Origin of the sequence: Polymorphospora sp. NPDC051019 (assembly GCF_040683055.1) — a bacterium.
GTDB lineage: Bacteria > Actinomycetota > Actinomycetes > Mycobacteriales > Micromonosporaceae > Polymorphospora > Polymorphospora lycopeni.
This window is the reverse complement of sequence record NZ_JBFBCH010000011.1, coordinates 1-57671: the sequence shown is the minus strand read 5'-3', so window position 1 is coordinate 57671 and position 57671 is coordinate 1. Positions and strand designations below refer to the sequence as shown.

The following is a 57671-nucleotide window of genomic DNA, read 5'->3' as shown; positions in this document are numbered from 1 at the left end:
GCACCGCGATGGAGGACCGGGTACGGCGTGACCTGACCGCCCACTACGCCCCGTACGACGAACAGCTCACCTCGTGGCTCGGCCGCCCGCCGTCGTGGCACCGGTGAACGTCGCGGCCGCTGCCGCGCCCTCGCCTGTGGACGGTGGTTCCGGCACGGGCGGGGTGCGGGCGGTGGCCCGGGGCGGGGTGGCCGGCATCGCCGGGGCCGGCTTCGCCGCCGTCGCCGGGATCGGCGTCACCTGGCTGGTGACCCGCGGCCTCGGCCCCGAACAGGCCGGCGCGTTCTTCGCCGCCACCGCCCTCTTCGTGCTGATCGGCGCGGTCGCCAAGCTCGGCACCCAGACCGGACTGGTCTACTGGCCGGCCCGGCTGCGGGCCCGGGGCCAGGGGCACCTGCTCGGCATCTGCCTGCGGGCCGGCCTCACCCCGGTCGCCGGGGTCGCCGTCGTCCTCGGGGCCGGGCTGCTGGTCGCGGCACCGGTCCTGGCCCGGATCACCGCCGGCGACGCCGGCCCGGACACCGTCGCCCAGCACACCGCCGGGCTGCGGGTGCTGGCCGGGTTCGTACCGCTGGCCGCCTTCACCGACGCCGCGCTCGCGGCGATCCGGGGCTACCGGCGGTTGGGACCGACGCTGGTGCTCGAACGGGCGGCCCGGCCGCTGCTGCAACTCGCCGGGATCGCGGCGGCCACCGTCGCCGCCGGGTGGCTGGCCATGCCGCTGACCGCGTACGCGCTGGCCTGGGTGCTGCCGTACCTGCCGATCGCCATCCTGTCCGGGTACGCCCTGCACCACACCCACACCACCACCACCCCGCGCCCCCGCCGCCCCGGTCCCCCCACTCCCCCCGGTCCCCCCAAGATCCGGGTGATCAGGGACCAAATCGCGCGGGTCGGCGGCGCGCCGGGCGACGTACTCCCTGATCACGGGGATCTTGGGGGGCGGCGGCGGGTGGAGAAGGGGGTCTGGCGGGCGTTCTGGGGGTTCAACTGGCCGCGGGCGGTGGGGAGTGTCGGGCAGCTCGCGCTCCAGCGGGTCGACCTGCTGCTCGTGGCGGGGCTCGGCGGGCTCGGGGCGGCCGCGCTGTACGCCGTCGCCGGACGGTTCGTCGTGCTCGGGCAGCTCGCCAACCAGGGGATCTCGCAGTCCGTACAGCCCCGGCTCGCCGAGGCGCTGGCCACCGGCGACCGGGCCACCGCCAAGCGGCTCTACCAGGCGGCCACCGGCTGGCTGGTGCTCGCCACCTGGCCGCTCTACCTGCTGCTGCTCACGTACGCCCCGCTCTACCTCGGCTTCTTCGGCGACGCCTACCGCGACGGCGGCCCGATCGTCGCCGTACTCGCCGGTGCCATGCTGCTGTCCACCGGCTGCGGCATGGTCGACATGGTGCTCGCGATGGCCGGCCGCACGAGCTGGAACCTGGCCAACATCGCGCTCGCGCTGGCCGTGACCGTCGTGCTGGACCTCGCCCTCATCCCCAGCCTCGGGGCGCTCGGGGCCGCGATCGGGCTCGCCGCCGCCGTCGCCGTCAACAACGTCCTGCCGCTGGCCCAGGTCGGCGTGGCGCTCGGACTGCACCCGTTCGGGCCCGGCACGCTGGCCGCCGCGGCGCTCGCGGTCGGCTGTTTCGGCGTACTGCCCCGGATCTTCGTGGTGGCGGCCGGCACCGGCCCGGCGGCCGCGCTCACGGCGGTGGCCGTGGCCGGCGTCGCATACCTGACCGGCGTACGGCTGCTGCGCGGCCCGCTCGCCCTGGACGCCTTCCGTCGCCCGCGGACGGCCGCCGCCCGCGCCGTCGACCCCCATCCGGCTCCACGGCCCGGCCCGGCTCCACGGCCCGGCCCGACTCCACGGCCCGGCCCGGCGCCGGCCGCCGGCCGCGCGGAGGAGCCCGCCGCCGGCATGCCCCGACCGACCAGGACCCGTCCGCCCGACACCGAACTGACCAGGCCGACCAGGACCGTCCGCTCCACACCGAACTGACCAGCCCGACACCGAACCGAGGAGCAGCAAGTTGCGCAACGACTACGCCGACGTCTTCCAGGACACCGCCGCCGTCGAGCGGTACGAGTCCGTCGAGTACGCCCCGGACGGGTACGCGGCGGCGATCAACCGGCGGCAGCGCGCGTACCTGCGCGACCTGGTCGGGCGGTCGTTCGAGACCCGCCGGCCGGTGCAGCACGACTTCGCCTGCGGGACCGGGCGGGCACTGCGGGCGCTGCACGGCATGGTGCGCGGCGCGCACGGCTACGACTCGTCGCCGGCGATGCTGGCCAAGGCCGACGAGCTGGGCGCCCTGGCCGAACTGCACCGGGTCGACGCGACCGGGCCGGTGCCGTCGCCGGTGGCGACCGACTCGCCGGCGATCGTCACCGTGTTCCGGCTGCTGCTCAACGCCGGTGACGAGGTACGGGAACGGGCGATCGCGTTCGCGGCCCGGGTGCTGCCGCACCAGGAGGCCGGGCTGCTGGTGGTGGAGAACCACGGCAACCGGGGTTCGGCCCGGCACCTGCGGCACCGCCGGCACGTGGGCGAGCCGTGGTTCGCCGAGCTTTCCCACGAGGAGGTGACGACGCTGCTGGCGCGGTACGGCTTCAGCATCGTGGAGCGGCGCGGTTTCTCGGTGCTGACCCGGGGCTGGTACGACCGGCGCTGGCTGCGCCCGGTGGCGACGGTCGTCGACAACGTGGCGACCCGTGTCCCGGCCCTGAGCCGCTACTGCGTGAACGTGCTCTACGTGGCCCGCCGCACCGTCCCCCAGGTGGCCCCGCCGCGGGTCCAGCCGCCGCCCCACCCCGACGCCACCACCTGGTAACTCCCCCATGATCCGCGTGATCAGGGAGTAAATCGCGCGCGTCGCCGGCGCGTCGTGCCGCGTACTCCCTGATCACGCGGATCTTCGTGTGCCAGAGAACGAGGAGTCCCGATGAGCAGGTGGACCAGGAGCGCGGTCGTGGTGCTCGCCGCCGCGCTGGCCGGCTGTACGGCGGCACCCGCCCCGCCGGAACCCACCGCCGCACCGCCGGCCGGTGTCGCCACCAACCCCGGCCCGTACGACAGCGGCCCGGTCGCCGCCCCCACCGCCGGCGCCCGGCTCGGCGCCTGGGTCAAGCCCCGGGTCTGGGGCCAGGACGGGAGGCGGGCGGCCATCACCGGCTACGAGGAGTCGCTTAACCGCCCGCTCGACATCGTCAACACCTACCGGCGGTTCGACGAGGAGTTCCTCACCCTGACCGACCGGGAGTTCATGGCCCGTGGCGTGACCGTCATGCTCAGTTGGGCGTCCGGTGACACCAGATCCATCGTGGACGGACACCACGACGAGCTGATCCGGGCCCAGGCCCGCCGGGTACGCGCCGCACAGCGCCCGGTGCTGTTGCGCTACCGGTGGGAGATGGACCGGCCGAATCTGCGCGCCACCATGTGGTCGGGGCCGGACTTCGTCGCGGCCTGGCGGCACACCCGCCGGATCTTCGACGAGGAACGGGTCGCCAACGCGTCCTGGGTGTGGTGCCCGACGGCCGAGGGCTTCGTCCGGGGCGACGCGCCGGACTTCTATCCCGGTGACGACGCCGTCGACTGGACGTGCGTCGACGTGTACGCCGGCCAGCGGTTCCGGCCGCTGGCGGAGTTGATGGACCCGTTCCTGCGCTGGGCGGCGCGGCGGCCGAAGCCGATCATCGTGGGCGAGTTCGGGGTGGCCCGGGAGTGGGGTTCGGCGGACCGGGCGGCGTGGCTGCGTGACGCGGTCGTGCTCTTCAAGGCGAACCCGCAGATCAAGGCGGTGGCGTATTTCGAGTCGGATCCGGACGGCAATCCGCCCAAGGGGCAGTTCCAGCTCTCGGACGACCCGCCGGCCTTCGCCGCGTTCACCGAACTGGCCCGCGATCCGTACTTCAACCCGGGCGGCTGAGCATCCCGGGCGCCGCGCGGGCGGCACCCGGGCGCCACGCCGGCGGCACCCGGTCGCCGCGTGGGCGGCACCCGGTCAGCGCGCCGGCAGCGGCACCGCCCGCCTCGACGCCGGCCGGCGTGGCAGCGCCCGGCCGGGCGACGTACGGCGGGACACCGCGTGCCGGGCCGCCGCCGTCGTGGCGAGCAGCCGCAGCGCGTACGGGGCGTCGTGGCGCAGGTAGCGGCCGGCGAGGCGGCGGGGTTCGGTGCCGAGCCGGTGCGCCCACTCCAGACCGGACCGCTGCATCCACAGTGGAGCGCGGACCTGGTCGCCGGCCGCGAAGTTGACCGCCGCTCCGCAGCCGAGGAACCAGGCGGCCGGCATCCGGGCCCGCAGCCGGTCGATGATCCGCTCCTGCTTCGGGAAGCCGAGCCCCACCAGCACCAGGTCGGGCCGGGCGGCCACCACCTCGGCGCAGACCCGGTCGAGGTGCGCGGGATCGCGGTCGAAGCCGTAGGGAGGGCTCAGCGTGCCGGCCACGCGCAGGCCGGGGCAGGCGGCGGTGATCCGCCGGGCGGCGCGGACGGCACCCGCGGCGGTCCCGGCGGCCGGCGGGTCGCCGCCGAGGACGAAGACCGAACGGCCGTCCAGCCCGAGCCCGTGCGACAGCGACCAGAGCAGGCTGGAACCGGCGACCCGCTCCGGCAGGGGGCTTCCGGCGAGTTGGCTGGCCCACACCAGGGGCATGCCGTCGGCGACGACGAGGGTGGCGTCGGCGAGGTGGGCGCGTACGCCGGGGTCGGTCCGGGCCTGCCGGAGGATGTCGACGTTGGGGGTGATGATCCGGCCGCCGGCTCCCCGGCGCAGCGCGTCGCGGACCATCGCGACCACCCGGTCCTCGGTGAGTGCGTCGAAGTCGGTACCTCCGACGTTTATCCGACGAAACGTCGCGTACAGCCCCAAACCAAGCTCCTCACCGGTCGATCGCTCGTTATACCGATGAAACGAGCGAAGGCGGTTAAAAGTGGCAGTAGTTCTCTTTGTCGGTGGATTAGGGCGAAGTGGCACAACACTGGTCGAGCGCCTGATGGGTGAACTGCCCGGCGTGTGCGCTCTGGGCGAGGTCGTACACCTCTGGCAACGCGACGTCCGCGACGACGAACGATGCGGCTGCGGGGCCCGCTTCTCGGCCTGCCGGTTCTGGCAACTCGTCGGCGAACGCGCCTTCGGCGGCTGGAACCAGGTCGACGTCTACCGGGTGCTGGCGCTGAAGGAGGCCGTCGAACGGACCCGGCACATCCCCCGGCTCGCCGGCAGCCGCCTCCCCGACGACCTGCGCGGCCTCGTCGAGGAGTACGCCGGCTACTACCGCGCCGTCTACGCCGCCGCCGCCGACGTCTCCGGCGCCACCGTCGTCGTCGACTCCTCCAAGCACAGCGCGCTCGCCCACTGCCTGCGCTGGGCACCCGGTCTCGACCTGCGGGTCGCCCACGTCGTCCGCGACGCGCGTGGGGTCGCGTACTCCTGGACCAAGACCGTCGGGCGGCCGGAGACCGACGGCGCCGACACCATGACCCGGTACGCGCCCGGTCGCTCCGCCCTGCTCTGGAACGCGCACAACGCCGCCTTCGGGCTGCTCGCCCGGCGCGGCGTGCCGGTCCTGCGGGTCCGGTACGAACAACTGGTCGGCGGGCCGGTCGACGAACTGCGCCGGCTGGCCGCCTTCACCGGCGTCGACCTGTCCGGCACCGATCTCGGCTTCGTCACCGGCACGCACGCCGACCTGCGGGTCGGGCACAGCGCGGCGGGCAACCCGATGCGGTTCCAGGTCGGCCGGATCCCGCTGCGGCACGACGACACCTGGATGGCCGCCCTGCCGCCGGGGCAGCGGCGGCTGGTCGGCGCGGTCTGCGCACCGCTGCTGCGCGCGTACGGCTATCCGCTGCGCGGGACCGGCGCGGCGCGTACCGGGGTCGCCGCCACACCGGGTGACCAGCGGTGATCGCGTGGCCGTCGGTCGGCGTGGTCGTCCCGACCCGCGACCGCCCCGAACTGCTACGCCGGACGCTGGCGAGCGTGCGCACCCAGGACTACCCCGGTCGGCTGCGGGTGGTCGTCGTCTTCGACCACAGTGCCCCGGACTACCTGCTGGCCACCACCGACGGGGTGCCGGTGATGGTGCTCGGCAACTGCCGTACCCCCGGCCTCGCCGGCGCCCGGAACACCGCGATCGTGGCGCTGGACACCGACCTGGTCGCGTTCTGCGACGACGACGACCGGTGGGCGCCGGACAAGCTGCGCCGGCAGGTCGCCGCCCTGGCCGCCGCCGGGTCCGGCGCCGAGTTCGCGTCGTGCGCGATCGAGGTCGAGTACGACGGCCACCGCACCCCCCGGCTCGCCGGTGTCGACCGGGTCACCGTCGACCACCTGGCCCGCTCCCGGATGGCGATGCTGCACTCGTCGAGTTTCCTCGTCGAACGCGCCGCACTGACCGACCCCGACCGGATCGGCCTGGTCGCGGAGGACGCGCCGGGCAGCCAGAACGAGGACTGGGACCTGCTGTTGCGGGCCGCCCGCCGGTCACCCGTCGTCCACGTCGACGAGCCACTGGTACGTGTGCTCTGGGGCCGTACGTCGCACTACGCCTACGAGTACGCCACCAAGATCTCGTCGTTGCGCTGGATGATGGCCCGGCATCCGGAGATCAGCGGCTGCCGGCCCGGCGCGGCCCGGGTCTACGGGCAGCTGGCCTGCTGGTCGGCGGCGACCGGCAACCGGGCGGAGGCGTGGCGGTGGACCCGGGAGGCGGTGCGGTCCAACTGGCGGGAGCCGCGGGCGGCGATCGCCCTCGCCGCGATCACCGGCGCGGTACGGGTGGAGAACGTGCTCGCCACCCTGCACCGGCGCGGCCGCGGGATCTGAACCGACCGCTGGGGCAGCCCGGCGTTCCGCGCCCGCACGATGGCCGCTAGTGTGCGTATCTGTTGGATTACGTTTGGATCTGGGGGCCAGCGGATGTTCGAATCCGGGAGTCGACGATGAAGCGCACGATGGTCCGGCTCGCCGACGGCCGCGACCTCATCTACTACGACGAACGCGACGACGCCGTACGCGAGGGACCCGACCGGCGTGACCTGCCGCCACCACCACCCGCCTCGGAGCTGCGCTACGACCCGCTGCTCGACGAGTGGGTGGCGATCGCCGCCCACCGGCAGACCCGCATCTTCCTGCCACCGACCGACCAGTGCCCGCTGTGCCCGTCCACACCGGACCAGTCGTCGGAGATCCCGGCGTACGACTACGACGTCGCCGTGTTCGAGAACCGGTTCCCGTCCCTGACCGCCCGCACCGGCGAGCCCGGCGAGGAGCCGACGCCCTACACCCCGACCCGACCCGGCCTCGGCCGGTGCGAGGTCGTCTGCTTCACCGCCGACCACCACGCGTCGTTCGCCACCCTGCCCCCGGCCCGGGTCCGCACCGTGCTCGACGCGCTCGCCGACCGGACCGGCGAACTGTCCGAGCTACCCGGCGTCGAGCAGATCTTCTGCTTCGAGAACCGCGGCGTCGAGATCGGCGTCACCCTGCACCACCCGCACGGCCAGATCTACGCGTACCCGTTCCTCACCCCGCGCACCCGGGCGATGATGACCGCGGCCCGGCGGCACGCCGAGCGCACCGGCGGACGCAACCTGTTCGCCGACGTGCTCGCCGCCGAACGGGACGCCGGCGTTCGGGTCGTGGCGTCGAACGCGCACTGGACCGCCTACGTCCCCGCCGCCGCCCGCTGGCCGTTCGAGGTGCACATCGCACCGCACCGGCAGGTGCCCGACCTGCCCGCGCTCGACGACGCCGAGCGCGCCGCCTTCGGGCCGCTCTACCTCGACGTCCTGCGCCGCTTCGACCAGCTCTTCGACAAGCCGATGCCGTACATCTCGGCCTGGCACCAGGCCCCGGTACGCGTCGACCGCGACCTCGGCTACCTGCACCTGCAACTGTTCAGCGTCCGCCGCGCCGCCGACAAGCTGAAGTATCTCGCCGGCTCCGAGTCGGCGATGGGCGTCTTCATCAACGACATCCGCCCCGAACAGGCGGCGGCCATGCTGCGCTAGTTGTCCAGCCGGCGGGCCAGGTACAGCGCCGTGGCCATGCTGACGACGATCCGCTCCCCGAGCACGTCGGTGATCGCCCGGAAGAGCCCGACCCGGGTGCCCTCGTCGAGCATCCGGTATGCCGAGTGGGTGGACAGGTTCGCCGTGTAGTCCTGCGCCGTCAGCGTCCGCTCCCACCGGTAGAGGCGCTCGGACAGGTCACCGAAGTCGGTCTGCGCCACCAGTTCCTCGCGTGGCCAGGCGGCCGCGAGCGGCGAGTCGTGGACCGGTTCGACGTCGGGCAGGATCTGGGGTGCGTGCCTACGGTGCAGGTCGAGCAGCGTGGCCGTCACCTCCGGGTCGGCCGGCCGGTCGCCGTTCCAGAACAGGGCGAGCGTCCCGCCGGGGGCCAGGGCCGCGGCGGCCCGCCGCCAGCGCACCGCCGGCTCTGTCCAGTGCCAGGCCTGCGCGCTGAACAGCAGGCCGAACGGCCGGGCCGGCCGGTAGTCCTCGAAGGCGGTGACCGCAACCGTCACGTCCGGCCGATCCGCCACGCGGCGGCGCAGCACCTCGGCCATCGCCCCGTCGGGCTCGAGCGCGGTGACGGCGACCCCGCGCTCGGCGAACGCCACGGTCGCCCTGCCCGTGCCGGCGCCGACCTCCAGGGCGGGCGCGCCGGCCAGCCGGGCATGGTCGAGGACGTCGTCGACAAGCGCCGCCGGATAGCCGGGCCGGATCCGGTCGTATTCGTCGGCCACCTCACCGAACACCCTGGCCCGAACCCGTTCCGCCATGGCGAACACCGTACGGCAACGCGCTCGTCCGGGGGTGCCTGCGGCGCCTTCGGCGCAATTCATGACTTGTCAGCACCTGGATGGCATTACCAATAGCCATTTATTTTCATCATTGCCCGACAAGGACAGCGATCACTAGGGTCGACTCACCCGACCACAGAATGGAGCGGCCCATGAAGCGCCCGCGCATTCGTTCCGTCCTTGCCAGCGTCGCCGCCTGCGTGGTCGCGGCGACCACGTTCACGCTCGCCGGCGCCACACCCGCCGCCGCCATCGGCCAGGAAACCTTCGGCTGCCGCATCGCCCCGGGCGTCGTTTTCACCTGGAACACCTACTGCAACAACAGCGCGCCGGCCAGCACCTACAACGTCGGTTTCGCGGTGCAGAACACGTCCGGAAGCTACACCTTCGCCTGGAGCGTCAGCGGCCCCTACCAGTCAATCAACACCGGCTGCACCGCGACGTCGCCCACGTGCTCGGTCTGGGTATCCGGCCATTCCGACTCGTCGATCGAAGCGACCGTGACCTACACGCAGAACGGGCAGAGCCGCACGCAGACCGCCTACGCCACGATCAACCGGTACTGCGGAAGCCAACTCTGCTGAGCGAGCGGTCAGGGCTGCGGGGGGCCCGGGACAGGGCCCCCCGCAATGGGAAGGGACGGCAGGCTGTGCGGCACAGCCGGGGAGCTGGCCGGGCCGGCGTCCCGGTCGGGCGTCCTCGACCGGCTTCGCTCCCCCGGACGCGACTGGCACCGCGTCCACCCCGTACAACGACAGCGGCGTATCCGCGGTAACGCTCGGTGTCGATCGCTGGCGGGGTCCGACGTCGCCCCTGGCGCCGGAACGGCGACCACGGACAGAGCGGCCGGAAGCACGAAAATGCCCGCCGGCGAACCGCCGGCGGGCATTTTCCGAGGTGCTGGTCAGGCGCCGAGCTTGCGCGCCAGGTTCTCGTCGAGAGCGTTCATGAACTCGTCGGTGGTCAGCCACGGCGCGTCGCGGGAGATCAGCAGCGCGAGGTCCTTGGTCATCTGGCCGCCTTCGACGGTCTCGATGCAGACCTGCTCCAGCGTGTTGGCGAAGTCGGTGACCGCCGGGGTGTTGTCGAGCTTGCCGCGGTGGGCGAGGCCCCGGGTCCAGGCGAAGATCGAGGCGATCGGGTTGGTCGAGGTCTTCTCGCCCTTCTGCCACTGCCGGTAGTGCCGGGTGACGGTGCCGTGGGCGGCCTCGGCCTCGACCGTACGACCGTCCGGGGTCATCAGGACCGACGTCATCAGGCCGAGCGAGCCGAAGCCCTGCGCGACCGTGTCGGACTGGACGTCACCGTCGTAGTTCTTGCAGGCCCAGACGAAGCCGCCCTCCCACTTCAGCGCGGCGGCGACCATGTCGTCGATCAGCCGGTGCTCGTAGGTGATGCCGGCGGCGTCGAACTCGGCCTTGAACTCGGCCTCGAAGACCTCGGCGAAGATGTCCTTGAAGCGGCCGTCGTACGCCTTGAGGATGGTGTTCTTCGTCGACAGGTAGACCGGGTAGCCGCGGTCGAGGCCGTAGCGCATCGAGGCGCGGGCGAAGTCGCGGATCGACTCGTCGAAGTTGTACATGCCCATCGCGACGCCGCCGCCGGAGAAGTTGGCGACCTCCATCTCGATCGGGGCGCCACCGTCGGCCGGGGTGTAGGTGACGGTGACCGAGCCGGGGCCGGGTACGACGAAGTCGGTGGCCTTGTACTGGTCGCCGTGGGCGTGCCGGCCGATGATGATCGGCTTGGTCCAGCCCGGGACGAGCCGCGGCACGTTGGACATGATGATCGGCTCGCGGAAGACGACGCCGCCGAGGATGTTACGGATGGTGCCGTTCGGCGACCGCCACATCTTCTTGAGGCCGAACTCCTCGACGCGGGCCTCGTCAGGGGTGATGGTGGCGCACTTGACGCCGACGCCGTGCCGCTTGATGGCGTTCGCGGAGTCGATGGTCACCTGGTCGTCGGTCTGGTCACGGTACTGGATCGACAGGTCGTAGTAGTCGAGTTCGACGTCGAGGTAGGGCAGGATCAACTGCTCCCGGATCTGCTTCCAGATGATCCGGGTCATCTCGTCGCCGTCGAGTTCGACGACCGGGTTCGCTACCTTGATCTTCGCCATCGGCCGGCGCTCCTCTCGGGAACCTCAGTACTAGCAGTACGAGCGTACTGGATGCACGTGAGGGCGCTCAGGCAGGTCCGGCAAGCGCCCACCGCCAACCACGGATGACAGGATGGCGCGATGCCGGTCAGCCGCCGCTTCGGGTCCGCCACCGTGATCGCCCTGACGGACGGTGAAGGGCCGTTCTTCGAACCCCGGTCCACCGCGTTCCCGCGGGTCACGGCCGAGTTATGGCGCCGGGCGGACGAGTACGACCCGGGCACGGTGACCGCTGACGGGCAGTGGTGGCTGCGGTTCCGGTGCTTCGCGATCCGGTTCGACGACGGCCGGGTGGTCATGGTCGACGCCGGCATCGGCCCGGCCGAGGCACCGGCCCGGGCCTGGGCTCCGGTGCCCGGGCGACTGCCCGACGAACTGGCGGCGGCGGGCATCGACCCGGCGGAGGTGGACACCGTCGTACTGACCCACCTGCACACCGACCATGTGGGGTGGGCGGTGACCGGCGGCGCGCCGCACTTCGCCAACGCCCGCTATGTCGTGCAGGACGCGGAGTTGGCGGCGGTCCGGGCCGCGAATCCGGAACTGGCGGCGTACCTGCTGGATCCGCTGGCGGCGACGGGCCAACTGCACGTGGTCGAGGGTGACCGACAACTCACCCCGGGGGTACGGGTCGTCGCGACGCCCGGGCACACGCCGGGCCACCAGTCGGTGTTGCTGCAAGAGGGCGGGAAAAGGGTACTGCTCACCGGTGACCTGCTCGTGCACCCGGTGCAGTTGATCGATCCGGCGCAGCCGTACGCGCACGAGGTGGACCCCGAAACGGCCCGGGTGTCGCGGGAGACGCTGCTGCGCGACCTGGCCGCGCGCCCCTCGGCGGTCCTGGCGACCCCGCACCTGACCGATCCGTTCATCACGCTCGGCGCCCCTACCGAACCTGCCACCTGAAACGACGGACCGCCGCACCCCGGGCGGGATGCGGCGGTCCGGACCGGCGGGTCACATGCCCGCGACGTCCTGCTGCTTGGCGCGTACGGCCTCGGCGGCGGCCTTGAGGTCGGCCAGCTCGTTGTCGGTCAGCTCGGTCTCGACGACCTTCTTGACGCCCTCGGCACCGATCTCGGCCTCGACGCCGAGGTAGACGCCGGAGATGCCGTACTCGCCGTCGACCCAGGCGCAGACCGGCATGACCGCGCCGGAGTCCTCCGCGACGGCCTTGGCCATCCGGGCGGCGGCGGCGGACGGGGCGTAGTAGGCGGAGCCCGTCTTGAGCAGGGCCACCACCTCGGCGCCGCCGTTGCGGGTCCGGACGACCAGCTCCTCGATCTTGTCGGCCGGGAGCACGTCGGCCAGCGGCTTGCCGTTGACGCTGCTCTGCGAGGGCACCGGCACCATGGTGTCGCCGTGCGATCCGAGGGTCAGCGTCTTCACCGTGTTGACCGGTACGGCGAGCGTCTCGGCGACGAAGTTGGTGAAGCGGGCGGTGTCGAGCATGCCGGCCTGGCCGAGGACCCGGTTCTTCGGGAACTGGGTGGCGAGCTGGGCCAGGGCGGTCATCTCGTCGAGCGGGTTGGAGACGACGATGACGACGGCGTTCGGGGCGTACTTGGCGACGTTCTCCGCCACGCTCCGGACGATCTTGGCGTTGACCTCGAGCAGGTCCATCCGGCTCATGCCGGGCTTGCGGGGCAGGCCGGCGGTGATGACGACGACGTCGGAGCCCTCGATGGCCTCGTAGCCCTCGCCGTTCGGGCCGGTGGTCGCGCCGACGATCTTGGTCTCGAAGCCCTCGATCGACCGGGACTGGTTGAGGTCGAGGGCGAGGCCCTCGGGCTTGCCCTCGACGATGTCGGTGAGCACGACCGTGTCGAAGACGTCGTACTCGGCGAGGCGCTGCGCGGTCGTCGAGCCGTAGAAGCCGGCGCCGACGACGGTGACCTTCTTGCCCATGGTCGTCTCACTCTCTGATACCGGAAGGCTTGTTTGGGCGGACCGTACCAGTCAGGGCGGGGCCCCGCCGGGCTAGGGGCACAGGCCGTTGACTGGGTCACCCGTGCCGGTCCATAGAAACACGTCGCTGACCCAGGTTCCGTCGGTCAGTTTGTTCCACAGGTCGCTGCTGTACCCGTTCCGGCCCACGTGACGCGTACCCCGGGCCGAACACTCGACGGTGACCGTCGCGCCGTCGGCGACCGTACCCGCCACGGGATGGTTGGCGCCGGGCCCGGAGCGGCGGTTGAGGACGGTGCCGCCGTCGGTGTCGACGACCCCCTGTGTGAATCCGAGCACACCGTGGTTGTGCAGCGTCCCGCCCACGTCGACCCGCCGGGAGCCGTACCAGGCCGAGCCGCTGTAGTCGGCGCCGGAGGCCGAGATGACCCACTTGCCGAAGTTGTAACGGTCGATCGGCACGTACGCGTTGTTCCGACGCAGGGAGAAGTGCACGTGCGCGCCGGTGGACGAGCCGCCGCAGGAGACGTCGTTGCCGATGTTGCCGAGGAAGTCGCCCTCCTTGACCGCCCGGCCGTCGGCCTGGATGTTGCCGGCGAGGTGGTAGTAGTCGGTGGCGAAGCCCCGGTCGTGCACCACCCGGATCCAGCCCTTGCCGGAGCCGCACATGGTGTACGCCAGTCCGGCGCGGGCGGCCAGCACCCGGCCGTCGCCGCCGGCGAAGTCGACCGAGCTGCGTACGCCGCCGTTCATCGGGTGCGGACCGCCGGTGTAGCGCCACGACTGGCCGACCGCGTACGGCAGCCGCATCCCGGTGCGCCGGTCGGCCGGGCTCACCGACAGCGGGCCGACCTCGGACCGCTCGCCGGCCCGGCCGAGAATGCGGCGTTCGTCCTCGCGCAGGATCGTCGAACCGGCGCTGAGTTCGGCGAACGCCGGCTCGCCCTCGACCGCGACCCGCCACGCACCGCCCGCACGCCGGGCCACGAAGAGCCACCCCACGGGGTACGCCCCGGCGGCCGCGGGTGCCCGTACGACCACGCTGCCGAACCCGTGCTCGTCGGTGCTGCGCGCGACGACGACGTCGGGGTCCGGGTCGGCGACGGACGGGACGGGTCCGCCCTGCCGCTGCTCGGCCCGCGACTGCTGGGTACGGAGTTGCCCGTCGCGCAGGTGGGCGGCGACCGCGCCGGCGAGGTCGGCGGGCGTTGCGGCGCGCACGGGCGCCGGGATGCCGGCGACCAGCACGATGACTACAAAAGACGCGATAGGGGTTCGCATCCCCTCATAGTTACCAAATCAGACACGCGTCCCGGGTCGCCACGCCGCGATCTTGCCCATATCACCTCCCAAACAGGGCAAAGGGAGGAGACAAGTGCAAGATCGCGGGGCCAGGGCGAGGGAGGTCAGGAGCGTTCGGCGCGCTCCACGACGTTCGTCAGCAGCATCGCCCGGGTCATCGGGCCGACCCCGCCGGGCATCGGCGCGATCGCGCCGGCCACCTCGCGCACCTCGGCGTCGACGTCGCCGGTGTAGTGCCCCTTGCCGTCGGCGCCGACGACCCGGGTGATCCCGACGTCGATGACCACCGCCCCCGGCCGGACCATCTCGGCGGTGAGCAGACCGGGTACGCCGGCCGCGACGATCACGATGTCGGCCGCCCGGGTGTGCGCGGCCAGGTCGAGGGTGCCGGTGTGGCACAGGGTCACGGTCGCGTTCTCGCTGCGCCGGGTCAGCAGCAGCCCGAGCGGCCGGCCGACGGTGTTGCCCCGCCCGACGACCGCCACCTCGGTGCCCCGCAGCGGCACGTCGTACCGGCGCAGCAGCTCGACGATTCCGCGCGGGGTGCACGGCAGCGGGGCGTCGTAGCCGAGCACCAGCCGGCCGAGGTTGACCGGGTGCAGCCCGTCGGCGTCCTTGTCTGGGGCGATCGACTCGAGCACCCGCTGGGTGTCGATCTGCCCGGGCAGCGGCAGCTGCACGATGTAGCCGTGGCACGCCGGGTCGGCGTTGAGCTCGGCCACCACCTCGTCGACCTGGTCCTGGGTGGCGTCAGCGGGCAGCTCGCGCCGGATCGAGGCGATGCCGACCTCGGCGCAATCGCGGTGCTTGCCGTTGACGTACGCCTGCGAGCCGGGGTCCTCCCCGACCAGCACCGTGCCGAGCCCGGGGACGATGCCCCGCTCGGCGAGGGCCTTGACCCGCCCCCGCAACTCGTCCTTGATCGCCGCCGCGGTGGCCTTGCCGTCCAGAAGGTTCGCCGTCACGTCCGGATCGTCTCACGCGGCCGGCACCGACCCGGCGAACCCCCCAAGATCCCGCCCACCAGGAGGCCACGCCGGCGCGGACGGCGCACTGATCAAGGTGATACAACGCGATCGAGCAGCCCTCACGGCGGGCGTCGGTGGGCCGCCCCGGCGGTTGCGGGGCGGCGGTGTGTGTGGTGATCGTTAGTTGTTCCGCGGTTGTCCGTACGGCGTGTCGAACTGCTGGGCAGCAGACGATCACGGGTGCCCTGACGGTTTGCCGAGGAAGGACCCCAAAGTCACCGCCCACTACCACCCGCATCAGCTCACCACTGATGAACCGACCCCGCCATGCTCACGGTCAGTGGAAGAAGTGGCGGGTGCCGGTCAGGTAGAGGGTCACGCCGGCCGCCTGCGCCGCCGCGATCACCTCCTCGTCGCGTAGCGATCCGCCGGGCTGCACGACCGCGCGGACCCCGGCGTCGAGCAGCACCTGCAGGCCGTCGGGGAACGGGAAGAACGCGTCGGAGGCGGCGACCGCCCCGCGCGCCCGCTCGGCACCGGCCCGCGACACCGCCAGGTGCGCGGCGTCGACCCGGTTGACCTGGCCCATCCCGACCCCGACGGTCGCCCCGTCGGCGGCCAGCAGGATCGCGTTGGACTTGACCGCGCGCACCGCGCGCCAGGCGAACGCCAGGTCCCGCAGTACGTCGTCGGCGGCGGCCTCGCCCGCGACCAGCCGCCAGGTGGCGGGGTCGTCGCCGGGGGCGTCCACCCGGTCGGCCGTCTGGGTCAGCACTCCCCCGCTGACCTGCCGCCACTCGACCGGCGCCGGCCGCCAGGCGGGCGCCTTCAGCAGGCGGATGTTCTTCTTGCCGGACAGCACCTCGACCGCGCCGTCCTCGTAGGCCGGGGCCACCACCACCTCGGTGAAGATCTCGGCGACCTGCTTGGCCAGTTCGACGGTGACCGGCGCGTTGACCGCGATGACGCCGCCGAACGCCGACACCGGGTCACAGGCGTGCGCCTTGCGGTGTGCCTCGGCGACATCGGCACCGACCGCGATCCCGCACGGGTTGGCGTGCTTGATGATCGCCACCGTCGGCTCGGTGAAGTCGTGGGCGGCCCGCCACGCCGCGTCGGCGTCGACGTAGTTGTTGTATGACATCTCCTTGCCGTGCAACTGCTCGGCCTGGGCGAGTCCGGCGGGGGCGTCCGGGTCGAGGTAGAGCGCGGCCTGCTGGTGCGGGTTCTCGCCGTACCGCAGCGTGGCCGAGCGGCGCAGCGCCAGGCCGGCGAAGCGCGGCGCCCACTCCTCGTCGGGGGCCAGCACCCGGGCGCACCAGGCGGCGACGGCGACGTCGTACTCGGCGATGTCGGCGAAGGCCCGTGCGGCGAGCAGCCGGCGCTGGGCGAGGGTGAAACCACCGTCGGCCAGGGCGGCGAAGAGCATCGGGTACGCCGTCACCGACGTCACGACCGCCACGGACGGGTGATTCTTGGCGGCGGCCCGGACCATCGCCGGCCCGCCGATGTCGATCTGCTCGACGCAGCCGTCGACGTCGGCGCCGGACGCCACCGTCTCCTGGAACGGGTAGAGGTTGGAGACCAGCAGGTCGAACGGCGCGATCCCCAGCTCGGCGAGCTGATCGGCGTGCGACTCCAGCCGCAGGTCGGCGAGCAGGCCGGCGTGCACCCGCGGGTGCAGGGTCTTGACCCGCCCGTCGAGGCACTCCGGGAAGCCGGTCAGCTCCTCCACCCGGGTCACCGGGACACCGGCGCCCTCGATGGTCGACGCGGTCGAACCGGTGGAGACGATCTCGACCCCGGCCGCGTGCAGCGCCTGGGCCAGCTCGGTCAGCCCGGTCTTGTCGTACACGCTGACCAGCGCCCGCTTGATCGGGCGGCGGCCGTCCGGCGCGGCGTTCATGGAATCGTGACCTTTCTTCCGGTGATGGTCCAGCCCTCGCGGACCAGCCGGCCGACGCTGTCGACGAGCTGCCGCCGCTCGGCTTCCTTGATCCGTTCGGTGAGGGTTTCCTCGACGTCGTCGGGCAGCACCGGCACCGCGACCTGGGCGATGATCGGCCCGGTGTCGACCCCGGCGTCGACGAAGAACAGCGTCGCGCCGGCCAGCTTCACGCCGTAGGCGAGCGCGTCGCGGGGGCCGTGGATGCCCGGGAACGCGGGCAGCAGCGAGTTGTGGGTGTTGAGGTAGCGGTCGCCGAAGGAGGCGAGGAAGTCGGTGCCGACCAGCTTCAGGAAGCCCGCCGAGATCACCAGATCGGGCTTGTGCTCGGCGACCTGTGCGGTGAGCGCCCGGTCCCAGTCGGCGCGGTCGGCGTGGTCGCGGACCCGCTCGACGAAGGTCGGGACCCCGGCGGCGGCCGCCCGGTCGAGCCCGGCGATCCCGTCCCGGTCCGCGCCGACGGCCACGACCCGGGCCCCGTACGCGGGATCGGCGCACGCGTCGAGCAGGGCCTGGAGGTTGCTTCCGGATCCGGAGACGAGGACGACGAGGCGGGCGGCTGGCGCGCGGTCGGTCACGCAGAGCACCCTACCGGCCAGGTCACGACGACCTTTTCGCGCCCCGCGCGCCCGGCCGGCGGGCACCGCACCGGTGGAACCCGGCTGCCGGACGGCTGATGCGAGGCGATGCACGGAGCTGCATGTCGCCTGATAGTTGGTGCCGAATTGTCGCCACGACCGGGTACGCTGCCGGACGCTCGGGCATCGATGTCCGACCCGACAGTGAATCGTCAAGGAGCAGGTTCCGTGGGCTACCCCTCGCACCCACCGCACCAGGTGGACAACAACATGACGATGTCCATCGTCTCGATCTTCCTGTTCTGGCCGCTGGCCATTCCGGCCATCATCAACGCCTCCAAGGTCAACCAACTGCTTCAGCAGGGCGACTTCATGGGCGCCCAGGCGGCGGCCGCGGAGTCCCGGAAGTGGTCGAAACTCGCCCTGATCGTCGGCATCTCGTGGTACGTGATCAGCATCATCTGCTGCGTCATCTACTTCGTGGTGATGGCGGGCTCGATAGCCTCTAGCACAGTCTGAGAAATAGTCCGCCGAACAAGGAGTGCCCATGCAGCCCGGCTATCCCGGCCAGGATCCATACGGCAAGCAGCCGCAGGACCCGAATGCGCCGCAGTACCAGGACCCGTACGCCCAGCCGCAGCAGCCGTACGGCCAGCCCACCTCCGGCCAGCCCTACGGCCAGCCGACCTCGGGGCAGCCGGCCTACGGCCAGCCGGTGTCCGGTGACCCGTACGGCCAGCCGGTGTCCGGCGACCCCTACGGCCAGCCGTCGTACCAGGACCCGTACGCCCAGCAGCAGCCGACCTCGGGCCAGCCGTACGGCGCCGCGCCGGGCTACCCGGCGGCCTCCTACGGCGCGCCCGCGTCCTCGCAGAACAACACGCTCGGCCTGATCGGCATGATCGTCGGCATCGTGGCGTTGCCGCTGGCGTTCTGCTGCGGCCTGTTCAGCCTGCCGCTCGGCGTCGGCGCGATCGTGCTCGGCTTCCTCGGCAAGAACAAGGCCGACCAGGGGCAGGCCAGCAACCGTGGCCAGGCCATGGCCGCTCTGATCTGCGGTGCGTCGAGCATCGTCCTGGCGATCATCATGGTCATCATCGGCCAGATGATCGACCTGGGTCCGAGCTTCACCTGATCGTCGCAGCACGTCGAGGGCGTTCCGGCCACCATGGCCGGGGCGCCCTTCGCCGTTGCGGGCCGGCGCCGCTCAGTTCCCGGTGAAAACCCGGGTGGCGGCCGCGCCGACGACGGTGCCGACCGCGACGACCACGGTCGCGACAACGGCGACCTGCCACCCGACCGGCCCGACCTCGGCGAGCCGGCCGCCGCCCACCGGGCCGCCGGAGACGGTGGCGGCGACGCCGAGCACCAGTCCGGCGACCGGGCCGCCGATCGCCGCCGCGCCCAGCAGCCCCTTCCAGGACAGCGGCGTACGGTCCCGGGCGGCCGACCGCAGCCGCCGGCGGGCGAGCAGCCAGCCGGCGGCCATCCCGGCGAACACCGGCACGGTGAGCATCGCCGCGCCGAACCCGCCAACCGGCCCGTGCGGCAGGCCGGCGATCAGCGGGATGGCGGGCAGCGCCCCGACGGTGACCTCGGTGGTCCGCACGACCGTGTCGGTGCCGACCGCGAAGCCGGGACCGAGCAGGTAGGCGCTGGCCCAGATCGCCGCGTTGGGGGCGTACGCGACGCTGACGAGGGTGATGCCGGCCTGGCCGGTCACTCCGGCCCGGTAGGCCTGGATCATGCTGCTGGCGTCGCCGCCACCGGTCGCCACCGCCAGTCCCGCCGTACCGGCCCCGGCGCCGATCAGCAGCAGCGCCGCGACGACCCCGGTGCGGATGCCGTGCCGCAGGGGGCCGGGCAGGCGCCGGGCGACGACGCGCAGCGCCCCGGTGGTGCGCAGTGCGCCGACCAGGGCGGCGAGCGCCCCGAAGACGGCGAGGTTGGCGGCGGCCCGCAGCGGCGGGACGTGCAGTCCGTCGGTGCCGACGGCGAGCGCGGCGAGCGCCCCGAGCAGGCCGTACGCGCAACCGATGACGACCGCGACGAGAAAGGCCTGCCGCGGTGAGCCGTGGTGCCGGGCGCCGATCGCCCGGCTGACGTGTACACCGGCGCGGCTGACCCGCCACGCGGCCAGGGCGGCGAGCGCCATCGGCGCGAGGCCGAGCGGCCCGGCGCCGGTCTCCAGCGGCACCCCGTGGCCGAGCAGCCAGGCGGCGAGTCCGACCCGGGCGGCGCCGCCGAACGTGGCGGCGTCCTCGGCGAGCTGGGCGAGGCCCATGACGACGGCGACCGGCAGGTAGGAGACCAGCGCCGCCCAGAGCGTGGCGACGGCGGCGGCGACGGCGATGGGTGCCCGGCCGCCGCGACGCACGCCACCGGACCGCTGCGTGGGCAGGCGTACGGTCGGCCGGTTACCGACGTCGATCGGCTCGGTGCGGCGGTTGCCGACGTCGATCGGCTCGGTCTGGCGGCTGCCCAGGTCGGCGGGAAACGGCTCCTCGGCCCCGTCGGCGCGAGAAGGCTGGTCAGGGGTGCTGGCTGCCATCAAGGCCCCACTTAAACACGCGAAAGGGTGTGGTGGTTCGCGACACCACCGTCGCCGACGCGTCAGTTCCCTGTAGCGGTGGACATTAAGCGCAAATCTCTCTACGCCCAGGTCACTCCACGAACGACGAACGGGGCCGACCGTGTCACACGGCCGGCCCCGTTACCGTACGTCACTCAGGCGCCGGTGATGATCTCGCGCATCAGTCGCGCGGTCTCGCTCGGCGTCTTGCCGACCCGCACCCCGGCCGCCTCCAGTGCCGCCTTCTTGGCGTCGGCGGTGCCGGACGAGCCGGAGATGATGGCGCCGGCGTGGCCCATCGTCTTTCCGGGCGGCGCGGTGAAGCCGGCGATGTAGCCGACCACCGGCTTGGTCACGTTGGCCTTGATGAAGTCGGCCGCCCGCTCCTCGGCGTCGCCACCGATCTCACCGATCATCACGATGGCGTCGGTGTCCGGGTCGTCCTGGAAGGCGGCGAGCGCGTCGATGTGGGTGGTGCCGATGATCGGGTCACCGCCGATGCCGACGCTGGTGGAGAAGCCGATGTCCCGCAGCTCGTACATGAGCTGGTAGGTCAGCGTGCCGCTCTTGCTGACCAGGCCGATCCGGCCGGCCGGGGTGATGTCGGCCGGGATGATGCCGGCGTTGGACTGGCCCGGCGAGGCGATGCCGGGGCAGTTCGGGCCGATGATGCGGGTCTTGTTGCCGGACGCCACGTTGTGCGCCCAGAACGCGGCGGTGTCGTGCACCGGCACGCCCTCGGTGATGACCACGGCGAGCGGGATCTCGGCGTCGATCGCCTCGACCACGGCCGCCTTGGTGAACTGCGGCGGCACGAAGATGACGGTGACGTCGGCCCCGGTCTCCTTGATCGCGTCGGCGACCCCGGCGAAGACCGGCAGGGACGTGCCGTCGAAGTCGACCGACTGGCCCGCCTTGCGCGGGTTGACGCCACCGACGATGTTGGTGCCGGCGGCCAGCATCCGGCGGGTGTGCTTCGACCCCTCGGAGCCGGTCATCCCCTGGACGATGACCTTCGAGTCCTTGGTCAGCCAGATTGCCATCTCAGACCCCCGCACCGGCGAGCTCGGCGGCGCGCTCGGCCGCTCCATCCATGGTGTCCACCCGCTGCACGAGCGGGTTGGCGGCGGCGTCGAGGATCGCCCGGCCCGCCTCGGCGTTGTTGCCGTCGAGCCGTACGACCAGCGGCTTGGTCACGCTCTCGCCGCGCTGCTCCAGCAGGGCGAGCGCCTGGATGATGCCGTTGGCGACCTCGTCGCAGGCGGTGATGCCGCCGAAGACGTTCACGAAGACGCTCTTGACCGCCGGGTCGGACAGCACGATCTCGAGCCCGTTGGCCATGACCGCGGCGCTGGCACCGCCGCCGATGTCGAGGAAGTTGGCCGGCTTGACCCCGCCGTGCTTCTCCCCGGCGTACGCGACCACGTCGAGCGTGGACATGACCAGGCCCGCGCCGTTGCCGATGATGCCGACCTCGCCGTCGAGCTTGACGTAGTTGAGGTCCTTCTCCTTGGCCCGCTGCTCCAGCGGGTCGACGCTGCCCTGGTCGACCAGTGCCTCGTGGTCGGGGTGGCGGAAGGCGGCGTTCTCGTCGAGCGTCACCTTCGCGTCGAGGCAGAGCACGTTGCCCTCGGGCGTACGGGCCAGCGGGTTGACCTCCACCAGCGTGGCGTCCTCGGCGACGAACGCCTGCCACAGCTTGACCGCGATGTCGGTCACCTGGTCGGCGACCTCGGCCGGGAACCCGCCCTTGGCGACAATCTCGCGGGCCAGCGCCTCGTCGACACCACGGTTGGCGTCGATGGCGACCTTGGCCACCCGCTCCGGGGTCTCCTCGGCGACCTGCTCGATGTCCATGCCGCCAGCGACGCTGGCGATGCACAGGAACGTACGGTTCGACCGGTCGAGCAGGTAGGAGAGGTAGAACTCCTGCTCGATGTCCGCCGTCACGGTCAGCATGACCTTGTGGACCGTGTGGCCCTTGATGTCCATGCCGAGGATGTCGGTGGCCCGGGCCACCGCGTCCCCGGCGTCGTCGGCGAGCTTGACGCCCCCGGCCTTGCCTCGGCCACCGACCTTAACCTGGGCCTTGACGACCACCCGGCCACCGAGGCGCTCGGCGATCGCCCGAGCCTCGTCCGGGGTCGTCGCGACGCCGCCGGCCAGCACGGGCAGCCCGTGCCGGTCGAACAGTTCGCGCCCCTGGTACTCGTACAGGTCCACGTTTACGCGTCCCGTCCTAGTCCGCGCGGCGCGCCGTCGCGCCGTCGCCAGCGTGAAATTGGTTGACGCCTGCCGGTCCCGCATCGACAGGCCATTTGGGGCAGCCTAACGACGGGCACACTGCTGGCAACCGAGCGGGCGCGCGGTGTGCTCAAATGCACACGCCCTGCCGTGGGTGCCACCCGTCGCGGGCGGATCGGGCGTACGGCGACCGGAAGATCAGCGGATGAACGTACGGCCGGCCGAGAAGTGGACGATGGCGCCCATGATCTCCCGCTCGGGGCGGTCGGCGAAGGCCAGCGGCGCCGTGAGGCCCGTGCCGAACACCAACTGCTGCATGCTGGAGTCCACCGCGGTGAAGGCGCCCAGGTTGCCACCCGTACGCGGATCGCGTGGCTTGACGCAGACGTTCTTGTCGAAGGCCCACCGGCGGGTGTAGATCTGCTCGATCGCCTCCCACGGCAGCCACACCGCCTGTCCCCGCGTGGGCCGGGTCTTGATCCACAGGCCGGCCGGACCGACCGCGAGCACCGGTCCGCCGGAGACCAGCAGGTAGACCTGCAGCCCGAAGAGCAGCCCCATGAACACCGCCAGCGCCCCGAGGACGCCGAGGATCGGCAGCACGCTCTCCCCGCTCGTAAACGCCAACAGCCCGAGCGAGCACGCCGGTACGGCCAGTACGAAGAGGGTGAGCAGGCCGAACTGGAGAATCCGCTTGCCCGCGCTGGCCCGGACGATGAACGGCTGGTCCTCCGGGATCCGCTTGGTGACCGGCACGGGCGGGGGCGGCGGCCACCCCCCGGGCGGGGGCCCGGCCGGGGCGGGCTGCCAGCCGGCGGGCGGCACCGGAGGCTGCTGCGGCGGCATGGTCACGGTGACTCCAGACCTTGGTCTTCGGGGGCGTCAGGCTCGGCGGACCGATCATGACGAGGCCCCATCATGCCATCGCCGGAAAAGTTCTCCGTGACGCGCGTAACCCCGCCGACCGGGCGTCGTTGAGTCTGATGTCGGAGCGCGCTGGAGCGGCCCGGCGGATACGGCCGATGCCCTGTCGGTCGAGGGGTGGCGGCGGGGCATCGCGCATAGAGGGGCCGGACGTGTGAGGGGTGCGTCCGGCCCCTCCCTCCATTTGCGCACCGGGCCTCGCGCGCCCCGGCCTCGCGGAGCTGTCGCGGTACGGATCAGCCGACGGGTTCGGTCACGTTGTCGCGTACCCAGTCGACGATCGACCCGGTGGTCGCCCCGGGCGTGAAGATCTTCGCGACGCCCAGCTGTTCGAGTTCCGGTATGTCGGCCTCGGGGATGATGCCGCCGCCGAACACCACCATGTCGGTGACCTCGCGCTCGGCGAGAAGTTCGAGGACCCGCCGGAAGAGCGTCATGTGCGCGCCGGACAGGACGGAGAGGCCGATCGCGTCGGCGTCCTCCTGGATCGCGGTCTCGACGATCTGCTCGGGCGTCTGGTGCAGCCCGGTGTAGATGACCTCCATGCCCGCGTCGCGCAGGGCACGGGCGACCACCTTGGCGCCACGGTCGTGGCCGTCCAGGCCCGGCTTGGCGACGACGACCCGAGTTCGAGAGCTCATCAGCGCAACACCTCTCCAGGGCACCGGAAAACCACCTGAACGAACGGTAACCCCCACGGTCCCGACCGGGGAACCGGGTCCGGCAGACCGACGCCGCCCTCGTCGACCGGAGCGCGGCCACGCTCCTGGAAACCCCCTACGGGGGCGGCAATTCATTATTGGAGTTGAATCGCTCACATATACGATACGTAATCATCAATAACACCGAACGCTACTAACGAGCGGGCCTACAAAAGGTTACGAATTCAGGCATTCCATGGCGCACGGTCACAGTTTCGCCTCGCCAATTTGGCGGTGCGGCTTGTGAGGTGCCTAGGGGTTGGTTACCGTGTCCCACGGTTGTCATCCGGTTCGCGCCGGCCGACGACGCGGCCACCAAGCTTTCACCCCCGGTTCACCGATGCCGGTGACGGCCGCCTTTGTTGCCCGACCACGGAGGGTGTGCGTGCGCCAGCGCCTGTCGTCTGAGCCGGACCGATATCGCGGTCGTCGACGCGTACCCACCCCCCCTCGCAGCCGCTACGCGGCGGTCGTCGCCACCGCCTTCGTCGGGGCCGGCGTCGTCGCTCTCGGCGCCGGGGCGAGCCTGCCGGACGCGAAGTCGGTCAGCCCGACCGTCCTCGCCGACCTGGAGGCAGCCTCTCTCACCAGCGAGCAGGCCGCCGAACGGGCCGAGGACGCCGAGCGCGCCTCCCGTGACGGCCGGGGCGGCCTGGAGACCTCGATGGAGGACCAGGCCGAGGTCTGGCGGCTGCCGCTGCACGGCTACACCTTCACCACCCCGTACGGGATGCGGTGGGACAAGCTGCACGCCGGCGTCGACCTCGCCGCCGAAGAGGGCACGCCCTACCACGCGATCCGAGACGGCAAGGTCAAGCTGGCCCGCTACTACGGCGGCTACGGAAACGCGGTCATCCTCGACCACGGCGACGGCACCGAGTCGATCTACGCGCACTCGTCACAGCTGCTGGTCCAGGAGGGGCAGCAGGTGAAGGCCGGCGACAAGCTCGGGCTGGTCGGCAGCACGGGCCACTCTTTCGGATCGCACCTACATCTCGAGGTGCATGTCAACGGGACGCCGAAAGACCCGATCCCCTATCTGCGGGATCGCGGAGTGGACATCAAGCTACAAGTCGAAGCAATCTATACCGGCGTAGTCGCCTCCTGACCCTACGCACTGTCCGATTAACCGCCCACTCCGACAAGGATGGGCGGTTTTTTCATGATCACTCTGGGTGAAAGTTCCCTACGCCACACAGGCTGGAGTGACAGACGTCACGCACCGAGGAGCCGCACGTACCAGGAAGTAATACCGCATAAACGGGCATAGCCTGCCGCTCCGGATGCCCACCGACGGCCCCGCTACCCGATCCGCGCCCTACCCCCTGCCCAGCCCGCCCGCCGGCCAAACCAACATTTCCGGGTCCGCACCACAAGACCACGGAGGTTCCCGCCGTGTCGGAGAGCAACCCCCCAGACAGCAACGCCGGCGACCGCCCCGCCTCCCGGGGGGCCCGCCACCGCCGCCGGAGGGGCCGCCGGCTGCCCGGCGCCGGTGACCTGATCGACAGCGGTCGTAACCTGCTGAAGGGCCGGCGCCCGGCCGTCGCCCTCGCCGCCACCGCCGTCCTCGGCATCGGCCTCGCCGGGGTCGCCGCGGCCGCCACCGGCGGTACGGACACCCCGGCCGCCGCCCCGGTCGCCACCGACGCCGGCGACCGCGAACGTGCCGCCGAGCGGGCCGACCGGTCCGCGCGCGAGGCGCCCGCCCCGACGGCGCCGGCGCAGGCCGGCAGCCCGACGGCGGAGGCCCCGAAGCCGCAGGCCACGCCCGCCGAGGAACAGCCGGAGCCGAGCAGTTCGGCGCCGGCGCCGGCACGGACGACAGCGACCCCGCAGCGGGCCGCGGCGCCGGCTCCCACCACCCCGGCGGCGCCGAAGGCCGACTGGGTCAACCCGATGCCGGGCGCCGCCACCACCTCCTGCTACGGGCAGCGGTGGGGCACCCTGCACGCCGGCATCGACCTCGCCGAGCCGGCGAACACCCCGATCCGCGCCGCCGGGGCCGGCACCGTCACCATCGTCGGCTGGGCCTACGCCGGCTACGGCATCTCGGTGGTCATCGACCACGGCGACAACGTCTTCACGCACTACGCCCACCAGAACCGCACCGCGGTCGAGGTCGGCCAGCGGGTCAGCGCCGGCCAGGTCATCGGCTACGAGGGATCGACCGGCGACTCGACCGGCCCGCACCTGCACTTCGAGGTGCACCTGGGCATGTGGAACCAGGTGGACCCGGGCCCGTGGATGCGGCAGCGCGGCGTCGACCTCGGCTGCTGAGCCGCGAACCGCCGGCCGGGCCACGGCGCGGCGGGCGGCCACGACGAAAGACCCGGTCCGGTGGTCACCGGACCGGGTCCGCCCCGTCCTGAACGCCGGCCGGGTGCGATCCCGGCCGGCACCGGTCAGAGCTTCTCGATCGGCGCGTGCCGCAGGACCAGCCACATCTTCTGGTCACCAAAGTCGATCTGGGCCCGGGCGCCCGGACCGTGCCCCTCCACCGCGAGCACCCGGCCCAGCCCGTACCGCTGATGGTTGACCCGGTCACCGGCCGCCACCTTCGGCGCGCTCGGCAACTCGCTCGCGGTCGCCAGCCGGCTGCCGTCGATCCCGAGCCGGGCGGCGAGCTGCGCCGCCCGCGGCGTACCGCCGGCGAAGCCGCCACCGCGCGCGGTGCCGCCGCGGTCCGCACCGCCGGACCGCCCACCCACGCCGCCGCCCGTGCCGGACCACGAGGTGTACGACCCCTCGGTGCGCTCCCAGCGCACCAGCTCGGCCGGCAACTCCTCCAGGAAACGCGACGCCGGGTTGTAGGCCGGCTGCCCCCACGCCGACCGGGTGACCGCCCGCGACAGGTAGAGGCGCTGCCGGGCCCGGGTGATGCCCACGTAGGCGAGCCGGCGCTCCTCCTCCAGCTCCCGGGTGTCGCCGAGAGCCCGCAGGTGCGGGAAGACCCCGTCTTCCAGCCCGCTGAGGAAGACCACCGGAAACTCCAGGCCCTTCGCGGTGTGCAGGGTCATCAACGTGACGACGCCCTGGTGCTCGGGATCGTCCGACGGCACCTGGTCGGCGTCGGCGACCAGCGCCACCTGCTCCAGGAAACCGGCGAGGGTGGCACCCGGCCCGTCCTCGGTCTGCGCCTCGACCCGCTCGGTGAACTCGCGGGCAACGCTGACCAGCTCCTGGAGGTTCTCCACCCGGCCGGCGTCCTGCGGGTCGAGGCTCTCCTCCAGCTCGGTCAGATAGCCCGAGCGGAGCAGCACCGCCTCCAGCACCTCTTCGGGTGGGGCGGTCGCGGCCAGCTCGCGCATGTCGTCGAGCAGCCGTACGAAGTCGGCGATGGAGTTGGCGGCCCGGGTGGAGATCCCGGGCGCGTCGCCGGCCCGGCGCAGCGCGGCGCCGAAGGAGACGCGGTCGCGCGCCGAGAGCGCCTCGACGCACGCCTCGGCGCGGTCACCGATCCCCCGGCGCGGGGTGTTGAGGATGCGCCGGATGCTGACCGTGTCGTCGTCGTTGACCACCGCCCGCAGGTAGGCCAGCGCGTCGCGGACCTCCTTGCGCTCGTAGAACCGGACGCCGCCGACCACCTTGTAGGGCAGGCCGACCCGGATGAACACCTCTTCGAAGACCCGGGACTGGGCGTTGGTGCGGTAGAAGACAGCGACGTCACCCGGGCGGGCCTTACCGTCGTCGCACAGCCGGTCGATCTCGCGGGCCACCCAGTCGGCCTCGGCGTGCTCGGTGTCGGCGACGTAGCCGACGATCCGCTCGCCCGGCCCCTCGTCGCTCCACAGCCGCTTGGGCTTACGGGACGAGTTGTTGTCGATGACCGCGTTGGCCGCGTTGAGGATCGTCTGGGTCGAACGGTAGTTCTGCTCCAGCAGGATGGTGCGCGCGTCGGTGAAGTCCCGCTCGAACTCCAGGATGTTGCGGATCGTCGCACCCCGGAACGCGTAGATCGACTGGTCGGCGTCGCCGACCACGCACAGCTCCGCGGGCGGCACCCCCTCGGTGCCCGACACCAGCTCCTTGACCAGGGTGTACTGGGCATGGTTGGTGTCCTGGTATTCGTCGACGAGCACGTGGCGGAAGCGACGACGGTAGGTCTCGGCGACGTGCGGGTGCGACTGGAGCAGGTGCACCGTGGTCATGATCAGGTCGTCGAAGTCGAGCGCGTGGGCTTCCTTGAGCCGCCGCTGGTAGAGGGTGTATGCCTCGGCCAGGGCCCGCTCGTTGGGGCCCTTGGCCCGTCCGGCGAACTCGTCGGGGTCGATCAGCTCGTTCTTGAGGTTGGACACCTGCGTCGCCAGCCCGCGCGCCGGGTAGCGCTTGGGGTCCAGGTCGAGTTCGCGGGCCACCATCTGCATCAGCCGGCGCGAGTCGTCGGCGTCGTAGATGGAGAAGGTCGACTTCAGCCCGGCGTGCTCGTGCTCGGCACGCAGGATCCGGACGCAGGCCGAGTGGAACGTCGACACCCACATCAACCGGGCGCGGCCGCCGACCAGGGCGGCGACCCGCTCCTTCATCTCCCCGGCGGCCTTGTTGGTGAAGGTGATCGCGATGATCTCGCCGGGGTGCACGTCGCGGGCGGCGAGCAGGTAGGCGATCCGGTTGGTCAGCACGCGGGTCTTGCCGGACCCGGCTCCGGCCACGATGAGCAGCGGTGCGCCCGAATGGGTCACCGCGTCACGCTGCGGCCCGTTGAGGCCGGCCAGCAGCGCCTCCGGGTCGTGCCCCGGGCGCTGCCGGTGGGGCGCGGACCGGCCCTGGGCCGACGGCGTGCCTGGGGCCGGTGGCGTGTTCTGGGCCGATGGGGAGTTCTGGGCCGATGGGGAATTCTGGGCCGGCGGGATTTCGAAGAGAGCATGCATCGCAGAGCGAGTCTATGCCCGCGGTCCGACATCCCCGCCCCGTGCACGCCGACGAAACGAAACCTGTCACTTCCGGAATCCGGCGTCCGCCGTGGGCCCCGGCGAGGACCGTCCGGTACCCGCCACCGCGGTCCCACCAGATGGTCGGTTCGGGTTGCGTACTCCGCGCTGAGGTGGGCATACTTCTCAGCGTGATCCAGCAGGCTGGCTTCTACTTTTACTACGGCTCCGGGAGTCCGGCAGCCGTGGGTCACGCCTGATCGAAGACCTACGAAACGCCCCGGGCTCGCGGAGTCCCGGGGCGTTTCGCTTCGGGATTACGACACCCGGGACCTCACCGCTCAGGGAGCACCCGATGACGACGAACCTCGCCACGCAGCCCGAGACGCCGGGCGGCGACCAGACCGGCACCGACTCCCCCGCCGCCGCCGACCAGATCAGAGAACTGCGCGACCGGATCAACGAGATCGACGCCGAGTTCATCGCGCTGTGGCAGGAACGGGCTGCCCTGTCCCAACAGATCGGCGCGACCCGGATGGCGTCGGGCGGCACCCGCCTGGTGCTGTCGCGCGAGCGGGAGATCCTGGAACGGTTCCGGGAGGCGCTGGGCGAGGACGGCACCCAGCTCGCCCTGCTGATCCTGCGCGCCGGTCGCGGCCGGCTCTGAGCGGCCCCTCGCCCCGCCCCGCTCCGAACGGGCTGCCGGGCGATCCGCGGCCAGCCGCCGGCCGGTTCGCCGCCGGGTACGGCCGACGGAAACCGCTCGGGGGAGCCGGCCAGTGGCCGACTCCCCCGGATACGCGCGTTCCCGTCAGCTCAGCTCGCCGGACTCCGGGAAGTGGCAGGCGGCCAGCGACCCGCTCGGCTTGACGGTCAGCGGCGGCTCTTCGGTGGCGCAGATGTCCTGCGCCTTCCAGCACCGGGTACGGAACCGGCAGCCGGACGGCGGGTTGAGCGGCGTCGGCACGTCGCCCTCCAGCCGGATACGGCCCCCGGTGCCGAGCTTCGTCACGTCGGGCACCGCGGACAGCAGGGCCCGGGTGTACGGATGCGACGGCTTCTCGTAGATCTGTTCCCGGTCGCCGAGCTCGACCAGCTTGCCGAGGTACATGACCCCGATCCGCTGGCAGAAGTGCCGGACCACGGCCAGGTCGTGCGCGATGAACACGAACGCCAGCCCCAGCTCCCGCTGCAGTTCACGCAGCAGGTTGATGACCTGGGCCTGGATCGACACGTCGAGCGCGGACACCGGCTCGTCGGCGATGATGATCTTCGGCTTGAGTGCGAGGGCGCGGGCGATACCGATTCGCTGGCGTTGGCCGCCGGAGAACTCGTGCGGGTAGCGGTTGTAGTGCTCGGGATTCAGGCCGACCAGTTCGAGCAGTTCCTGGACCCGCTTCTTCACCCCACCCGGCGGGTTGATCCCGTTGACCTCCAGGGGCATCGAGATGATGTTGCCGACCGTGTGCCGCGGGTTCAGCGAGGCGTACGGGTCCTGGAAGATGATCTGCATGTCCTGCCGCAGGGCACGCAGGCCGCCACGCTTGGCGTGGGTGATGTCCTTGCCCTCGAAGACGATGCTGCCCGAGGTCGGCTCCAGCAGGCGTACGAGCATGCGGCCGGTGGTGGTCTTGCCGCAGCCGGACTCGCCGACGAGCCCGACGGTCTCGCCGGGTGCCACCGTGAAGCTCACCCCGTCGACGGCGCGGACGAACTCCCTGTTGCCGAAGAGCCCGCCGCGCACCGGGAAGTGCTTGGTGAGGTCCTTGACCACGAGCAGCGGCTCGCGCTCGGGACGCTTCTCCTCGGCGGCCTCGTCGGCCGGCTTCTTGACCAGTGTCGTGTCGCTCACTGCGCCACCCCCGCGGACGGTGCGATGTCTTCGGCGTAGTACCGCTTCCGGTCGGCTTCGGACAGGTGGCAGGCCACCAGGTGACCACGCTCCTGAACCTGGCGCAGTTCAGGCACCTCGGTGAAGGAGCGGTCGCCGTTACGTCCGGCGTACCGGCACCGGGGGTTGAAGGCACACCCGGACGGCAGGTTGATCAACGACGGCGGATTGCCCTTGATCGGCACGAGTTCCGCGTCGGCGTCACCGTGCAGGGACGGCACGCTGGCGAGCAGACCCCAGGTGTACGGGTGCTGCGGCCGGCGGAGCACCTGCTCGGTGCTGCCGAACTCGACCGCCCGGCCGCCGTACATCACCAGGACGTCGTCGGCGACCTGGGCGACCACGCCGAGGTCATGGGTGATCATGATGATCGCGGAGTTGAACTCCTTCTGCAGGTCCTCGAGCAGGTCCAGGATCTGCGCCTGCACGGTCACGTCGAGCGCGGTGGTCGGCTCGTCGGCGATCAGCAGGTCGGGGTCGTTGACCAGGGCCATCGCGATCATCGCCCGCTGGCGCATGCCGCCGGAGAACTCGTGCGGGTAGGCGTTGGCCCGCTTCTGTGGCTGCGGGATGCCGACCCGGTCGAGCATCTCGACGGCCCGCTTGTTGGCCTCGGCCTTCGACGCCGACGGGTGGTGCACCTTGTACGCCTCGGCGATCTGCCGCCCCACCTTGTAATAGGGATGCAGAGCCGACAGCGGATCCTGGAAGATCATGGCCATGTCCCGGCCACGCAGCCGCCGCACCTGTTCGTCGGCCATCCCGACGATGTTGCGGCCGCCCACCTGGATCTCACCCGAGATCCTGGTGCGCTTGGCGTTGTGCAGGCCGAGGATGGACAGGCTGGTGACCGACTTGCCGGAGCCGGACTCCCCGACGATGCCGAGGGTGCGGCCGCGCTCCACCGAGAACGAGATGCCGTCGACCGCGCGGACCACGCCGTCCTCGGTGTTGAACTGCACCTTCAGGTCCTTGACCTGGAGGTACGGGCCCTTCGCCGCGTCGGTCGCGGCGGTGTTGGCGGAGGCCGAAGTACTCATAGCTGCTCCCCTGGCCTCAGCCGAGCCGGACACGCGGATCGATGACGGCGTACAGCATGTCGACGATGATGTTCATCGTCACGATGAAGAAGGCCGCGATGAGCACCGTGGCCATGACCACCGGCAGGTTGAGCTCGCCCACCGCCTCGACCGCCGCCCGGCCGATGCCGTTCAGGCTGAAGACCGACTCGGTGATGAGCACACCGCCCAACTGGACGCCGAGGTCCAGGCCGGCGATCGTCACGATCGGGGTGATGGCGGCGCGCAGCGCGTGCCGGCCGTTGACGGTGCGGTTCGGCAGCCCCTTGGCCCGGGCGGTACGAACGAAGTCCTCCGACAGCGTCTCCACCATCTGGGCGCGGGAGAAGCGGGCGTAGGCTGCCGAGTTGATCAGGCCCAGGGTGATCCACGGCAGCAGCAGACCACTCGCCCAGGCCACCGGATCCTGGGTTATCGGGGTATATGACGGATTCGGTAGCACGCCCAGGGTGTAGACCAGGAGCAGCAACAACAGGAACCCGAGGGTGTAGATCTGGGTCGAGGCGAAGCCGAGCGAGAGTGCGATGGCGCCCCGGTCGAACAAGGTGCCCTTCCGCAGCGCGGAGATCATGCCCAGTCCGACGCCGACGGTCAGGTAGATGACCATCGCTCCACCGACGACGCTCGCCGTCACCGGGAAGGAGCGCTTCATCATGTCGGTGACCGGCTCGCGACCACGGAACGAGTAGCCGAGGCACGGTGCGGGGCACTCGCGGACGGTGGTGGCGTCGACGATGGTGCGGCCGACGAAGACACCCTTGACGAAGTCCGCGTACTGCTGGTGGGCCGGACGGTCGAGCCCGAGGCTCTCGTTGACCTGCGCGATCCGCTCCGGGGAGCAGTTCTTGCCACACATGACGTACGCCGGGCTCGACGGCACCATGAAGAAGAGCGCGAAGCCCACGATCGAGACCAGGATCAACGTCATCGCTCCCAGGAGCAGACGCTTTATCAGGAAACGGAGCATTTAATCAGCACTTTCGGCCGGTCACCGGGTCATCGGTGACGAGCGGCGGGATGGCCGGGGTCCGGCCATCCCGCCGTCGCTGTTACTTACTTACGGCTTGACGAAGATGGTGTTGAGGGTCAGGTGACCGAACGAGTCGCTGAGGAACGTCCCGCCGATCTTCGAACCGAACATCTCGTAGTTGCCGATGTACCAGAGCGGCACGACCGGGGCGTGGTCCCGCATGATCTTCTCGTCGAGCGCCTGCCAGGCGCCCTCGGCCTCGGCGACCGGCAGCGTCTGGATCCGGTCGATCTCGGCGTTCACGTCCTCGGCGTTGAAGTACGCCAGGTTGTTGTTACCGGTGTCGCGGATCGAACGGCCGTCGAACAGGGCTGGGAAGACCGTCGAGGCGCTCGGCCAGTCAGCACCCCAGCCACCACGGATCAGGTCGAACTGGTTGCTCTTGGTGCCGACCGTGGCGTAGTAGGTCGCCGAGTCCAGCGGGTTCAGCACGATGTCGAAGCCGGCCTTGGCCAGCATCTCCTTGTACAGCGCGGCCCGGTTCTGGTGGGCGGCGGTGTTCGGGAAGGCGTAGGTCAGCTTGACGGTCTGGCCGCCGAGCAGTTCCTTGGCCTTCTCGGCGTCACCGGTCTGGCCACCGTCGTAGGCGTTGTAGTCCTTGTAGCCGGACAGGGTCGGCGACATCAGGGTGGCGCCGAAGGAGTGGATACCACCGGTCTGCTTGATGAGCGCGTCCCGGTCGATCGCGTAGTTCAGCGCCTGGCGGACCTTGAGGTCGGTCACCCGCAGGTTGTTGATGTAGAGGTACTCGACGTACTGCGACGGGCCCTTGGCGACCCGCTCGGCAACCTCACCGGACTGGGTCTTCGGCAGGTTGGCCGCCGGCACGTTCGACCACATGATCGCCGACTGGTCGTCCGGCGCGTTCGCGATGATCCGGTTGGACGCGGTCTCGGCGTTGGTGCCGAACTCGACCCGGATGCCGTCCGGGTAGGCGTTGCGGATCGGGTCGGTGGCGGCGTCCCAGTGCGGGTTACGGACCATGTTGATGAACTGGTCGTACTGGTGCTCCTGGATCATGTACGGACCCGAGGAGACCGGCTTGAGGTCGTAGTCGGCCTTGGTGTCCTTCGCGGCCGGGACCGGAGCGGTCGTCGGCATGGCCACCGCGTACGGGGTCTCGCAGCGCGGCTTGGCGAAGGTGAAGGTGATGGTGTTGCCCTCGACGGTGACGCCCGGAACCTGCGCGCCGGCCGACTGGAACGGGCCCTTGTAGGTGGTGTTGTATTCGGTGCTGTCGGCCAGCCACTGCTGGAGGTACAGCGGGCCGTCGCCCCAGTCCGGGTCGAACGAGCGCGAGATGCCGTAGACCACATCCTGCGCGGTGATCGGCGAGCCGTCCTCGAACTTGAGGCCGTCCTTCAGCGTGTACTTCCAGGTCTTGCAGTCGCTGTTGACGTCCTCACCGGCGTTGGTGGCGAGGTCGCCGACCAGCCGCAGCTTGCCGGTGCCGTCCTCCTTGTAGCCGGTCAGCGTCCGGGCGAACTGGGTCGCGAAGGACAGCGCGTCAGACACGTAGATCTTCTGCGGGTCCAAGTGCGCGAATTCGGACTCGTGGAGAATCTTGACGACGCCACCCTTGGTGGCGCCGGGAACCTCCTTCGCCGGGCCCTGGGACTCGGCGGGGTCGGTCGCGATGGTGCCGGTCTGGACTACAGCGTCTCCGTTGCCGTTGTCGGAATCGGTGGTCTCCGAGCAACCCGTGGCAACCAGAGCGACCGCCAGAACGCCGGCAGAGAGCGCTCCAAGCTTCCGTCGCACGTCTTTCTCCTTCCCTCCTGCCGTTCCGCACCTGGGCCACTCGGCCCGCCACGGCGGGAACGGAAGCATATTTTTAATCTTCTATGGGGACCGCTCGGACCTACTTGTCCGACTTGGGGTCGAGCGCGTCACGCAACGAGTCGCCGAACAGGTTGAAGGCGAGCACGAGGAGGAACACCGTCAGTGCCGGCCACAGGAAGTAGGTCGGCATCGGCTCCAGGTACTCCCGCGCCGCGTAGACCAGCCGACCCAGGTCGGGGGTCGGCTCGATCACGCCGATGTTGAGGAACGACAGGGCGGCCTCGGCGGTGATGAAGGCGGGCAGCGCCAGCGAGAAGGTCACCAGGATCGGCGCCCAGATGTTGGGCAGAAGCTGGCGGAAGAGGATGTGCGGGGTGCGCGCGCCGGCGGCTCGGGCGGCGTCGACGTACTCCCGCTCGCGCAGCGAGAGCACCTGGCCGCGGACCAGCCGGGCCGTCGACATCCACCCGAAGAGCGAGAAGACCCCGATGATCACCGCGATCCGGAACCACCCCGGCACCTCTTCGCCCGGCTCGTAGAAGTAGAGGTTGACGATCGGGATGACCGCGAGCGCGAAGATCAGGAAGGGGAAGGCGAGCATGAAGTCGACGAGCCAGGTGATCGCCTGGTCGATCCAGCCGCCGAAGTAGCCGGCGACGATGCCCATCACGATGCCGACCACGACGGTGATGACCGCTGCCACCGAGGCGATGAGCAGCGAGGTGCGCAGGCCGTAGACGAGCTGCATGAAGACGTCACGCCCGCTGCCACCCTGGAGACCCAGCCAGTGCTCGCTGGACATGCCGCCGGCGTAGCCGAGCGGGAAGCCCTGCCGGTTGAGCTTGTCGCTGTGGTTCTGGGTCGGACTCACCCCGTAGAACATCTCGATGAGCGGTGCGGCGAGCGCGACGACCGCGAAGAAGACGACGAGCGAGAAGCTGAAGATGGCCGTCTTGTCGCGCTTGAGCCGCAGCCACGCGAGCTGCCCCGGCGACCGCCCCACGAAGTTCCGCTCTTCGGCGGTGGTCTGGGGCGCGTCGGTCGGGGAACCGACCTCCATCGCCGAGCCTGTCATCCCGTCACCGACGGGCTGCATGCCGGGCGGAGAGGTGGTGCTACTCATGGACCGGGGCCTCCTTTGCCGACGAAGGATCGCTTCGTCTGTTCGGCAAAAGCTAGCCCGCTGACAGCGACTTTCGGAATAGCCCAATGCATCGTTCAGATAACAGGTCAATCACTGGACGACGGTCCCGTTGTAACAGTCAGTCGTTAACCAGTCGACGGGCACATACCCTACCGGACAGGCAGGTTTCGGGCGCACCCATATGGCTCGTATGATCGTTCCATGGGCTTTCCGGCGTCGGCGCCATCACTTTCCGACGTAAGTCGGGCACTTGCCGTATTCGCCCATCCGGACGATGTCGACTTCGGTTCTGCCGGCACGGTCGCCTCCTGGATCGACCAGGGTATCGACGTCAGTTATTTGTTGATCACGCGCGGAGATGCCGGCGGATACGACGACACACCCGGCGAGCGGATGCGAGAGATCCGCGAACAGGAACAACGCGCGGCTGCCGCCGCGGTCGGCGTCCAGCAGGTCGACTTCCTCGACGGGTACGCCGACGGGACGCTGACCCCGACCCTGGACCTGCGCCGCGACATCACCGCCGCGATCCGCCGCTTCCGTCCCGACCGGGTGCTCACCAGCTCACCGCTGCGCCGCTGGGAACGGCTCGCCGGCCCCAGCCACCCCGACCACCTCGCCGTCGGCGAGGCGACCACCTGCGCCATCTATCCCGACGCCCGCAACCGCTTCGCCTTTCCGGAGCTGCTGGAGCGGGGACTGGAGCCCTGGGTGGTGCGGGAGGTCTGGTACGCCGGCGGGCCGGCGCCCGATCACGTCGTCGACATCACCGGGATGTATCCGCGCAAGCTCGCCGCGATGCGGGCGCACGCCACCCAGACCGCGCACATGGACCTGGAAACCTGGTTGCGCGACGTCCTGACGACCGTGGCCGAGAACGCCGGGCTCCCCGCCGGGCGGCTGGCCGAGGCGTTCACGGTGTTGCGTACGGAGTGACCCCGGCGGTCAGCCCAGCCGGCGGTCGTCAGACAAGTCGACGGTCGGCGGCCCAGCGGGACAGCTCGTAACGGTTGGACATCTGCAGCTTGCGCAGCACGTTCGACACGTGCGTCTCCACCGTCTTGATCGAGATGAACAGCTCCTTGGCGATCTCCTTGTAGGCGTACCCACGGGCCAGCAGCCGCAGCACCTCCCGCTCACGGTTGGTGAGCTGGTCCAGCTCCGGGTCGGCGACCGGCGTGTCGGGCCGGGCGGCGAAGGCGTCGAGCACGAAACCGGCCAGCCGCGGGCTGAACACCGCGTCGCCGTCGGCCACCCGGCGGATCGCCGCGGCCAGGTCGTCCGGCGAGATGGTCTTGGTGACGTATCCTCGGGCACCGGCCCGGATCAGCCCGATCACGTCCTCGGCGGCATCGGACACACTCAGGGCCAGGAACCGCACCTGCGGATGCGTACGCCGCAGCGCCTCCAGCACCGCCCGGCCGCCCCCGTCCGGCATGTGTACGTCGAGCAGCACCACGTCCGGCTCGGTGGCGGCGATCCGGCTGAGCGCCTCGGCCACCGTGCTCGCCTCGCCGATCACGTCGACGTGCGCGCCGAGTTCGGCGCGTACGCCGGCCCGGAACATCGCGTGGTCGTCGACGAGGAACACGCGCAGCCGCCGCTGGGTGTCGCCGCCGGTGCCCGCCCCGGCCTCCGCCTGCTGGTCGGTCATCTGCGCTACCTGTCCTTCCCTGACGACGAACTGTCCCGTGCCGTCGGCATGATCAGCCTTACCTCGGTGCCCTCACCCGGCTCGCTGCGGATCTCGGCCCGCCCGCCGTGCCGCTTCATCCGCCCGATGATCGAGCCGCGTACCCCGTGCCGATGATCTTCCACCGTCGACAGGTCGAAGCCGGCGCCACGGTCGCGGACGAACACGCTCACCTGTTCGGGCTCCACCTCAGCGTAGAGCGACACGGTCTGCACCTTCGCGTGCCGGGCCGCGTTGACCAGCGCCTCGCGGGCCGCGGCGACCAGGGCCGCGACGTGTTCGTCGGTTTCCCGGTCACCGACCACCACCGCTTCGACGGTGATCGCGTAGGTGTCCTCGACCTCGGCCGCCGCCTGCTCCAGCGCGGCGGCGAACCGTTCGGTCGGCGAGCCGGTCGGCTTGTAGAGCCAGTTGCGCAACGACCGCTCCTGGCCGCGGGCCAGCCGCTGGACCGTCTTGACGTCGCCGGCGTTGCGCTGGATCAGGGCCAGGGTGTGCAACACCTGGTCGTGGATCATGGCGGCGAGTTCGGCCCGTTCCTGCTCGCGGATGCGGCCCTCGCGCTCGGCGCGCAGCTGGTTGAAGATCCGCCACAGGACCGGTGCCGCCACCACGGTGACGCCGGCCAGGCCGACCAGGGCGAAGATGATCCCGTTGAGTACGGCGTCGAAGCTCTCCTGCGGCGAGTAGACCGCGACGACGCCGATGATGCCGACCGCCACCAGCAGGCCGCCGCCGATGAAGCGCAGCACGAAGGCGCGCCGGTCGCTCTCCTCGACGACCGCGCCGAGCCACGGCACCGGCATGCCCTCGCTCCACTGCCGGCGGCGCTCCGGGGCGGACTGGTGCCAGATCACGCCGGCCCCCACGGCGACGATCGCCACCAGCCAGCCGGCGGTGCCGGCGACGCCGGTGGACCCGAAGACCATGAGCTGGATGATCATCACGCCGATGCCGATGGCGACGAACGGGAGCATCTGCATGAGGTCACGGCGCGGCGGCGGCTGCGCGCCGTCGGGGCGTACCGGCACGACCGCCCAGAACGCGGCGTACAGCAGCAGGCCCAGCCCGCTCAGGCTGAGCAGCACGACGAAGGCGATCCGGACCGCGGTGACCGGGATGGCGAGGTGCTGCGCCACCCCCGAGGCCACTCCGGCGACCATGCGTTGGTCGCGGGAGCGGTAGAGGCGGGGCGGCTGGATCGCGGTGGTGATCGTCGGCTCCCTGCTCGGTGCCGGCGGGCGGTGCCGGCGGGACGTCGGCCGCCGAACTGCTGGTCGGCCGGCCCCGGACCGGCTGTCCGGGGTCTCTTCGATCGTCACACGCCGTGGTGTCCTCCGGCCACGGGGACGCCCCGGACATTCGGCGCCCGGATCTCAGGGTGCGTTCAGGGTCCGATCCTGACGACGGTCGGGTCGGTCGGGGGAAAGGATTCTCGTATGACCGATGAAGCTGCCGAGTCCCGCAGACCGGCAACGGCGGAGCCCGCCGGCCAGTCGCAGCACCCGCTGCCCGGCTCGGCACCTTCCGCCGCCGACGACAGCCCGCCCGCCGCCGACAGTCCTCCCGCCACCGGCGACAGTCGCCCCGCCGCCGCACCGGCCGGTGCGGAAGCACCGGCCACGCCACCACCGCCGGCCATGCCGGCGCCGAAGGCCATGCCGGCACCGGCACCGATGCCCGCCCCGCCGTCGATGCCGGCCGGCACACCACCGGCCGATCCGCCGCCCGCCGCCGGGCCGGCCGCTCGCACGCCCACCGGCAGCCCGACGGCCGAGACGCCGGCCGCCGCGCCGTCGCGGCCCACGGACCCGCCGCCGGCGCCGGGCGGGCCACCACCGTCCGGACCACCACCCGGCGGACCCGGCGGCCCTCCCGGTGGCACCGGCGGCCCACCGCCCGGTGGGCCCGGTGGGTTTCCCCCGTGGGGGGCGGGGCCGACGCGCGGCGCCTTCGCCTCGCGGTACGGCCTGGTGCGCCCGCGCGACGGCCGCTACCTGGCCGGCGTGTGCGCCGCGATCGGCCGGGCCACCAACACCGACCCGATCCTGTGGCGGGTGCTGCTGGCCGTACTCGGGTTCTTCGGCGGTATCGGCATCCTGGTGTACGTCGCCGTCTGGCTGCTCACCCCGGCCGAGGGTGACAGCACGTCCCCGGTCGAGTCGATGCTCGGCCGCGGCCGGTCGAGCATGTCGCCGGTGACGGTGATCGTGCTCGGTGTCCTCGTCGCGGTGATGTTCGGCTTCATCGTCACCGACTCGTTCCGCGCCGTCATGCTCGGCACGGCGGTCCTCATCGGGGGTGCGCTGCTGCTCAACCGCAACAGCGCCGGACCGCCGCCGAACGGCCCGGGCGGCGGCGGGGCACCACCGCCGGCCGCCCCGCCCGGGGGTGGCCCGGGTCCGGGCGTACCGCCGTACCCCGGCCCGGCCGCGGCGCCGTACCCCGGCCCGGCACCGGTGTTCCCGCCGGGTCCGGTGCCGCCGGCACCGGCCACCGGCGGCGTGCATGCCGCGTACCAGCCGGCGGGCCACCACACCCCGCCGGGCGCGGCGGCATCGCCGGACCTCACGAAGTCGCCGGTCGCGGCCGGTCCGCCCGACCTCACGAAATCCCGGCCGGTGCCGCCGGCGCACCCGCCCACGGTCGGCTCCCCGTCGCCGTACGTCTCGGAGACGGCCCCGTCGCCGGCCGGGACCGACCGCACGGCGGTGACCGCCGTACTGCCGCCGGTCTGGCCCGCCGGACCGCCGGTGTCGGTGCCCCCGCCGCCGTTGGGACCGGGGGGCGGCTACCGGCCGCCGTTCGCCCCGCACGGCCCGTACGCCGGAACCGGTCCGCTTCCGCCGGTGCCGCCCAAGCCGGTGAAACCACCGAAGCCGCCCAAGGAGCGGTCGCCGCTCGGCGCCGCCACCTTCTCAATGATCTTCGTGCTGCTCGGCCTGCTGACGCTGCTACAGGTGGCCGGTGTGGTCTCGCCCGGCCCGTCCGCGTACTTCGCGGTGGTGCTGGCCACGATCGCGGTCGGCCTGCTGGTCGGTGCCTGGTTCGGGCGGGCCCGGTGGCTGATCGCTCTCGGACTGGTCGCCGCCGCCGCACTCGGCTTCACCACGATGGTCGAGTCGTACAACGACGGCCGGCCGGACCAGGCGGTCGTCGTCTGGAGTCCGACCTCGCACGACGAACTGGCCACCCGCTACTCGAACACCTTCGGGGACGCCACCCTCGACCTGCGCTCGGTGGACTTCAGTGGGCAGGACACCCGGATCACCGTCGACGTCGCCCTCGGAACGGTCACCGTACTCGTGCCGCCCCAGGTCGACGTGGTGGCCGTGACCAACATCGGCGCCGGCGACGCGCGGGTCTTCGGCCAGCGCTGGAGCGGCATCGACAGCAACAACCGCGAGGTACGCGATCTCGGCGCCGACGGCACCGGCGGCGGCGACCTGCGCCTGTACCTGAACGTCAAAGCCGGCGATGTGGAGGTTCGGCGATGAAAGCACACCGTACCGACGGGGTCTCACTGACCTTCGCACTGATCTTTCTCGGCCTGGCCGGCTGGTGGCTGCTCGCCCAGATCTTCCACCTCGCGCTGCCGACGGTGGGCTGGTTCCTGGCCAGCGGGCTGATCCTGCTCGGCGTGTTTGGTCTGATCGGCGCGCTGCGGTCGGGCCGCTCCGCGCCGGCCGGCGAAGGGCCCGGTGCGGTCGCCCCGACCAGCGGTGGTGCCCCCGATCCGGTGAGCGGCGCGCCGTACGAGCCGGTCACCGGGCCGCCGGCCGACTCCGGGGACGCCCGCCGGCTGTGACGTGATCACGGCGGGGCCGCCTATGCTGGCCGATGGAGGTACCGCCGCCATCGGCCGGTCCGCGGCCCCGCTGACCGGATGCGGCACAGCCCGTCACGCGGCCCGAGCGGCACGCGTCCGATCCTGATCTGCGAGGAGCCCGCCCGACATGACCGAGTCCCCCGCCGTACGCGTGACCGGCCTGCGCGGCCCGGCCCGCATCGGCGAGCGCGCCGCCCGGACCCTGACCACCGAACTCGCCCGGCATCAGGCGCCGAAGACCGCGCTGCTGGTCGACGCGTCGCCCGACTCCGCCACCCTGGCCGCGGCGATCGACGCGCTGCTGCCCGGTGACGCGCTCACCCTGGTGCCCGCCGAGGCAGGTCAGGCCGCCGCGCTGCGGGAGCACGTCACGGAGCAGGGGCGGTGGGTCGCCGACCGGGTACGCGTGGTCGACTCGCTCGCCGAGGCCGACCCGGCCGACGTGGTGATGGTCGCCGAGCCCCTCGCCGGCACCGCCGAGGAGACCCGGACCGCGCTGGACGCGCTGACCAAGCACCTGACCGACGGCGCGGTGCTGTCGGTCGCCGTACCGGCGCTGCCCGGCGCGACGCCGGGCGCCGCCGCCGAACTCGACCGGCAGGGCGCGCTCTTCGGAGTCGGCACCGACCTGGTGCTGCGCAACCAGCCGCCGGTACGGGTGTACCGGCTCCGGTTCACCGCGGCCGACCCCGCGACCGCCGACAAGCTGACGCCGGCCTACCGGCCGTCGAGCGTGCCGCTGACCCGGAGCATGCACATCGACTCCAACGGGGTCGCCGCGGCCGGGATCGCGCTGGGGCTGGCGGCCCTGTCCCGGGTGAGCCGGCCGAAGTCGAAGCTGTGGCTGGTGCCGGCGCTGGCCACCGTACCGGTCGCGGCGTTCTTCCGGGACCCGGAGCGGGATGTGCCCGACGACGGGTCGGCGGTCGTGGCCGCCAGCGACGGCAAGGTGCTGTCGGTCGAACGGCTGCGTGACGAGCGCTTCGGCGACCAGGAGTTCCTGCGGGTCGCGGTGTTCCTGTCGGTGCTCGACGTGCACGTCAACCGGGCCCCGGTCGCCGGCAAGGTGGTCGACTACTTCGTCGCCGACGGCGGGTTCGCCGCCGCGATGAAGCCGGACGCCGAGCACAACGTCGCCGCCTACACGGTGCTCGACACCAGCCGGGGCACGGTGGTGGTGGCGCAGCGGACCGGCCTGATCGCCCGCCGGATCGTGCAGCGGGCGCCGGTCGGGTCGTTGCTGGCCCGCGGTGAGCGGTTCGGCCTGATCCGGTTCGGTTCGCGGACCGACGTCTACCTGCCGGCCGACGCCGCCGACCCGCACGTGGCCCCCGGCGACCGGGTGCTGGGCGGTTCGTCGGTCATCGCCCGCTGGCGCTGACCCGTACGACGTCGACGGCCGCCACCCCGTTCGGGGTGGCGGCCGTTTCATACGTGCGTCAGGCGGCGCGCGAGATGCCCTGCGCGGCGCGGCGCTCGCGCAGCCAGAGCAGCGGACCGCTGATCAGGTATCCGGCGACGACGAGCGCGAACGTCAGCCGGGGGTTGACCAGGGCACCGATGATCGGGGCGAGCCAGAGCCACGGCGGAAGCTTGATCAGGCGGGCCAGCTTGGCGTACGGGAAGCTGGACACCATCGCGATGGCCAGCACCGCGACCCCGGTCACCTGCACCCATCCGGGCGCCGGCAGGCCGATCAGCACCGTGACGGCGAGCACGGCGGCGGCCATCGTGGTGGGCACGCCGCAGAAGAACCGGCCGTCCTTCGGCGAGACGTTGAAGCGGGCCAGCCGGATCGCCGCGCAGGCGGCGACCAGCGCGCAGGCCACGGCGGCGGCAGTGGCCGAGACGGTGCCGGCCAGCGACGCGTAGACGACCACGGGCGCGGCCAGCCCGAACGAGCACATGTCGGCGAGCGAGTCCATCTGGGCGCCGAACGGGCTCGACACGCCGAACCGGCGGGCCAGCGCACCGTCGAGGCCGTCGAAGCCGACGCAGGCGATCAGGCAGAACGCGGCATTCTGGATCTCACCCTGCATCGCCAGGAAGATCGCCATCAGGCCGAGGGTCAGGCTGGTCAGGGTGCAGGCGTTGACGACGAGGAACTTGACCCGGCGGGCCGTCGTCCGCTCCCCCGGCAGCAGCGGGATGGTCATGCCCTGGGCGTCGGCGTCGACCGCGCTGGACGGCCCGACGGCGGGACTGACCGGGACGGCGGCCGTGATCTCGGCGGCGGTCGGCGGGGTCGGCCCGAACGGGGCCGGGGCGCTCGGCACGTGGTCGGAACGCATCATCGCCGTGCGGGCGGAGGAGTCGCCGCGCCGACCGACCCGTACGAGAAGCGCCTGGCGAGCGATTGTGCCGCCCCGACGCAGACGCCCTGCCCAGCGGCGGCCCGCGGGGCGCGGGCTGTCGGTCGTACGACGACGTCGCCAAGGGGTTCTCGGCACGTATCCCTCCAACACGGGATGGTCGATCCGCCGCCTCGGCGGCCACCCGATTTTGCGGCCTACACCATCGCACAGTGAGCGAAGATTCGCGATAGGTGTCTGCGGATCTTGTTTTGGGTGCACCGTACGGCGTTCAGACGATCGTGGCCGGGCTTTCGTTCCCGGTCGTGACCGCTGTCGCGCAGGTCGCCGCCGCACCGGCCGATCGGGCCGCCCGGTCGACGCCCTTCCACCACGGATCTTACCGGAAGCCGCCATACCGGTACTTTCGCTACCGGTCACGCTCCGTGGCTGGCCGGTCGACGAGGAGCGGCAGCGCGGCGGCGGCGACATCGGTGAGGGGCAAACTGACGGCCCGCGCCACGGGGAACCAGGCCGCGTCGGCCGTCGATCCGCCGGCCGCCTCGGTGACCCGGGCCGGGGTGGGTGTGTCGACGACGACGCGGAAGATCGCCCGGACCGCGTGCCAGTCGATCGGATAGCCCTCCGGCCCGACCGCGGCCGGGTTACGCCGGTGCGAGACGTCGAGCAGCGCCGTGATCCGGCCGACCTGGTCGGCTTCCTCGGCGAGTTCGCGCAGCAGCGCGGCGACGGGTTGCTCGCCGTGGTCGGTGCCGCCACCGGGCAGGTGCCAGGATCCGGCGCCCGGGTAGCCGGGGGCGATAAGCGTCAGCAGCACCCGGCCGGCGGGGTCGGTGACCAGCCCGTACGCGGCGAAGCGCTGGCCTCGCGCCAACCGTTCGCCACCGGCCGGGGTCACCTGCCCGTGCCCGGTCCCGGCGGCCGCCGGTGCGGCGTCGGCGGACGGCACCGCGCGGTCGGCCGGTACCGGCTCGACCGGGCGGCCGAGCAGTTCGGCGGTGAACGGCATCAGCGGCAGCGCGGCCAGCCGCCCGGGCTCGACCCACTCGGCACGGTCGCTGGTGCCAGCCGGTTCGGCGCGTAGCGTCCTGCCAGCCGGTTCGGCGCGCAGCGTCCCGCCCAGCGGGGCGACGTCGTAGATGACCCGGTCGGTGTGTACGGCACCGTCCGGACCGGCCCGCACGTCGGCGACCACGGCCCGCAGGCCGCGTACGCCGACGGCGAGACCGGTCTCCTCGGCGAACTCGCGGACGACCGCGTCGGCCGGGTGCTCGCCGTGCTCGATGCCACCGCCGGGCACCTGCCAGACGCCGGGGCGTCCGGTGGCGGCCGAAGCTCTGACCAGCAGTAGTCGACCGTCGGCAGCCACACAGACCCCGTACGCCGCGATCCTTCGCCGACGATCCACCCGCACCCCCCGTCGCCACTGGCGGCTCCGACGGGTCGATCGTACGGTCCGGGTTCAGACGAGCTGGACGGCCCGCATCGCCTCGGCGGTGACCTCGGTCATCCGGTCGGCGGGCAGCTCGGCGATCTCCTGCGGCCCGAACCAGCGCGCCTCGCAGGTCGAGCCGCCGACGTCGCCGACGGTCGGCGGGGCCGGGGTGTCGACGGCCACCCGGTAGAAGGCCCGCACCCCGTGCCAGTCGATCGGATAGCCCTCCGGGCCGAGCGACGCCGCGTCGCGGTGGCTCGCCACCCCGAGCAGTTCGACCAGCCGACCGCGCTGGCCGGTCTCCTCGACCAGTTCGCGGATGAGCGCGGCGCCGGGCTGCTCGCCGTAGTCGGTGCCGCCGCCGGGCAGGTGCCAGCGGCCGGCTCCGGGATAGCCGTCGGAGACCCGGGTGAGCAGCACCTGGCCGGCGGGGTCGGTGGCGACCGCGTACGCGGCGAAGCGCTGCGCGCGGTGCAGCCCGTCCGGGCCGGGTACGGCGTAGAACGACGGGAAGTCGGGCGCCTCGTCGGGGCGCAGGTCGATCGGCTCGGCGGGCAGCCCGAGGGCGGTGGCCGTGAAGGGGCGCAGCGGCATCCCCTTCGCCTCGTCGAGGGTGACCCAGCGGGCCAGGTCGGTGGGCTGGCCGATCCGGTCGTAGAGGTTTCCGCCCCGCACCGATCCCTGGTAGATCAGCCGGTCGGTGTGGATGGTGACGCCCCGGTGCGGCAGCGAGCGCATGTCGGCGAGCACGTCGCTCAGGCCGGTGACGGCGATGGAGAGTCCGGTCTCGGCGGCCGTCTCGCGCACGACCGTGTGGTTGGGGTCCTCACCGTGGTCGACCGCACCGCCGGGCAGCGACCACACACCGGGTGTGCCCGAGCGGGGAGAGGCCCGGACCAGCAACACACGGTCATCGGAATCGACACAGAGGGCATACGCCGCGATCCTGCGAAGCGGCTCCAGCGCGGGGGTCACAGCGGTCGATTCTTCCCGAATCATGTGACACGTCTATGACGCGAGTCAGATTCCTGACAGGCTATCGCCCATCCGGGGACAGTCAGGGTAGGGCTCAGGAGAGTCACCGAGGGCGGCGGGCCCGTCGGCGCGGGAGTGTGGAGGCATGACTCAATCACCTCCCCAACAGCCGACCGCCCACCCGCCCTACAAGCAGCTGCGCCGGCCGACCACCGACCGGATGGTCGCCGGGGTGGCCTCCGGCATCGGCCGATACTTCAACGTCGACCCGACACTCGTCCGGGTGCTCTTCGCCGTGGCCGTCCTGGCGACCGGCGGGCTTCTGCTGCTGACGTACCCGGTCGTATGGTTCCTGATGCCCGAGGAGCCGGCGAACGCCCCGGCCTGGCCGCACCCGGCGGCCGGCCCGTACCCGGGTGGGCCGGACCCGACGCCGGGCAGCTACCCGCCCGCCGGGCCCACCCCGCCGAACTGGTCGAAGGTGGCCGACCCGCCGCCAGCGGCGTGACCGGTCACTCCCACTCGATGGTGCCCGGCGGCTTGCTCGTCACGTCGAGCACCACCCGGTTGACCTCGGGCACCTCGTTGGTGATGCGGGTGGAGATCCGGGCGACGACGTCGTACGGCAGACGCGACCAGTCGGCCGTCATCGCGTCCTCGCTGGAGACCGGTCGCAGCACCACGGGGTGCCCGTAGGTGCGGCCGTCGCCCTGCACACCCACGCTGCGTACGTCGGCGAGCAGCACCACCGGGAACTGCCAGACGCCGCGCTCCAGACCGGCGGCGGCGAGTTCCTCGCGGGCGATCAGGTCGGCGACGCGGAGCACCTCCAGCCGGTCGCGGGAGACCGCGCCGATGATCCGGATGGCCAGTCCGGGGCCCGGGAACGGGTGCCGCCAGACCATGACCTCGGGCAGGCCCAGTTGCAGGCCGAGCGTGCGTACCTCGTCCTTGAAGAGGGTGCGCAACGGCTCGACCAGCGAGAACTGGAGGTCGTCGGGAAGGCCGCCCACGTTGTGGTGCGACTTGATGTTGGCGGTGCCGGTGCCGCCGCCGGACTCGACCACGTCGGGGTAGAGCGTGCCCTGGACCAGGAACTCGACGTCCCCGGCGGCGGCGACCTCGCGGGCGGCGGCCTCGAAGACCCGGATGAACTCCCGCCCGATGATCTTGCGCTTGTCTTCCGGGTCGGTGACCCCGTCGAGCGCGCCGAGGAACCGGTCGGCCGCGTCGACGACCTTCAGCTTGATGCCGGTCGCCGCGACGTAGTCCTTCTCCACCTGCTCGGCCTCGCCGGCCCGCAGCAGACCGTGGTCGACGAAGACGCAGGTGAGCTGGTCACCGACGGCCTTGTGCACCAGCGCCGCCGCCACCGCGGAGTCGACACCGCCGGACAGCGCGCAGATGATCTCCTTGTCACCGACCTGGGCCCGGATCCGGGCCACCTGCTCGTCGATGATGTTCTCCGGCGTCCAGGTCGGCTCGATGCCCGCCACGTCGTAGAGGAAGCGGGACAGCACCGTCTGCCCGTGCTCGGTGTGCAGCACCTCGGGGTGGAACTGCACGCCGGCCCGGCGGCCCACGACGTCCTCGAACGCGGCCACCGGCGCCCCGGCCGACTCGGCCGTCACGGTGAACCCGGTCGGCGCCTCGGTCACGCAGTCGCCGTGGCTCATCCACACCGGCAGCTCGGCCGGCAGCTCACGCAGCAGCACGCCGGCCTGCGGCCGTACGGTCAGCGGGGTGCCGCCGTACTCGCTGCGACCGGTGCGGGCGACGGTGCCGCCGAGCACCTGGGCCATCGCCTGGAACCCGTAGCAGATGCCGAACACCGGTACGCCGGCATCGAAGAGGGCGCCGTCGACCTGCGGCGCACCCGGCGCGTAGACGCTGGACGGGCCGCCGGAGAGGATGATCGCGGCGGGATCCTTCGCCAGCATCTCGGCCACCGGCATCGAGTGCGGGACGATCTCCGAATAGACCCGCGCCTCACGGACGCGGCGGGCGATCAACTGGGCGTACTGGGCGCCGAAGTCGACGACGAGGACCGGGCGGGGCGTGCTCATGTGCTCAGAGCCTACCCACTGTCACCGGCACCGCCGCGACAGGCCGCCCGGTCCCGCCCGGCCGGCCGGAGCCGGGCCGGGCGAACCCCCGCCCGGGGGCGTCGTCGCAGCTCAACGACTGATCGGCGGCGGTCGCTTCAGCGACGCAGGGCCGCCGGGGCGTCGGCGGGCACGGCTGGCCGCCGGGGCGGCACCGGCCCGATCCGGTCGTACGGCGCGCCCTGCGGCGGGCGGGGGTCCGGATCGCCGCGGTTGGGCCAGAACGACAGCGCCCGCTCCGCCTGCGCGGTGATCGTCAGGGCCGGGTTGACGCCGAGGTTCGCCGACACCGCCGCCCCGTCGACCACGTGCAGGCCGGGGTGGCCGTACACCCGGTGGTAGGGGTCGACCACGCCGTCGGCGGCGCTGCCGCCGATCACCGCACCGCCGAGGATGTGCGCGGTCATCGGGATGTCGACCGCCTCGGTGACCGCGCCGCCGGGGTGACCGCCGATCTCCTCGGCCAGCAGCCGCGCCGCCGTGTTGCCGGCCGGGATCCAGGTCGGGCTGGGTGGGCCGTGGCCCGGCCCGGTCGCCAGCCGCCGGCCACCGGTCCAGGTCCGCCGCAGCCGGGTGGTCAGCGAGTTGTCCGCCGACTGCATCACCAGCGCGATGACCGTACGACGGGACCAGTCCCGCACCGACAGCTGCCGCAGCGACGTGAGCGGGCGGCGGGCCAGCGTGCCGAGCCAGCGGCGGAACCGTCGGGGGCCGCCGTCGACCAGGGCCGACTGGAGCAGCCCCAACAGGTTGGAGCCGGGCCCGTAGCGGACCGGTTCGACGTGGGTCTGCCGGTCGGGATGGAACGAACTGGTGATCGCCACCCCGTGGCTGAAGTCGAGGTTCCGCCGCCGGGCCGCCGGCCGGGGCACCGAGGCGCCGAGGATCGCCTCGGAGTTGGTCCGGGTCAGCGCGCCGATCCGGGCGGACAGGTCGGGCAGCGCACCGCTGTCCCGCATCGTGTGCAGCAGCCGCTGGGTGCCCAGCGCCCCGGCGGCGAAGACGACCTGGTCCGCCTCGACGGTCCGGCGCCGGCCGGTCCAGCTTCCGGTGCGTACGGTCGTCACGAGGTAGCCGCCGGCCGGCGCGGGACGTACGGCGGTGACCGTGGTGCGCGGGTGGATCCGCGCCCCGAGCCGCTCGGCCAGCCACAGGTAGTTCTTCACCAGGGTGTTCTTGGCGCCGTGCCGGCAGCCGGTCATGCAGGCGCCGCAGTGCAGGCAGCCGGTCCGGTCCGGACCGGCGCCGCCGAAGTACGGATCGCGGCGCACCTCGCCGGGCCGGCCGAGATGGACCCCGACCGGCGTCGGCCGGTGCGTGTGCCCGACCCCCATCCGCTCCGCCACCGCCCGCATCGCCTCGTCGGCGGCCGTCCGGACCGGGTACGTCGTCCCGCCCAGCATCCGTCGCGCCTGGTCGTAGTGCGGGGCGAGTTCGGTACGCCAGTCGGCGAGGTGGCGCCACTGTGGATCGTCGTAGAAGTCGGGCAGCGGCTCGTAGAGGGTGTTGGCGTAGACCAGGGAGCCGCCGCCGACCCCGGCGCCGGAGAGCACCAGCACCCCGGCGCCCCGGCCGCGGCGGGCCGGGCGGAGCAGGCTGATCCGCTGGATGCCGTACCAGCCGAGGCGTGGCGCCCAGAGAAAGCGGTGCAGCCGCCACGACGTACGGGGCAGTTCGTGGTCGGCGAACCGCCGACCGGCTTCCAGAACAGCGACCGAATAGCCCTTCTCCACCAGCCGTAGTGCGGCTACGCTGCCGCCGAACCCGGAACCGATGACGACCACGTCGTACCGCATGCGGGTCATTTTCTCGGCCGGGTACCTTTCACGCCACGGGTCGGCGCGGTCTGCGCAGGAGGAAAGTCGATGACTGGACAGGGCAGGCGCCGGCGCCTCGTCTTGTGGTGCGTGGCGATCGTCGCGGCGGTCGGGCTGCTCGGCGGCGCCGCGGTCGTCGTCGACGGGTATCTGGAACGGCGCTATCCGATCTCGACCGCCGACCTGTTCGGACCGTCGGGCCCGGCGAGCGCGGCCGGCGGCGGCACCCCGACCGCCAGCCCGACGCCGCGGCCCGGGGCCGAACTCAAGGGTCCGCTCGACATCCTGCTGGTCGGCATCGACACCCGCGAAAGCGTGCCGGACTGGCAGCCGAACGCCGACGCGATCATGATCCTGCGGGTGGACGCCGACCTGAAGAGCGGCCACCTGGTCGCCCTCCCCCGGGACCTGCTGGTGGACATTCCCGCCTTCCCGGCCTCCGGCTACCGGGGCGGCCGAAACAAGATCAATGCCGCGATGGTGTACGGCAGCCGGCAGCGTGACGGCGGCACGCCGGACGTCGCCCGCGGCTTCCAACTGCTGGCCCGTACGGTGAGCGACTACACCGGGATCGACGAGTTCGACGCGGGCGCGGTGCTGAACTTCCGGGGCTTCCGCAACCTCGTCGACGCGGTCGGCGGCGTCGACCTGCACATCGACCAGCGGGTCGCCTCGATCCACCTGCGGCCGGACGGCAAGCTGCGCACCGCGTCGAGGTCGGGCGGCTACACCGGGCCGCAGATGGTCTACGAGCCCGGCCTGCGCCACCTCAACGGCTGGCAGGCGCTCGACTACGCCCGGCAGCGGTACGACCTGCCGAACGGCGCGTACGACCGGCAGCGCCACCACCAGCAGTTGATCAAAGCGCTGCTGCGTGGGGTGCTGGCCAGCTCGATGGCCACCAATCCGCTGGCCGTCGGCCAGGTGCTGACCGCGATCGGTGACGCCCTGGTCTTCGACGGCCGCGGCCAGCGGCCGATCGACTTCGCGTTCGCGCTCAGCGACCTGCGGCCGGAGAACCTGACCCTGGTCGGCCTGCCCGGCTCCGGGATCGGCACCGGCTCGGGCTACCGCGGCGAGCAGCTCGACGAGATCGGCCGGCGCTACCTCGCCGAGCTACGGGCCGGCCGGGAGGACGAGTTCGTCGCCGCCAACCCGTCGCTGGTGCTGCAGGGCTGACCGGCCGGCGGCTCAGCTCGCGCGCGGTGCCGGCGGGCCGGCCAAGGTCACGGCAGCGGCGGTGCGGTGGTGCCGTAGAGCCAGTCGTCGAAGAACGGCCGCAGTGACTTGCCGGTGACCCGCTCGGCGACGGCGACGAACTCGGCGGTGGTGGCGTTGCCGTCCCGCTTCTCGGCGGTCCAGGTCTTCAACAGCCGGAAGAACGCGTCGTCGCCCACCGTACGGCGCAACGCGTGCACGGTCAGCGCCCCACGCTTGTAGACCGCCCGGCTGAAGATCCCGGACCGGCCGGGGTCGCCGGTCGGCTGGCTCCAGTCGGTCTGGGCGTACTCGTCTTCGAAGTTGGCCTGCGCGGAGCGGCCGCCGTCGTGTTCCTCCCACAGCCACTCGGCATAGCTGGCGAAGCCCTCGTTGAGCCAGATGTCACGCCAGTGGTGGATCGAGACGCTGTCGCCGAACCACTGGTGGGCCAGCTCGTGCGCGACCACCCACTCCCCGGTGTCGCGGCGGAAGAACGACGGCCCGTAGACCGGGCGGGACTGGGTCTCCAGGGCGTAGCCGATCCGGCTCTCGGCGACGACGATCCCGCCGTACGAGTCGAACGGGTAGGGGCCGAAGAGGGTGGCGAGATAGTCGGCGATCTCACCGGTACGCGCCATCGCCGCGTCCGCGTACGTCGTCGGCAGCTCCGCCGCGACCGCGGTGACGATCGGCTTGCCGGCGTGGGTGCCGCTGTTCACCCGGTAGTCGCCGATGACCAGGGTGGTCAGGTAGCTCGCCATCGGCGCGCGCTCCGCCCACTTCCAGGTGGTCCAGCCGTCTGCGGTCGACGTGCCGCCCGGCACTCCGTTGCTGAGGGCGCTCAGCCCCTCCGGGACCGTGATCTCGATGTCGTACGTCGCCTTGTCGAGCGGGTGGTCGTTGACCGGGAACCAGGTGCTGGCCGACTCGGGCTGACCGAGCGCGATCGCCCCGTCGTCGGTGTTGATGAAGCCGCCCTCGCCCAGGTCGGGGCTGCGCACCGTCACCGGGGTGCCGCTGTAGTCGACCTCGACCACGAACCGGGAGTCGCGGCGCAGGCCGGACTCCGGCGTGATCACCAGTTCGTCGCCCTCGCGGGCGTGCCGGGCCGTCGTCCCGTCGACAGTGACCTCGGAGACGGTGAGCCCGACCAGGTCGAGGTTGAACCGGGACAGGTTGGCCGTCGCGGTGGCGGTGATGGTGGCGGTGCCGCCGAGCTGGTCGCCGGCCGGGTCGTAGCGCAGCTTCAGGCCGTAGCTGAGCACGTCGTAGCCGCCGTTGCCGTACGTCGGGAAGTAGGGGTCGCCGATGCCGTCGGCGCCGGCCTCGAAGGTGACCGGTGTCTCGCCGGCGCCGGGCAGGCCCGTGCACCCGCTGGTGGCGAGCACCGCCACCAGCGCGGCGGCGCCCACCGCCCGAGCGGTTCTGACCTTCATCGATCGATGACCAGTCCGACCTTCTGGAACTCCTTCAGGTCGCGGTAGCCGCACTTGGCCATCGCGCGGCGCAGGCCGCCGAAGAGGTTGAGCTGGCCGTCCGGGTCGTCGGACGGGCCGTAGAGCAGCTTCTCCATCGACCCGAGCGACTCCCCGGCAACCCCGAACGCTCCACGTGGGAGCTGCGGGTGGCTCGCCGCCGAGTGCCACCAGGCGCCGGAGGCCGGCGCCTCGTCGCACATCGCCAGCGGCTCGCCGAGCATGACGGCGTCGGCGCCGCAGCCGAGCGCCTTCGCGATGTCGCCCGAGGTCTGGACGTCACCGTCGGCGATGAGGTGGACGTAGCGCCCGCCGGTCTCGTCCAGGTAGTCGCGCCGGGCGGCGGCCGCGTCGGCGATCGCGGTCGCCATCGGCACCCGGATGCCGAGCACGGTGTCGGTCGTCGACCACTCGTCGGCGCCGACACCGACGATCACGCCGGCCGCGCCGGTGCGCATCAGGTGCAGTGCCGTCTTGTAGTCGGTGCAGCCGCCGACCACGACCGGCAGGTCGAGGTCGGCGATGAACTCCTTGAGGTTGAGCGGCTCGTCGGTGGTCGAGACGTGCTCGGCGGAGACGATGGTGCCCTGGATGACGAGGATGTCGACGCCGGCGTCGAGGATGACCGGGGCGAGGGCGAGGGTGTGCTGCGGCGACACCCGTACGGCGACGGTGCTGCCGCCCTCGCGCATCTGCCGGACCCGCTCGGCGATGAGGTCGGGCCGGATCGGTTCGGCGTACGCCTCCTGCAACCGCTTGGTGGCCGGCGCGTCCTCGTCGAGGGTCGACAGCTCCTCGAGCACCTTCTCCGGGTCCTCGTAGCGGGTCCACAGCCCCTCGACGTTGAGCACGCCGAGGCCGCCGAGCTGGCCGAGCGCGACCGCCGAGGCGGGGCTCATGGTCGCGTCGGACGGGTGTGCCACGCACGGGATCCGGAACGGGTAGGCGTCGAGCTGCCAGGCGGTCGAGACGTCGTCGACGTCGCGGGTACGTCGGCTCGGCACGATCGCGATGTCGTCCAGGTGGTAGCCGCGCTGCGCGGTCTTACCCGACCCGATTTCGACCACGTCACGCACAGGAGGCTCCTATCGGGTGTGGTAATTGGGGGCTTCGACGGTCATCTGGATGTCGTGCGGGTGGCTCTCCTTGAGCCCGGCCGCGGTGATCCGGACGAGCTGGCCCCGCTCGTGCAGGTCGCGGATGCCCTCGGCGCCGACGTAGCCCATGGCCAGGCGCAGGCCGCCGACGAGTTGGTGGGCCACCGCGGCCAGCGGGCCGCGGTAGGGCACCCGCCCCTCGACGCCCTCGGGGACCAGCTTCTCGTCGCTGAGCACGTCGTGCTGGAAGTAGCGGTCCTTGGAGTAGGAGCGGGCCTGGCCGCGGGACTGCATCGCGCCGAGCGAGCCCATCCCCCGGTAGGACTTGAACTGCTTGCCGTTGATGAACAGCAGCTCGCCGGGGCTCTCCTCGCAGCCGGCGAGCAGGCTGCCGAGCATGACCGAGTCGGCACCGGCGACCAGCGCCTTGGCGATGTCGCCGGAGTACTGGATACCGCCGTCGCCGATGACCGGTACGCCGGCCGGCCGGCAGGCGCGGGCCGCCTCCATGATCGCGGTGATCTGGGGCACGCCGACCCCGGCCACGATCCGGGTGGTGCAGATGGCCCCGGGGCCGACGCCGACCTTGACGCCGTCGGCACCGGCGTCGACCAGTGCCTTCGCCCCGGCGTACGTGCCGACGTTGCCGCCGACCACGTCGACCGCGGTCTCCTTCTTCAGCAGCCGCACCATGTCGAGCACGGCGCGCTGGTGGCCGTGCGCGGTGTCGACGATCACCACGTCGACACCGGCGTCGATCAGGGCCCGGGCCCGCTTGTACGCGTCGTCGCCCACCCCGACGGCGGCGGCGACCCGCAGCCGGCCGGCGCTGTCCTTGGTCGCGTTGGGGAACTGCTCGCTCTTGGTGAAGTCCTTGACGGTGATCAGCCCACGCAGCCGCCCGGCCCGGTCGACCAGCGGAAGCTTCTCCACCTTGTGCTGGCGCAGCAGGGCCAGGGCCTGGTCCTTGGAGACCCCGACCTCGGCGGTGACCAGCGGCATCGGCGTCATCACCTGGCGGACCGGGATGCTGGTGTCGGTCTCGAAGCGCATGTCGCGGTTGGTGACGATGCCGACCAGGATGCCCTCGGCGTCGACCACCGGCACGCCGGAGATCCGGTAGCGCCCGCAGAGCGCGTCGACGTCACGCAGGGTGTCGTCGGGGCTGGCGGTCACCGGGTTGGTGATCATGCCGGCCTCGGACCGCTTGACGAGGTCAACCTGGAGCGCCTGGTCCTCCACCGAGAGGTTGCGGTGCAGGACCCCGATGCCGCCCTGCCGGGCCATGGCGATCGCCATCCGGGCCTCGGTCACGGTGTCCATCGCGCTGGACGCGAGTGGAATGGCGATCTCGACGTTGCGGGTCAGCCGGGTGATCGTGTTGACCCGGCTCGGCACGATGTCGGACTCGCCGGGTTGCAGAAGTACGTCGTCGAAAGTCAGCCCGAGCGGCACGATCCGCTCGGGTGCCGGACCCGTCGAGCTGGCGTCGACCCGGTCCGACGCATGATCGTTCACGGGCGAAATATCCACGATTTGTCCCCTCAGCGGCGCGTCGCTTCATCGTACCCATGTGCCGGTGGCAGGCCCGCGCCCGGCGACCCGGGGTGGTCGGACGCCCCGACCGTACGGCGGGGCGGGCGCGGCGGCCACGCCTACCACTACGGTGGAGGGGTGCACGACGAGCCGATCGACCCGTTCAACGGCGACCCCGCCGATCCGGCAGCGGGGCTCGACGATCCCGAGCAGGACAACCCGCACGACCCGCTGACCGAGGTCGAGCGGCAGGACGTGCTGGAGGACATCGCCGACCTGGAGATCTACCAGGCGTTGCTGAGCCCGATCGGGGTGCGCGGACTGGTCATCGAGTGCGAGGACTGCCGGGAGCCGCACTACTTCGACTGGGACCTGCTGCGCGGCAACCTGCGACACCTGCTCGACTCCGGGCGCACACGGGTGCACGAGCCGGCCTTCGACCCCGATCCCGACCACTACGTGACCTGGGACTACGCCCGTGGCTACGCCGACGGGGTGCACGACACCCTGACCGAGGGCACCGACGACGTCGAGGACGACGAGACCACCGGGGACTGACCGGCGCCCCGGTGCCGCCGGCCGGTGCCGGCCCCCGTGCGCCGGCACCGTACCGCCCCGTCGCCCGAGCCCGGGTCAGGCCACCAGGCCCGCCCGGAAGCCGGCCGCCACGGCGTGCGCCCGGTCCCGGGCGCCGAGCTTGCGGAAGAGTCGGCGGGCGTGGGTCTTGACGGTGTCCTCCGAGACGAAGAGTTCGCGTCCGATCTCCGCGTTGCTCTTGCCGTCGGACATCCCCCGCAGCACCTGCAGTTCGCGTTCGGTGAGCGTGATCCGCCGCCCGGGCGGGCCGGCCGGCGCGGCCATGGCCGGCGGGCCGGTGTCGCGCCGGGTCGGCGGGCCGGCATAGCGGCCGTCGGGGCTGTTTCCGGCCCGTGGGTCGGCCTGCGGCGGATAGAAACCGTCGTGTCCCTCGTCGCCGCGCTGGGCGGGCACCATCGTGGGCTGGCCGGGTAGCGGCGGCACCCCGGACCGGTCGGCGAGCCGCGCCGATCCACCCGTCCCGGGCACCCCGCTACCGGCCGTACCTCGCCCGGCGCCCAGTCCGACCCCGGCCCGGCCGGGCACACAGAGCAGCAGCAACGCCTTGGCGACCACGCTGACCAGGTCGTGGTCGCCGCCCTGGATCAGCCCGCGGGCACCGGCGGCGATCGCGGCGGCGGCGACCCGCGGGTCCTCCGGCCCGAAGAGCACCAGTACGGCGCCGGGTGCGCGGGCCAGCACCCGGCGGGTGAACCCGGCACTGTCCGGGCGGGTCAGCGCGGTGTCGGCGAGCACCACCTCCGCCGGGCCCTCGGCGAGCCGGAGCAGCACCTCGGGTTCGGAAACCGCGGTGCGGACGGCGGCGGACATCCCGAGCCGGGCGGCGGCGGACGCCACGTTGCGGGCGGCGATCGGCGTCCGGACGCACACGAGGACGGTACGCACAGTGATCCCCCTTTCCTCAAGGAGAAGACCACGGAAGCATGTGATCATTACGTGCTTTAACGGCTTAGGAAAGGGAAAGTTCCGGACACTTCACCGGCCCATCCACTTCCCTACCGACAACGAATCGACACGCCTCCGGCAACGAATCGATCAGGGACGTGTGAGGTTCGCGCAAGCGGGGTATCGCCATCGACAGGTCGGGATCCGGTGCGCCTGCGCGGCCCGTCGCCCGGACCGACCGCCAGACGTCGAGGTGAGCTGACCGCGGGGCCGCGCGGGAGGAGGGGTGCTGATGTCGAACGTGAACAGACTGCCCGGACCCATCGTCGACCTGTGGGAGTGGCAGCGGCTCGGTGCCTGCCGTGGGCGCGACAGCGCCCAGTTCTTCCACCCCGACGGCGAGCGGGGATCGTCACGCAACCGGCGCGAGGCCAAGGCCAAGTCCGTGTGCGGGAGCTGCCCGGTGCGGGCCGAGTGTGCCGCGCACGCGCTGGCCGTACGCGAGCCGTACGGCGTGTGGGGTGGCTTCAGCGAGGCTGAGCGGCTGCGGCTGCTCGCCGTCGGCTGGGAGGACGCCGCCGACCGCCGGCTGTCCCGGGTCGACATCGCCCGCCTGGAGGCCCGCCTGGGCCGCCCGCACCGGTCGACGGTGCCGGCCCAGCGCCCGGCGGCCGTACCCGCCGCCGCGCACTGACCGTCTGACGGAATCGGGGCGCCCACCGTACGGCGGCTGGTCGGCGTCGCCCCACGGCGGCGTCTCGTACACCCCGGACGCGACCAGCAGCACGTCGTCGAACGACGCCACCGCCGCCCGTA

Annotated in this window: 52 protein-coding genes (1 of these 52 running past the window's edge); 22 read left to right on the top strand and 30 right to left on the bottom strand. The window is 72.0% G+C overall.

The window, feature by feature from the left end:
• The 4 genes from AB0M79_RS20335 to AB0M79_RS20320 all read left to right on the top strand — a co-directional run.
• Positions 1-107: the end of a sulfotransferase domain-containing protein gene (locus AB0M79_RS20335; protein ID WP_364216217.1), read on the top strand. 766 nt of this gene lie to the left of the window's left edge; 107 of the gene's 873 nt are visible here — the last part of the coding sequence; the start codon falls outside the window, past its left edge; its stop codon occupies positions 105-107.
• 65 nt (positions 108-172) lie between these two features.
• Complete coding sequence (locus tag AB0M79_RS20330; protein ID WP_364215762.1) at positions 173-1984, top strand: polysaccharide biosynthesis C-terminal domain-containing protein; 1812 nt, start codon at positions 173-175, stop codon at positions 1982-1984.
• Positions 1985-2015: 31 nt separating this feature from the next.
• Positions 2016-2816, top strand: coding sequence for a methyltransferase domain-containing protein (locus AB0M79_RS20325; RefSeq protein WP_364215759.1), 801 nt, complete (start codon positions 2016-2018; stop codon positions 2814-2816).
• Between the two features lie 111 nt (positions 2817-2927).
• A complete protein-coding gene (locus AB0M79_RS20320; protein ID WP_364215756.1) occupies positions 2928-3914 on the top strand; it encodes a glycosyl hydrolase in 987 nt (328 codons plus the stop codon).
• Positions 3915-3989: 75 nt separating this feature from the next.
• On the opposite strand, the gene AB0M79_RS20315 is transcribed toward AB0M79_RS20320, so the two are convergent.
• Positions 3990-4859, bottom strand: coding sequence for a WecB/TagA/CpsF family glycosyltransferase (locus AB0M79_RS20315; protein WP_364215753.1), 870 nt, complete (start codon positions 4857-4859; stop codon positions 3990-3992).
• Between the two features lie 61 nt (positions 4860-4920).
• Here AB0M79_RS20315 and AB0M79_RS20310 point away from each other — a divergent pair, with 61 nt between their 5' ends.
• From AB0M79_RS20310 to galT, 3 genes are all read left to right on the top strand, one after another.
• Positions 4921-5898, top strand: a complete 978-nt coding sequence (locus AB0M79_RS20310) for a sulfotransferase (RefSeq protein ID WP_364215750.1) — start codon at positions 4921-4923, stop codon at positions 5896-5898.
• Positions 5898-6818, top strand: a complete 921-nt coding sequence (locus AB0M79_RS20305) for a glycosyltransferase (protein WP_364216214.1) — start codon at positions 5898-5900, stop codon at positions 6816-6818. Before AB0M79_RS20310 ends, AB0M79_RS20305 begins: the two co-directional genes overlap by 1 nt.
• A gap of 116 nt (positions 6819-6934) precedes the next feature.
• Positions 6935-8005 carry a galactose-1-phosphate uridylyltransferase gene (galT, locus tag AB0M79_RS20300; protein ID WP_364215747.1) on the top strand — a complete coding sequence of 357 codons (1071 nt, stop codon included), beginning with the start codon at positions 6935-6937 and terminating at the stop codon, positions 8003-8005.
• On the opposite strand, the gene AB0M79_RS20295 is transcribed toward galT, so the two are convergent.
• The gene (locus AB0M79_RS20295) at positions 8002-8778 is read right to left on the bottom strand and encodes a class I SAM-dependent methyltransferase (protein WP_364215744.1); all 777 of its coding nucleotides are present in this window, start codon (positions 8776-8778) and stop codon (positions 8002-8004) included. The genes galT and AB0M79_RS20295 overlap by 4 nt on opposite strands.
• A gap of 173 nt (positions 8779-8951) precedes the next feature.
• Here AB0M79_RS20295 and AB0M79_RS20290 point away from each other — a divergent pair, with 173 nt between their 5' ends.
• A complete protein-coding gene (locus tag AB0M79_RS20290) occupies positions 8952-9383 on the top strand; it encodes a hypothetical protein (protein ID WP_364215741.1) in 432 nt (143 codons plus the stop codon).
• Positions 9384-9703: 320 nt separating this feature from the next.
• Here the strand turns inward: AB0M79_RS20290 and AB0M79_RS20285 are convergent, their stop codons facing one another.
• Positions 9704-10921, bottom strand: a complete 1218-nt coding sequence (locus tag AB0M79_RS20285; RefSeq protein ID WP_212822778.1) for an NADP-dependent isocitrate dehydrogenase — start codon at positions 10919-10921, stop codon at positions 9704-9706.
• 120 nt (positions 10922-11041) lie between these two features.
• Between AB0M79_RS20285 and AB0M79_RS20280 the strand changes: the two genes are divergently transcribed.
• On the top strand, positions 11042-11866 hold the full coding sequence (locus AB0M79_RS20280) for an MBL fold metallo-hydrolase (RefSeq protein WP_364215738.1): 825 nt from the start codon (positions 11042-11044) through the stop codon (positions 11864-11866).
• A gap of 51 nt (positions 11867-11917) precedes the next feature.
• Here AB0M79_RS20280 and mdh read toward each other — a convergent pair whose 3' ends face one another.
• From mdh to purN, 5 genes are all read right to left on the bottom strand, one after another.
• Positions 11918-12868 carry a malate dehydrogenase gene (gene mdh / locus AB0M79_RS20275; protein WP_364215735.1) on the bottom strand — a complete coding sequence of 317 codons (951 nt, stop codon included), beginning with the start codon at positions 12866-12868 and terminating at the stop codon, positions 11918-11920.
• A 72-nt stretch (positions 12869-12940) separates the two neighbouring features.
• A complete protein-coding gene (locus tag AB0M79_RS20270) occupies positions 12941-14149 on the bottom strand; it encodes a peptidoglycan DD-metalloendopeptidase family protein (protein ID WP_364215732.1) in 1209 nt (402 codons plus the stop codon).
• Positions 14150-14274: 125 nt separating this feature from the next.
• Entirely contained in the window at positions 14275-15135 is an 861-nt protein-coding gene (locus AB0M79_RS20265) for a bifunctional methylenetetrahydrofolate dehydrogenase/methenyltetrahydrofolate cyclohydrolase (RefSeq protein WP_364215729.1), read from the bottom strand.
• Positions 15136-15475: 340 nt separating this feature from the next.
• Positions 15476-17044: a bifunctional phosphoribosylaminoimidazolecarboxamide formyltransferase/IMP cyclohydrolase gene (purH, locus tag AB0M79_RS20260; RefSeq protein ID WP_364215726.1), complete on the bottom strand. Its 1569-nt coding sequence runs from the start codon at positions 17042-17044 to the stop codon at positions 15476-15478.
• Positions 17041-17661, bottom strand: a complete 621-nt coding sequence (gene purN, locus AB0M79_RS20255; protein WP_357533952.1) for a phosphoribosylglycinamide formyltransferase — start codon at positions 17659-17661, stop codon at positions 17041-17043. The genes purH and purN overlap by 4 nt, the downstream gene beginning before the upstream one ends.
• A gap of 228 nt (positions 17662-17889) precedes the next feature.
• Between purN and AB0M79_RS20250 the strand changes: the two genes are divergently transcribed.
• Positions 17890-18180: a CD225/dispanin family protein gene (locus AB0M79_RS20250; RefSeq protein WP_357533954.1), complete on the top strand. Its 291-nt coding sequence runs from the start codon at positions 17890-17892 to the stop codon at positions 18178-18180.
• Between the two features lie 28 nt (positions 18181-18208).
• Complete coding sequence (locus AB0M79_RS20245) at positions 18209-18796, top strand: DUF4190 domain-containing protein (RefSeq protein ID WP_364215722.1); 588 nt, start codon at positions 18209-18211, stop codon at positions 18794-18796.
• Between the two features lie 72 nt (positions 18797-18868).
• Here AB0M79_RS20245 and AB0M79_RS20240 read toward each other — a convergent pair whose 3' ends face one another.
• The 5 genes from AB0M79_RS20240 to AB0M79_RS20220 form a co-directional block, all read right to left on the bottom strand.
• Positions 18869-20212 (bottom strand): DUF6350 family protein, encoded by a 1344-nt coding sequence (locus AB0M79_RS20240; RefSeq protein ID WP_364215718.1) that lies wholly within the window; start codon positions 20210-20212, stop codon positions 18869-18871.
• Between the two features lie 176 nt (positions 20213-20388).
• Positions 20389-21276, bottom strand: a complete 888-nt coding sequence (gene sucD, locus AB0M79_RS20235) for a succinate--CoA ligase subunit alpha (protein ID WP_357533959.1) — start codon at positions 21274-21276, stop codon at positions 20389-20391.
• A 1-nt stretch (position 21277) separates the two neighbouring features.
• Positions 21278-22456 (bottom strand): ADP-forming succinate--CoA ligase subunit beta, encoded by a 1179-nt coding sequence (gene sucC / locus AB0M79_RS20230; protein ID WP_364215714.1) that lies wholly within the window; start codon positions 22454-22456, stop codon positions 21278-21280.
• A gap of 219 nt (positions 22457-22675) precedes the next feature.
• Positions 22676-23329, bottom strand: a complete 654-nt coding sequence (locus AB0M79_RS20225; protein ID WP_364215711.1) for a hypothetical protein — start codon at positions 23327-23329, stop codon at positions 22676-22678.
• A 308-nt stretch (positions 23330-23637) separates the two neighbouring features.
• Positions 23638-24042, bottom strand: coding sequence for a cobalamin B12-binding domain-containing protein (locus tag AB0M79_RS20220; protein ID WP_357533965.1), 405 nt, complete (start codon positions 24040-24042; stop codon positions 23638-23640).
• 445 nt (positions 24043-24487) lie between these two features.
• Between AB0M79_RS20220 and AB0M79_RS20215 the strand changes: the two genes are divergently transcribed.
• A complete protein-coding gene (locus AB0M79_RS20215; RefSeq protein WP_364215707.1) occupies positions 24488-25210 on the top strand; it encodes a M23 family metallopeptidase in 723 nt (240 codons plus the stop codon).
• A 287-nt stretch (positions 25211-25497) separates the two neighbouring features.
• Positions 25498-26382, top strand: coding sequence for a peptidoglycan DD-metalloendopeptidase family protein (locus AB0M79_RS20210; protein ID WP_364215704.1), 885 nt, complete (start codon positions 25498-25500; stop codon positions 26380-26382).
• 125 nt (positions 26383-26507) lie between these two features.
• Here the strand turns inward: AB0M79_RS20210 and pcrA are convergent, their stop codons facing one another.
• On the bottom strand, positions 26508-28973 hold the full coding sequence (gene pcrA, locus AB0M79_RS20205; RefSeq protein WP_364215701.1) for a DNA helicase PcrA: 2466 nt from the start codon (positions 28971-28973) through the stop codon (positions 26508-26510).
• 355 nt (positions 28974-29328) lie between these two features.
• On the opposite strand from pcrA, the gene AB0M79_RS20200 reads away from it, so the two are divergent.
• Positions 29329-29640: a chorismate mutase gene (locus AB0M79_RS20200; RefSeq protein WP_364215698.1), complete on the top strand. Its 312-nt coding sequence runs from the start codon at positions 29329-29331 to the stop codon at positions 29638-29640.
• Positions 29641-29784: 144 nt separating this feature from the next.
• Here AB0M79_RS20200 and AB0M79_RS20195 read toward each other — a convergent pair whose 3' ends face one another.
• The 5 genes from AB0M79_RS20195 to AB0M79_RS20175 all read right to left on the bottom strand — a co-directional run bounded on the left by AB0M79_RS20195 (position 29785) and on the right by AB0M79_RS20175 (position 35878).
• Complete coding sequence (locus AB0M79_RS20195; protein WP_364216211.1) at positions 29785-30810, bottom strand: dipeptide ABC transporter ATP-binding protein; 1026 nt, start codon at positions 30808-30810, stop codon at positions 29785-29787.
• An 11-nt stretch (positions 30811-30821) separates the two neighbouring features.
• Positions 30822-31904 (bottom strand): ABC transporter ATP-binding protein, encoded by a 1083-nt coding sequence (locus tag AB0M79_RS20190; RefSeq protein ID WP_364215695.1) that lies wholly within the window; start codon positions 31902-31904, stop codon positions 30822-30824.
• 16 nt (positions 31905-31920) lie between these two features.
• Complete coding sequence (locus AB0M79_RS20185; protein WP_212822819.1) at positions 31921-32910, bottom strand: ABC transporter permease; 990 nt, start codon at positions 32908-32910, stop codon at positions 31921-31923.
• Positions 32911-33000: 90 nt separating this feature from the next.
• The gene (locus tag AB0M79_RS20180; protein ID WP_364215691.1) at positions 33001-34734 is read right to left on the bottom strand and encodes an ABC transporter substrate-binding protein; all 1734 of its coding nucleotides are present in this window, start codon (positions 34732-34734) and stop codon (positions 33001-33003) included.
• 100 nt (positions 34735-34834) lie between these two features.
• Positions 34835-35878 carry an ABC transporter permease gene (locus AB0M79_RS20175; protein WP_364215688.1) on the bottom strand — a complete coding sequence of 348 codons (1044 nt, stop codon included), beginning with the start codon at positions 35876-35878 and terminating at the stop codon, positions 34835-34837.
• A gap of 222 nt (positions 35879-36100) precedes the next feature.
• On the opposite strand from AB0M79_RS20175, the gene AB0M79_RS20170 reads away from it, so the two are divergent.
• Positions 36101-36835, top strand: coding sequence for a PIG-L deacetylase family protein (locus AB0M79_RS20170; protein ID WP_364215685.1), 735 nt, complete (start codon positions 36101-36103; stop codon positions 36833-36835).
• A 28-nt stretch (positions 36836-36863) separates the two neighbouring features.
• On the opposite strand, the gene AB0M79_RS20165 is transcribed toward AB0M79_RS20170, so the two are convergent.
• On the bottom strand, positions 36864-37553 hold the full coding sequence (locus AB0M79_RS20165) for a response regulator transcription factor (protein WP_364215682.1): 690 nt from the start codon (positions 37551-37553) through the stop codon (positions 36864-36866).
• Between the two features lie 5 nt (positions 37554-37558).
• Positions 37559-38755 carry a PspC domain-containing protein gene (locus tag AB0M79_RS20160; protein ID WP_364216208.1) on the bottom strand — a complete coding sequence of 399 codons (1197 nt, stop codon included), beginning with the start codon at positions 38753-38755 and terminating at the stop codon, positions 37559-37561.
• Positions 38756-39031: 276 nt separating this feature from the next.
• On the opposite strand from AB0M79_RS20160, the gene AB0M79_RS20155 reads away from it, so the two are divergent.
• The 3 genes from AB0M79_RS20155 (at position 39032) to AB0M79_RS20145 (ending at position 42802) form a co-directional block, all read left to right on the top strand.
• Positions 39032-41089, top strand: coding sequence for a PspC domain-containing protein (locus AB0M79_RS20155; protein WP_364215679.1), 2058 nt, complete (start codon positions 39032-39034; stop codon positions 41087-41089).
• Positions 41086-41400, top strand: a complete 315-nt coding sequence (locus AB0M79_RS20150) for a hypothetical protein (RefSeq protein ID WP_364215676.1) — start codon at positions 41086-41088, stop codon at positions 41398-41400. Before AB0M79_RS20155 ends, AB0M79_RS20150 begins: the two co-directional genes overlap by 4 nt.
• A gap of 148 nt (positions 41401-41548) precedes the next feature.
• Entirely contained in the window at positions 41549-42802 is a 1254-nt protein-coding gene (locus AB0M79_RS20145; protein ID WP_364215673.1) for a phosphatidylserine decarboxylase, read from the top strand.
• Between the two features lie 58 nt (positions 42803-42860).
• On the opposite strand, the gene AB0M79_RS20140 is transcribed toward AB0M79_RS20145, so the two are convergent.
• The 3 genes from AB0M79_RS20140 to AB0M79_RS20130 form a co-directional block, all read right to left on the bottom strand.
• Positions 42861-43796 carry a CDP-alcohol phosphatidyltransferase family protein gene (locus AB0M79_RS20140; RefSeq protein WP_364216205.1) on the bottom strand — a complete coding sequence of 312 codons (936 nt, stop codon included), beginning with the start codon at positions 43794-43796 and terminating at the stop codon, positions 42861-42863.
• A gap of 346 nt (positions 43797-44142) precedes the next feature.
• The gene (locus AB0M79_RS20135) at positions 44143-45141 is read right to left on the bottom strand and encodes an NUDIX domain-containing protein (protein ID WP_364215670.1); all 999 of its coding nucleotides are present in this window, start codon (positions 45139-45141) and stop codon (positions 44143-44145) included.
• Between the two features lie 54 nt (positions 45142-45195).
• Positions 45196-46143, bottom strand: a complete 948-nt coding sequence (locus AB0M79_RS20130) for an NUDIX domain-containing protein (protein WP_364215667.1) — start codon at positions 46141-46143, stop codon at positions 45196-45198.
• Between the two features lie 145 nt (positions 46144-46288).
• Here AB0M79_RS20130 and AB0M79_RS20125 point away from each other — a divergent pair, with 145 nt between their 5' ends.
• Positions 46289-46651, top strand: coding sequence for a PspC domain-containing protein (locus AB0M79_RS20125; protein WP_364215664.1), 363 nt, complete (start codon positions 46289-46291; stop codon positions 46649-46651).
• Between the two features lie 4 nt (positions 46652-46655).
• On the opposite strand, the gene guaA is transcribed toward AB0M79_RS20125, so the two are convergent.
• Both guaA and AB0M79_RS20115 read right to left on the bottom strand, forming a co-directional pair.
• Positions 46656-48209, bottom strand: a complete 1554-nt coding sequence (gene guaA / locus AB0M79_RS20120) for a glutamine-hydrolyzing GMP synthase (RefSeq protein ID WP_364215661.1) — start codon at positions 48207-48209, stop codon at positions 46656-46658.
• 137 nt (positions 48210-48346) lie between these two features.
• Positions 48347-50044, bottom strand: a complete 1698-nt coding sequence (locus tag AB0M79_RS20115; RefSeq protein WP_364215658.1) for a GMC family oxidoreductase — start codon at positions 50042-50044, stop codon at positions 48347-48349.
• A gap of 69 nt (positions 50045-50113) precedes the next feature.
• Here AB0M79_RS20115 and AB0M79_RS20110 point away from each other — a divergent pair, with 69 nt between their 5' ends.
• Positions 50114-51244, top strand: a complete 1131-nt coding sequence (locus AB0M79_RS20110; protein ID WP_364215655.1) for an LCP family protein — start codon at positions 50114-50116, stop codon at positions 51242-51244.
• A 47-nt stretch (positions 51245-51291) separates the two neighbouring features.
• Here AB0M79_RS20110 and AB0M79_RS20105 read toward each other — a convergent pair whose 3' ends face one another.
• Genes AB0M79_RS20105 through guaB form a run of 3 tightly spaced genes read right to left on the bottom strand, consistent with a single transcriptional unit; the run spans position 51292 to position 55295 of the window.
• Positions 51292-52701 (bottom strand): M1 family metallopeptidase, encoded by a 1410-nt coding sequence (locus AB0M79_RS20105; RefSeq protein ID WP_364215652.1) that lies wholly within the window; start codon positions 52699-52701, stop codon positions 51292-51294.
• Complete coding sequence (locus AB0M79_RS20100; RefSeq protein ID WP_364215649.1) at positions 52698-53816, bottom strand: GuaB3 family IMP dehydrogenase-related protein; 1119 nt, start codon at positions 53814-53816, stop codon at positions 52698-52700. The genes AB0M79_RS20105 and AB0M79_RS20100 overlap by 4 nt, the downstream gene beginning before the upstream one ends.
• A 9-nt stretch (positions 53817-53825) precedes the next feature.
• Complete coding sequence (gene guaB / locus AB0M79_RS20095) at positions 53826-55295, bottom strand: IMP dehydrogenase (protein WP_364216202.1); 1470 nt, start codon at positions 55293-55295, stop codon at positions 53826-53828.
• Between the two features lie 216 nt (positions 55296-55511).
• Between guaB and AB0M79_RS20090 the strand changes: the two genes are divergently transcribed.
• Positions 55512-55931, top strand: coding sequence for a DUF5319 domain-containing protein (locus AB0M79_RS20090; RefSeq protein WP_364215646.1), 420 nt, complete (start codon positions 55512-55514; stop codon positions 55929-55931).
• 75 nt (positions 55932-56006) lie between these two features.
• On the opposite strand, the gene AB0M79_RS20085 is transcribed toward AB0M79_RS20090, so the two are convergent.
• Positions 56007-56855 (bottom strand): helix-turn-helix transcriptional regulator, encoded by an 849-nt coding sequence (locus tag AB0M79_RS20085; protein ID WP_364215643.1) that lies wholly within the window; start codon positions 56853-56855, stop codon positions 56007-56009.
• Between the two features lie 292 nt (positions 56856-57147).
• Between AB0M79_RS20085 and AB0M79_RS20080 the strand changes: the two genes are divergently transcribed.
• Positions 57148-57549: a WhiB family transcriptional regulator gene (locus AB0M79_RS20080; RefSeq protein ID WP_357534005.1), complete on the top strand. Its 402-nt coding sequence runs from the start codon at positions 57148-57150 to the stop codon at positions 57547-57549.
• Positions 57550-57671 lie beyond the last annotated feature (122 nt).

Excerpts from the sequence above, each read along its gene's own strand:
- AB0M79_RS20320 (WP_364215756.1), top strand. The coding sequence starts at position 2,928 with ATGAGCAGGTGGACCAGGAGCGCGGTCGTGGTGCTCGCCGCCGCGCTG.
- galT (WP_364215747.1), top strand. The coding sequence starts at position 6,935 with ATGAAGCGCACGATGGTCCGGCTCGCCGACGGCCGCGACCTCATCTAC.
- AB0M79_RS20295 (WP_364215744.1), bottom strand. The coding sequence starts at position 8,778 with ATGGCGGAACGGGTTCGGGCCAGGGTGTTCGGTGAGGTGGCCGACGAA.
- AB0M79_RS20290 (WP_364215741.1), top strand. The coding sequence starts at position 8,952 with ATGAAGCGCCCGCGCATTCGTTCCGTCCTTGCCAGCGTCGCCGCCTGC.
- AB0M79_RS20285 (WP_212822778.1), bottom strand. The coding sequence starts at position 10,921 with ATGGCGAAGATCAAGGTAGCGAACCCGGTCGTCGAACTCGACGGCGAC.
- AB0M79_RS20280 (WP_364215738.1), top strand. The coding sequence starts at position 11,042 with ATGCCGGTCAGCCGCCGCTTCGGGTCCGCCACCGTGATCGCCCTGACG.
- mdh (WP_364215735.1), bottom strand. The coding sequence starts at position 12,868 with ATGGGCAAGAAGGTCACCGTCGTCGGCGCCGGCTTCTACGGCTCGACG.
- AB0M79_RS20270 (WP_364215732.1), bottom strand. The coding sequence starts at position 14,149 with ATGCGAACCCCTATCGCGTCTTTTGTAGTCATCGTGCTGGTCGCCGGC.
- purH (WP_364215726.1), bottom strand. The coding sequence starts at position 17,044 with ATGAACGCCGCGCCGGACGGCCGCCGCCCGATCAAGCGGGCGCTGGTC.
- AB0M79_RS20245 (WP_364215722.1), top strand. The coding sequence starts at position 18,209 with ATGCAGCCCGGCTATCCCGGCCAGGATCCATACGGCAAGCAGCCGCAG.
- AB0M79_RS20240 (WP_364215718.1), bottom strand. The coding sequence starts at position 20,212 with ATGGCAGCCAGCACCCCTGACCAGCCTTCTCGCGCCGACGGGGCCGAG.
- sucD (WP_357533959.1), bottom strand. The coding sequence starts at position 21,276 with ATGGCAATCTGGCTGACCAAGGACTCGAAGGTCATCGTCCAGGGGATG.
- AB0M79_RS20220 (WP_357533965.1), bottom strand. The coding sequence starts at position 24,042 with ATGAGCTCTCGAACTCGGGTCGTCGTCGCCAAGCCGGGCCTGGACGGC.
- pcrA (WP_364215701.1), bottom strand. The coding sequence starts at position 28,973 with ATGCATGCTCTCTTCGAAATCCCGCCGGCCCAGAATTCCCCATCGGCC.
- AB0M79_RS20200 (WP_364215698.1), top strand. The coding sequence starts at position 29,329 with ATGACGACGAACCTCGCCACGCAGCCCGAGACGCCGGGCGGCGACCAG.
- AB0M79_RS20190 (WP_364215695.1), bottom strand. The coding sequence starts at position 31,904 with ATGAGTACTTCGGCCTCCGCCAACACCGCCGCGACCGACGCGGCGAAG.
- AB0M79_RS20185 (WP_212822819.1), bottom strand. The coding sequence starts at position 32,910 with ATGCTCCGTTTCCTGATAAAGCGTCTGCTCCTGGGAGCGATGACGTTG.
- AB0M79_RS20175 (WP_364215688.1), bottom strand. The coding sequence starts at position 35,878 with ATGAGTAGCACCACCTCTCCGCCCGGCATGCAGCCCGTCGGTGACGGG.
- AB0M79_RS20170 (WP_364215685.1), top strand. The coding sequence starts at position 36,101 with ATGGGCTTTCCGGCGTCGGCGCCATCACTTTCCGACGTAAGTCGGGCA.
- AB0M79_RS20165 (WP_364215682.1), bottom strand. The coding sequence starts at position 37,553 with ATGACCGACCAGCAGGCGGAGGCCGGGGCGGGCACCGGCGGCGACACC.
- AB0M79_RS20160 (WP_364216208.1), bottom strand. The coding sequence starts at position 38,755 with ATGGTCGCCGGAGTGGCCTCGGGGGTGGCGCAGCACCTCGCCATCCCG.
- AB0M79_RS20155 (WP_364215679.1), top strand. The coding sequence starts at position 39,032 with ATGACCGATGAAGCTGCCGAGTCCCGCAGACCGGCAACGGCGGAGCCC.
- AB0M79_RS20150 (WP_364215676.1), top strand. The coding sequence starts at position 41,086 with ATGAAAGCACACCGTACCGACGGGGTCTCACTGACCTTCGCACTGATC.
- AB0M79_RS20145 (WP_364215673.1), top strand. The coding sequence starts at position 41,549 with ATGACCGAGTCCCCCGCCGTACGCGTGACCGGCCTGCGCGGCCCGGCC.
- AB0M79_RS20125 (WP_364215664.1), top strand. The coding sequence starts at position 46,289 with ATGACTCAATCACCTCCCCAACAGCCGACCGCCCACCCGCCCTACAAG.
- guaA (WP_364215661.1), bottom strand. The coding sequence starts at position 48,209 with ATGAGCACGCCCCGCCCGGTCCTCGTCGTCGACTTCGGCGCCCAGTAC.
- AB0M79_RS20115 (WP_364215658.1), bottom strand. The coding sequence starts at position 50,044 with ATGCGGTACGACGTGGTCGTCATCGGTTCCGGGTTCGGCGGCAGCGTA.
- AB0M79_RS20110 (WP_364215655.1), top strand. The coding sequence starts at position 50,114 with ATGACTGGACAGGGCAGGCGCCGGCGCCTCGTCTTGTGGTGCGTGGCG.
- AB0M79_RS20105 (WP_364215652.1), bottom strand. The coding sequence starts at position 52,701 with ATGAAGGTCAGAACCGCTCGGGCGGTGGGCGCCGCCGCGCTGGTGGCG.
- AB0M79_RS20080 (WP_357534005.1), top strand. The coding sequence starts at position 57,148 with ATGTCGAACGTGAACAGACTGCCCGGACCCATCGTCGACCTGTGGGAG.